The organism is Pontibacter sp. H249 (assembly GCF_037892465.1).
In the GTDB taxonomy this organism is placed as follows: domain Bacteria; phylum Bacteroidota; class Bacteroidia; order Cytophagales; family Hymenobacteraceae; genus Pontibacter.
In genome coordinates, this window is record NZ_JBBKTR010000007.1 from 1 (window position 1) to 57671 (window position 57671).

The 57671-nt window shown below is 43.4% G+C and carries 42 protein-coding genes and 1 tRNA gene (1 of these 43 running past the window's edge); 13 read left to right on the plus strand and 30 right to left on the minus strand.

From position 1 onward, the window contains the following. The 4 genes from WG943_RS10440 to prmC all read right to left on the minus strand — a co-directional run. Window positions 1-243: GDP-mannose 4,6-dehydratase (locus WG943_RS10440; protein WP_340408776.1), on the minus strand; the 243-nt coding region annotated here is incomplete at its 3' end. 2 nt (window positions 244-245) lie between these two features. Next, window positions 246-1283, minus strand: coding sequence for a UDP-glucose 4-epimerase GalE (galE, locus tag WG943_RS10445; protein WP_340408777.1), 1038 nt, complete (start codon window positions 1281-1283; stop codon window positions 246-248). 19 nt (window positions 1284-1302) lie between these two features. Further along, complete coding sequence (locus tag WG943_RS10450) at window positions 1303-1890, minus strand: acyltransferase (RefSeq protein WP_340408778.1); 588 nt, start codon at window positions 1888-1890, stop codon at window positions 1303-1305. 125 nt (window positions 1891-2015) lie between these two features. Continuing rightward, the gene (gene prmC / locus WG943_RS10455; RefSeq protein ID WP_340408779.1) at window positions 2016-2870 is read right to left on the minus strand and encodes a peptide chain release factor N(5)-glutamine methyltransferase; all 855 of its coding nucleotides are present in this window, start codon (window positions 2868-2870) and stop codon (window positions 2016-2018) included. 181 nt (window positions 2871-3051) lie between these two features. Here prmC and ribD point away from each other — a divergent pair, with 181 nt between their 5' ends. Beyond that, a complete protein-coding gene (ribD, locus tag WG943_RS10460) occupies window positions 3052-4080 on the plus strand; it encodes a bifunctional diaminohydroxyphosphoribosylaminopyrimidine deaminase/5-amino-6-(5-phosphoribosylamino)uracil reductase RibD (protein ID WP_340408780.1) in 1029 nt (342 codons plus the stop codon). 69 nt (window positions 4081-4149) lie between these two features. Next, complete coding sequence (locus WG943_RS10465; protein WP_340408781.1) at window positions 4150-4632, plus strand: GAF domain-containing protein; 483 nt, start codon at window positions 4150-4152, stop codon at window positions 4630-4632. 265 nt (window positions 4633-4897) lie between these two features. On the opposite strand, the gene WG943_RS10470 is transcribed toward WG943_RS10465, so the two are convergent. The 4 genes from WG943_RS10470 to WG943_RS10485 all read right to left on the minus strand — a co-directional run bounded on the left by WG943_RS10470 (window position 4898) and on the right by WG943_RS10485 (window position 8935). Continuing rightward, a complete protein-coding gene (locus WG943_RS10470; protein WP_340408782.1) occupies window positions 4898-5581 on the minus strand; it encodes a phosphatidylserine decarboxylase family protein in 684 nt (227 codons plus the stop codon). Window positions 5582-5704: 123 nt separating this feature from the next. Continuing rightward, window positions 5705-6979, minus strand: a complete 1275-nt coding sequence (locus WG943_RS10475; protein WP_340409042.1) for a Glu/Leu/Phe/Val family dehydrogenase — start codon at window positions 6977-6979, stop codon at window positions 5705-5707. Window positions 6980-7072: 93 nt separating this feature from the next. Continuing rightward, the gene (locus WG943_RS10480) at window positions 7073-7900 is read right to left on the minus strand and encodes a phosphatidate cytidylyltransferase (RefSeq protein ID WP_340408784.1); all 828 of its coding nucleotides are present in this window, start codon (window positions 7898-7900) and stop codon (window positions 7073-7075) included. Window positions 7901-7957: 57 nt separating this feature from the next. After that, window positions 7958-8935 (minus strand): CPBP family intramembrane glutamic endopeptidase, encoded by a 978-nt coding sequence (locus tag WG943_RS10485; RefSeq protein ID WP_340408786.1) that lies wholly within the window; start codon window positions 8933-8935, stop codon window positions 7958-7960. A gap of 217 nt (window positions 8936-9152) precedes the next feature. On the opposite strand from WG943_RS10485, the gene dusB reads away from it, so the two are divergent. From dusB to WG943_RS10500, 3 genes are all read left to right on the plus strand, one after another. Continuing rightward, entirely contained in the window at window positions 9153-10145 is a 993-nt protein-coding gene (gene dusB / locus WG943_RS10490; RefSeq protein WP_340408788.1) for a tRNA dihydrouridine synthase DusB, read from the plus strand. 176 nt (window positions 10146-10321) lie between these two features. Continuing rightward, on the plus strand, window positions 10322-11311 hold the full coding sequence (locus WG943_RS10495; protein ID WP_340408789.1) for a DMT family transporter: 990 nt from the start codon (window positions 10322-10324) through the stop codon (window positions 11309-11311). A 375-nt stretch (window positions 11312-11686) separates the two neighbouring features. Continuing rightward, entirely contained in the window at window positions 11687-17233 is a 5547-nt protein-coding gene (locus WG943_RS10500; RefSeq protein ID WP_340408791.1) for a S8 family serine peptidase, read from the plus strand. Window positions 17234-17953: 720 nt separating this feature from the next. Here the strand turns inward: WG943_RS10500 and WG943_RS10505 are convergent. Further along, the gene (locus WG943_RS10505; RefSeq protein ID WP_340408793.1) at window positions 17954-24979 is read right to left on the minus strand and encodes a T9SS type A sorting domain-containing protein; all 7026 of its coding nucleotides are present in this window, start codon (window positions 24977-24979) and stop codon (window positions 17954-17956) included. 1182 nt (window positions 24980-26161) lie between these two features. Between WG943_RS10505 and WG943_RS10510 the strand changes: the two genes are divergently transcribed. Then, window positions 26162-28162, plus strand: coding sequence for a Na+/H+ antiporter NhaC family protein (locus WG943_RS10510; protein WP_340408794.1), 2001 nt, complete (start codon window positions 26162-26164; stop codon window positions 28160-28162). Between the two features lie 58 nt (window positions 28163-28220). Here the strand turns inward: WG943_RS10510 and WG943_RS10515 are convergent, their stop codons facing one another. After that, complete coding sequence (locus tag WG943_RS10515; protein ID WP_340408795.1) at window positions 28221-29156, minus strand: GNAT family N-acetyltransferase; 936 nt, start codon at window positions 29154-29156, stop codon at window positions 28221-28223. Between the two features lie 88 nt (window positions 29157-29244). After that, a complete protein-coding gene (locus WG943_RS10520) occupies window positions 29245-30420 on the minus strand; it encodes a sensor histidine kinase (protein WP_340408796.1) in 1176 nt (391 codons plus the stop codon). 113 nt (window positions 30421-30533) lie between these two features. On the opposite strand from WG943_RS10520, the gene hemA reads away from it, so the two are divergent. Next, on the plus strand, window positions 30534-31808 hold the full coding sequence (gene hemA / locus WG943_RS10525) for a glutamyl-tRNA reductase (RefSeq protein WP_340408798.1): 1275 nt from the start codon (window positions 30534-30536) through the stop codon (window positions 31806-31808). A gap of 141 nt (window positions 31809-31949) precedes the next feature. Here hemA and WG943_RS10530 read toward each other — a convergent pair whose 3' ends face one another. After that, window positions 31950-32258, minus strand: coding sequence for an ArsR/SmtB family transcription factor (locus tag WG943_RS10530; protein ID WP_187068257.1), 309 nt, complete (start codon window positions 32256-32258; stop codon window positions 31950-31952). Between the two features lie 553 nt (window positions 32259-32811). On the opposite strand from WG943_RS10530, the gene WG943_RS10535 reads away from it, so the two are divergent. Further along, window positions 32812-34038: a Glu/Leu/Phe/Val dehydrogenase dimerization domain-containing protein gene (locus tag WG943_RS10535; protein WP_340408802.1), complete on the plus strand. Its 1227-nt coding sequence runs from the start codon at window positions 32812-32814 to the stop codon at window positions 34036-34038. Window positions 34039-34056: 18 nt separating this feature from the next. Next, a complete protein-coding gene (locus tag WG943_RS10540) occupies window positions 34057-35229 on the plus strand; it encodes a mechanosensitive ion channel family protein (protein WP_340408804.1) in 1173 nt (390 codons plus the stop codon). A 330-nt stretch (window positions 35230-35559) separates the two neighbouring features. Here the strand turns inward: WG943_RS10540 and WG943_RS10545 are convergent, their stop codons facing one another. Further along, the gene (locus tag WG943_RS10545; protein ID WP_340408805.1) at window positions 35560-38052 is read right to left on the minus strand and encodes an AsmA-like C-terminal region-containing protein; all 2493 of its coding nucleotides are present in this window, start codon (window positions 38050-38052) and stop codon (window positions 35560-35562) included. 213 nt (window positions 38053-38265) lie between these two features. Between WG943_RS10545 and WG943_RS10550 the strand changes: the two genes are divergently transcribed. After that, window positions 38266-38340 (plus strand) — tRNA-Val (locus WG943_RS10550). A 178-nt stretch (window positions 38341-38518) separates the two neighbouring features. On the opposite strand, the gene coaE is transcribed toward WG943_RS10550, so the two are convergent. From coaE to WG943_RS10590, 8 genes are all read right to left on the minus strand, one after another. Continuing rightward, entirely contained in the window at window positions 38519-39121 is a 603-nt protein-coding gene (gene coaE, locus WG943_RS10555) for a dephospho-CoA kinase (protein ID WP_340408807.1), read from the minus strand. 8 nt (window positions 39122-39129) lie between these two features. Next, window positions 39130-40110, minus strand: a complete 981-nt coding sequence (locus tag WG943_RS10560; RefSeq protein WP_340408809.1) for a hypothetical protein — start codon at window positions 40108-40110, stop codon at window positions 39130-39132. A gap of 5 nt (window positions 40111-40115) precedes the next feature. Beyond that, on the minus strand, window positions 40116-40427 hold the full coding sequence (gene yajC, locus WG943_RS10565; protein ID WP_340408811.1) for a preprotein translocase subunit YajC: 312 nt from the start codon (window positions 40425-40427) through the stop codon (window positions 40116-40118). 33 nt (window positions 40428-40460) lie between these two features. Next, window positions 40461-41003, minus strand: coding sequence for a DUF1573 domain-containing protein (locus WG943_RS10570; RefSeq protein WP_340408813.1), 543 nt, complete (start codon window positions 41001-41003; stop codon window positions 40461-40463). An 18-nt stretch (window positions 41004-41021) separates the two neighbouring features. Beyond that, window positions 41022-42020, minus strand: coding sequence for an isocitrate/isopropylmalate dehydrogenase family protein (locus WG943_RS10575; RefSeq protein WP_340408815.1), 999 nt, complete (start codon window positions 42018-42020; stop codon window positions 41022-41024). Between the two features lie 2 nt (window positions 42021-42022). Then, window positions 42023-42328 (minus strand): YtxH domain-containing protein, encoded by a 306-nt coding sequence (locus tag WG943_RS10580; RefSeq protein WP_340408817.1) that lies wholly within the window; start codon window positions 42326-42328, stop codon window positions 42023-42025. An 84-nt stretch (window positions 42329-42412) separates the two neighbouring features. Next, window positions 42413-43585, minus strand: coding sequence for a transcription antitermination factor NusB (nusB, locus tag WG943_RS10585; protein WP_340408818.1), 1173 nt, complete (start codon window positions 43583-43585; stop codon window positions 42413-42415). 225 nt (window positions 43586-43810) lie between these two features. Further along, window positions 43811-44908, minus strand: coding sequence for a Glu/Leu/Phe/Val family dehydrogenase (locus tag WG943_RS10590; protein WP_340408820.1), 1098 nt, complete (start codon window positions 44906-44908; stop codon window positions 43811-43813). Window positions 44909-45058: 150 nt separating this feature from the next. Between WG943_RS10590 and WG943_RS10595 the strand changes: the two genes are divergently transcribed. Then, on the plus strand, window positions 45059-46843 hold the full coding sequence (locus WG943_RS10595) for an ABC transporter ATP-binding protein (RefSeq protein ID WP_340408822.1): 1785 nt from the start codon (window positions 45059-45061) through the stop codon (window positions 46841-46843). 137 nt (window positions 46844-46980) lie between these two features. After that, a complete protein-coding gene (locus tag WG943_RS10600; RefSeq protein ID WP_340408824.1) occupies window positions 46981-47391 on the plus strand; it encodes a hypothetical protein in 411 nt (136 codons plus the stop codon). A 232-nt stretch (window positions 47392-47623) separates the two neighbouring features. On the opposite strand, the gene WG943_RS10605 is transcribed toward WG943_RS10600, so the two are convergent. The 6 genes from WG943_RS10605 to WG943_RS10630 form a co-directional block, all read right to left on the minus strand. After that, on the minus strand, window positions 47624-48229 hold the full coding sequence (locus tag WG943_RS10605) for a TetR/AcrR family transcriptional regulator (protein WP_340408826.1): 606 nt from the start codon (window positions 48227-48229) through the stop codon (window positions 47624-47626). A 93-nt stretch (window positions 48230-48322) separates the two neighbouring features. Then, window positions 48323-48841, minus strand: a complete 519-nt coding sequence (locus WG943_RS10610) for a GyrI-like domain-containing protein (protein WP_340408828.1) — start codon at window positions 48839-48841, stop codon at window positions 48323-48325. Continuing rightward, the gene (locus tag WG943_RS10615; protein WP_340408829.1) at window positions 48838-50607 is read right to left on the minus strand and encodes an ABC transporter ATP-binding protein; all 1770 of its coding nucleotides are present in this window, start codon (window positions 50605-50607) and stop codon (window positions 48838-48840) included. The genes WG943_RS10610 and WG943_RS10615 overlap by 4 nt, the downstream gene beginning before the upstream one ends. A 269-nt stretch (window positions 50608-50876) precedes the next feature. Continuing rightward, window positions 50877-52160 (minus strand): cystathionine gamma-synthase family protein, encoded by a 1284-nt coding sequence (locus WG943_RS10620; protein ID WP_340408831.1) that lies wholly within the window; start codon window positions 52158-52160, stop codon window positions 50877-50879. 14 nt (window positions 52161-52174) lie between these two features. Next, the gene (truA, locus tag WG943_RS10625) at window positions 52175-52927 is read right to left on the minus strand and encodes a tRNA pseudouridine(38-40) synthase TruA (protein ID WP_340408833.1); all 753 of its coding nucleotides are present in this window, start codon (window positions 52925-52927) and stop codon (window positions 52175-52177) included. A gap of 145 nt (window positions 52928-53072) precedes the next feature. After that, the gene (locus WG943_RS10630; RefSeq protein WP_340408834.1) at window positions 53073-54272 is read right to left on the minus strand and encodes a thiolase family protein; all 1200 of its coding nucleotides are present in this window, start codon (window positions 54270-54272) and stop codon (window positions 53073-53075) included. 66 nt (window positions 54273-54338) lie between these two features. Between WG943_RS10630 and WG943_RS10635 the strand changes: the two genes are divergently transcribed. Beyond that, window positions 54339-54824 (plus strand): DUF4293 domain-containing protein, encoded by a 486-nt coding sequence (locus WG943_RS10635; RefSeq protein ID WP_340408835.1) that lies wholly within the window; start codon window positions 54339-54341, stop codon window positions 54822-54824. A gap of 235 nt (window positions 54825-55059) precedes the next feature. Here WG943_RS10635 and WG943_RS10640 read toward each other — a convergent pair whose 3' ends face one another. The 3 genes from WG943_RS10640 to WG943_RS10650 all read right to left on the minus strand — a co-directional run. Continuing rightward, window positions 55060-55800 (minus strand): DUF4476 domain-containing protein, encoded by a 741-nt coding sequence (locus WG943_RS10640; protein WP_340408837.1) that lies wholly within the window; start codon window positions 55798-55800, stop codon window positions 55060-55062. A gap of 178 nt (window positions 55801-55978) precedes the next feature. Next, a complete protein-coding gene (locus WG943_RS10645; protein WP_340408839.1) occupies window positions 55979-57151 on the minus strand; it encodes an AIR synthase related protein in 1173 nt (390 codons plus the stop codon). 273 nt (window positions 57152-57424) lie between these two features. Continuing rightward, window positions 57425-57671, minus strand: partial view of an OmpA family protein gene (locus WG943_RS10650; protein WP_340408840.1) — the 3' portion only. It continues 1709 nt past the right edge of the window; 247 of the gene's 1956 nt are visible here — the last part of the coding sequence; its start codon lies beyond the right edge, outside the window — the gene reads right to left on this strand; it ends in the stop codon at window positions 57425-57427.

Genomic DNA, 57671 nt, shown 5'->3' on the forward strand with positions numbered 1-57671 from the left:
TAGGTGAATCACTGCATCAAACTTATACGCTGAGAAGATATCCTCTACAAAGGCAGCGTCCACAATGTCGCCCTTCAGGAAGGTGTAGTTCTCTTTCTCCTCAATGTCTGCCAGGTTAGCCAGGTTGCCGGCGTAGGTCAGCTTGTCGAGGTTGTAGATCTGGTAGTTCGGGTACCTGGTGACGAACAGGCGCACCACGTGCGAGCCGATGAAGCCGGCCCCTCCGGTAATCAATATCTTCATGCTTATACTTTAGCTGATTCTTTTTGTAGGGACAATTGCCAGTCCCAGGCGCTTTTCATGGCTTGCTCAAGTGTACTGGTAGTTTTAAAGCCTAATACCTCTGTGGCTTTGGTTACATCGGCGTAGATCTTTGGCACATCGCCTACACGACGCGGACCTATTTTATAATTTAGCTTTTCGCCGCTTGCTTTCTCGAATGCTTTTACTGCCTCTAGTACTGTGTTGCCAGTACCGGTACCTACGTTGTAGAATTCTATACTTTCGGCCTTGTTCTGAAGTAATCTTTCCACAGCTGTTACGTGTGCTTTGGCCAAATCTACTACATGTATGTAGTCTCTGATGCACGTACCGTCCTGTGTATCGTAGTCGTCGCCGAAGATAGTGAGCTGCTCTCTGATACCAGCTGCTGTTTGTGTAATAAACGGCACCAGGTTGTTCGGAACACCAAGCGGTAACTCGCCAATTCTAGCTGAAGGGTGCGCCCCAATTGGGTTGAAGTAACGCAGGGCTATACTTTTAACGTTGCTGACACTTATTGCCAGGTCCGTTAAAATCTCCTCGCACATCTTTTTAGTATTGCCATACGGCGAGTTAGCTTTTTGCACAGGCGTTTGCTCTGTAACCGGCAGTTTATCCGGAATACCGTACACCGTGCACGATGAAGAGAACACCAGGTTGTATATTTGCTGCTCTTCCATTACCTGCAGCAGCGTAACCAGAGAGCCTACATTGTTCTGGTAATACTTAAGGGGCTCTGCCACCGACTCGCCAACGGCTTTGTAAGCAGCGAAATGGATAACACCTTTAATGTCTTGCTCCTGCTCAAATACACCACGCAGCGCGTTTGCATCGTTGCAGTCAATTCTGTGGCATTTTATGTCGCGGCCAAGTATAGCCTGTATGCCATCTAAAGCACTCTCCTCTGAGTTAGAGAAGTTATCTACAATAATTGGTTCGTAACCGGCCTCCACTAATTCCACAACAGTATGTGAGCCAATGTAGCCCGCTCCGCCTGTTACAAGTATCTTTTCCTTTGCCAAAATTTTAAAGTTTGTTCTGTTATAAATTTATCGTTTCTGATATTAAAATACACTCCCCTTCCTGCAGTTGGTATACTTCGCCGGTTTCAGGGCACATAGCTTCATTTTGTTTGTTAAACTCTAGTTTATGCCCATAGCGGCTCACCCAGCCATGCTGCACCCCCGGCACACCATAAACCAGTGCAAAGGCAGATACATTTTTCGTAACCACAGTTCCTGCACCCACTATAGCATATTGCCCTATCTCCGTGCCACATACCACCGTAGCGTTAGCTCCTATACTTGCACCTTTTCGTACCAGCGTCTGCCTGAACTCACTTTTTCGGCTCACGAAGCTGCGCGGGTTTAGTACATTGGTAAATACCATCGAAGGCCCCAGGAAAACATCGTCCTCGCAAATAACGCCGGTATATACAGACACATTATTCTGTACCTTCACGTTATTGCCCAGCACCACCTCCGGCGACACGACTACATTTTGGCCAATGTTGCAGTTATTCCCAATCCGGCTGCCCGTCATAATGTGACTAAAATGCCATATCTTGGAGTTGCTGCCAATATGAGCGCCCTCATCTATCACTGCAGTTTCATGCGCAAAGTAATCCATCTCTACTTTAATGTATTAATGTGTGAGTCTCAAAATGTAGAGCACCTGAGCTAACAACGACAAAGATAAGAGTTTATAGAATAATTAGCTTGTATATAATTTATCTTAGCTGGTATAGCCTTATACTACTTTAATGCTTTTACTATGCGGTCTTTGCCATACAGGTCCTGCACTACCTCAGCCCTGCTAAAGCCATTATCTAGTACCAGCTGCTTCACTTCCTGCCCATAGCGTTCGTTAATCTCGAAGTATAATCCCCTACCTTCTTTCAGTAAATTGTGGGCAAGTGCGGCAATACGCTTGTAGTATTTAAGCGGATCAGTATTCAGCACAAACAGCGCCAGGTGCGGCTCATACTCCAGTACATTCTCGCGCATCTGTTCTTTCTCCAGTTCAAGCACATAAGGTGGATTACTGGTAATGATATCTAAAGAGGCAGGCGCTACACTTTGCAGCGGCTCAAACACATCCTGATGTAGCCACCTAATAGACAAGTTATACTTTGCAGCGTTAATCTCTGCTACTTCAAGGGCTCCGTCTGATACCTCTAAACCGTATACTTTTTCCGTATTTAGATTAGTAGCCAACGCAATAGGAATACAACCGCTTCCGGTGCAAACGTCTAGTATCTGTAGTTCACGCTGCCCCTGATGCTCCTTCACAATTAGGTCAACCAGCTCTTCGGTTTCCGGCCTAGGTATCAGCACGCGCTTGTCTACATAAAGGTCCAGCCCGTAGAAATGCGCCTCTTGTAACACATACTGTATCGGCTCGTGCTCTTGCAGGCGTTTTATGGCTTCGTTTATACTTTCCTCTTGTGCTGGCTCCACCTCTTCCTGCTGCTTCAGGCTAAGCTCTAACCTCGACTTCTGTAGCACATGCTGCAGCAGCCGCTGCGCTATGGCACCGGCCTCCGGCTCTGGGTAAGCCTCCTGTATACTTTGCCTGATATGCTGCTGAGTTTGCTGTATGGTTGCCACGGTTATACTTGCTTTGTTTCAGATTTAGGTATCTTTGCAAAAGTAGGTTTTTGGGAATTATGAATGATGAATTCTAAACTAAGAATTACGTGTTGGTGTGTAACAGGGATTACCTTATACGTTAACTCTTTAATTCTCTAGCTCCCAAACTCTCTAAATCTTTAACTCCCAAACTTAAGCCATGTCCGATGAACTATACATGCAACGTGCCCTGGAACTAGCCAAGTTGGGTAGCGGCTACACCAGCCCTAATCCTATGGTGGGGTGCGTTATTGTGCACAAAGGACAGATTATTGGGGAGGGTTGGCACCAGAAGTATGGCGGACCGCATGCCGAAGTAAACGCCGTAGCTGCCGTGGACGATAAAAGTATACTGCCCCAAAGTACAGTGTACGTAACACTGGAGCCATGCTCACACTTTGGCAAAACTCCACCGTGCGCCGATCTGCTTATAAGCCATGGAGTAAAGAACGTAGTTATCTGCAACACCGACCCAAACCCGCTGGTGGCCGGGCGTGGCATTAAGAAGTTATTTGATGCTGGGGCGCAGGTTAAAGTTGGTGTGCTGGAGCAACAAGGGCTAGAGTTGAATAAACGTTTTTTTACTTTCCATAGCCAAAAGCAGCCATTTATACTTTTGAAATGGGCTGAGACTGCTGATGGTTTTATAGCCGGAGCAGACTACAAACAGGAGCAAATAAGCGGGAAGTTGGCACAGCGCCTCGTGCATAAGTGGCGTTCTGAAGAGCAGGCTATTATAGTGGGCAAGCATACCGCGCTGCACGATAACCCACGCCTTAACACCCGCCTCTGGAGCGGCCAAAACCCGCTACGCATTGTAATAGATAAGCAACTGCAGCTACCTCAGCACCTGCACCTCTTCGACAGGACCCAACCAACGGTGGTGTATAACCTTATAAAACAGGAGGAACAGGAGAACTTATACTTTGTGCAGCTACAGGAGCAAAAGCCTTTACTACACCAGATTATGCAAGACCTGCACCAGCGAAGTATACTTTCGGTAATGGTAGAGGGAGGCACCTTCCTGCTGGACAGCCTGCTACAGGCAAATTTGTGGGACGAAGCTATAGTATTTAAGAGCAGGCACAAAATTCTGGAAGAAGGCATAAAAGCCCCTCTCATAGATGCACACCTGTACACCACTCAAACCTTAGGTCCCGACCAGCTGTTGCACTACCGGAATTCATAGTCATTCGTTGTTTCAAAAAGCACCAACAAATTAAATTTATTCAGTCAATCACTCATTCAAAATTAACTCATGGCCGAATCACTTATAGTAGATAAAAGCCTCAGCAAAGAGGAGAAATACAAAACATTGCTTCCGCAGATAGAGGCACTAGTAACTGGCGAAACAGATCTTATTGCTAACATCTCTAACTTAGTTGCAGCCTTAAAGCAAGGCTTCGGCTTTTTTTGGGTAGGCGTATACTTTAACAAAGAAGGTCAGTTGGTACTGGGGCCGTTCCAGGGGCCGATTGCCTGTACACGCATACCTTATCATAAAGGTGTTTGCGGTGCCAGCTACACGCAGCAGCAAACTATACTTGTACCCGATGTAGAAGCCTTTCCGGGCCATATTGCCTGCAGCAGCGACTCTAAATCAGAGATTGTGGTGCCAGTGATTAAAGATGGTGAGGTAAAACTGGTGCTAGACGTGGACAGCGATAAACTAAACGACTTTGATGAAGTTGACCAGAAGTACCTGGAGCAACTGATGCAGTTGGTAGCAAGCTGGTATTAGTTTTTTGACAAAGGACGGCTTGACAAAGGATTTGATGCTGTAAGTTTAGCGGCAGTATAACTTGTAGCTAAGTATGGTAGCATTTAACGGATATTAGCAAACCTCGCGGCGTCTTTATGACCTGCGAGTGTCTTACCCTATGAAGCACAAGCATCCTTGCCAGACGCTCGCAGGAGCTGCGCGCACTGGGCCTATAAATAAAAATGCCGCTGCAAGTATAAATTGCAGCGGCATTTTTATGATTTTATGTCCTATGTCCAGAACCTTACCCGAACAACGTTGGCGGAGGTGTTTTAAGCTGAGCAATTACAGTTTGTCCGCCTTTTGTTTTCTGGCCTAGCTCGGCTTTAATCTCTGTATCCAATGGTACAAAAATATCTACACGAGAACCGAATTTAATAAAGCCGAACTCCTCGCCCTGGCTTACTTCGTCTCCTTCGTTTACATACCATACAATACGGCGTGCCATTGCTCCGGCAATCTGTCGGAACAATACCTCAGGACCAGCAGTAGACTCTACCACCACTGTTGTACGCTCGTTCTGCGTGCTTGATTTTGGGTGCCAGGCCACAAAGTAGTTGCCCGGGTGATATTTAAAATACTTTACAATGCCAGATACCGGGTTACGTGTAATGTGCACGTTAATCGGCGACATAAAGATAGAGATCTGCTTGCGCTTGTCTTTGAAATACTCCGGCTCCTCTACCTCTTCAATTACGACCACTTTACCATCGGCCGGGGCAATAATTAGGTCATCGTGCAAAAGCAACGTGCGATAAGGACTACGGAAGAACTGCAGGACGAGCAGAAAAAGTACTACGGAAACACCTGTGAAAATTCTGTTAAAAGTATTGTTGTTCGCGTTGAAATTGTAGAGCAAAAGGTTTAGCACTACCAGGATCAACAAAGTAAAAAATAGAATTCTTCGTCCTTCTTTGTGAATTTTCATTCGAGTTTCAGTTATCCGCAGGTACTTTATATAACTTATAATAGCCCATCCTGTTTAGTGGATGGGCTATTATCCTGCTTCAAAATTATATAAACTTTTGAATTTTCTACTAAAAAACTTCTCTTAGAAGCCTCCGCGATACTTATATGTCATGGCAACTTTATCGATAGCCACAATATAAGCTGCAATTCGCATTGGTACATTGTACTTCTGAGAGGCAGCATACACACGCTCGAAAGACTCGTTCATGATACGCTCTGCACGCTCATTTACGCGATCCAGTGTCCATTTAAAGCCCATGCGGTTTTGCACCCACTCAAAGTATGACACCGTTACACCACCTGAGTTTGCCAGAATATCTGGCACAACCATAATGCCTTTCTCGTTAATAATCTTATCAGCTTTGTAAGAAGTTGGTCCGTTAGCACCCTCCACAATTAGCCTAGCCTGAATCTTTTCAACGTTATGGATTGTGATTACATCCTCTACAGCAGCTGGTACTAATACATCAACTTTAGAAGTCAACAAATCATCCGGATCTATCTGCTCAGCGCCTTTGTATCCTTCTAAACGACCATTGTTGTTGTTCTTATACTCAATAGCCTCTTCGATATCGATACCGTTGTCGTTCCAGTAAGCACCGCTTACGTCACTTACACCTAGTATCTTCACACCGCGCTCAGCCATCAGTTTTGCAGCCCACGAACCTACGTTTCCGAAGCCCTGTACGGCAGCTGTAGACTTAGTAGGGTCCATGCCTAGTTTATCCATGGCAGCCATTGCCGACACCATTACACCACGGCCAGTTGCCTCTACACGGCCAAGCGAACCACCCAATACAAGCGGTTTACCGGTTACCACTCCGTGCTCTGTAGAGCCTTTAGTTTTAGAGTACTCGTCCATCAACCAAGCCATTTCACGTGGCCCAGTACCCATATCTGGGGCAGGAATATCACGGTCAGGACCAAAGATATCTACCAGAGAAGAAGTATAAGCTCTTGTTAAACGCTCTATCTCACCGGCAGACATAGAATACGGATCGCAGATGATACCACCTTTTGCACCACCGTAAGGAATATCCACTACAGCACACTTCCAGGTCATCCAGGCAGCCAGGGCCTTTACTTCATCCAGGAAAACGTCTGGAGCATAGCGAATACCACCTTTAGACGGACCCAAAATAGTAGAGTGCACTACACGGTATCCCTCAAACACACGCACTTTGCCGTCGTCCATTGTAACAGGTACGTTAACGATCACCTGGCGCGCCGGAGATTTCAGAACATTGTACGTTTCCTCGTCAAGCCCCAATACTTCAGCCGCAATATTAAATCGCGACATCATCGATTCGAAAGGATTTTCTCTGTCCTTTATCGGTGCAGGCTCTTTATATAACATCATCTACTATAAATTTTAGCGTTGATTAATGATTTTATGGCAGTAAAGTTGAGAATTATACTTACAACCTCAAGCAGATAAACGAAAAATATTTTAGAAGATTTTAAGGAAGGCCACCACGAACGGGATAGCCATCAGCAAGCTATCGAAGCGGTCTAATATTCCGCCGTGGCCAGGAAGAAGTGTTCCGGAGTCTTTTACGCCTAAACTTCGTTTTAACAACGACTCTGTGAGATCTCCTAAAACACCGAATACTGCCACTATTATGGCAACTCCTATCCATTGGTAGGTTTGTAAGTCTGTAAAGAAGAGTGCCAGCACGTAGCCTACTACGATAGCAAGCAAAGTACCTCCTATCCAACCCTCCCAGGTTTTGCCCGGCGAAATGCGCTCAAAGAGTTTATTTTTACCAAAGTTCTTTCCGGCGATATAAGCTCCTGTATCAGATGCCCAGATCAGCAGCATGAGGCCAAGTATAGGTTGCCAACTGTAGTCCCCCTCTATAAAGGCAAGTGTGTGTAGCAACCCGAATGGGCCGGCAATATAAGCGGCCCCCATTAAATTAAAGGCAATATTGGTAAAAGGGTGAGGGTGCTTTCGGTACATCTCTAGTATAAAAACCGAAAACACCAGCGGCACAGACAGGAACAGCAGTTCAGGCTCCATCAGCTCCTTCTCCACAAGAAACATCGAAGTATAAAACACTGCCCCCAACACCAAGCCTGCTCCCCGGTGGGGCATAATACTCTGCACCTGCACCAGCCTGTAAAACTCAGCGATACCCAACAATGTTAACCCCAGGAACAACAGAAAATATGTCCATTCGCCAATAAGTATACTTCCTATAAATACGGCTGCACCCAGCACACCCACAATAATTCTTTGGCTTAGGTTACTAAGTGTAGATAATTTGTTGCTCATGTAAGGAGGTTAGGTTGGCCTGTGGCCTTTATTGCAATTTAAAATTAGCCGCAGCCGTTAAAGTTCTTCTTCCTTTGGCCGTATGCCCGACTCTGCCTCGGCTATACTTGCCTGGCGCACTGGCAGCGGCGAAAACTGCTGGTACAGATAGTATAAAACCCCTGCTGTTAACAGCAACGAAATGATTACCCATATCCAAGGCATTGCCTCTGTGCTTTCTACATCAAAGTTTATTTTTCCTGTTTGCTGCAAGTATAGCAAAAATACAGTAAAGCCGTTATTTACAAAGTGCGCAATTATAGGAACACTAATACGGCCCGACCAAAAATACAGGTACCCAAACATAGCACCTAATACCATGCGCGGCACAAAACCAAAGAACTGCATGTGTATGGTTGAGAAAACAATGGCTGCTAGCCAGATAGCAACATGCATGTTGTCGAACCAACGGTGCAGCTGGCGTTGCAGTATACCTCTAAATACTAATTCCTCGCCTATGGCAGGTATAATGGCTACCACAACAATACCAACCAGCAGCTTAGGCACGGAGCTAAAGTCGGCAATCAACTTTGTGAGCTCTGCCATTTCGTTTTCTTTGGCCCTTGCCCACTCAGCAAAGTTTTGCATAAATTCCGGCAGTTCCAGCTTGGCGTTCCAGTCTATTACTAAAGAGTTAGCCGGCATCAGCACCACTATCAGTATTCCGCTAAGCAGCAGCAGCAAAGCAGATGGCCTTACTTTCCAGTTAAGGTAAGTATCGAGGTTATAACCAAAAGATCGTATTAAAAACAAAGGTGCCACTACAAAGGAGAAAAACTGTAACACACCTTGCATTAGCAGCATCATGTTAGCACCTTGTGGGTTGCTGGCCGGATTTTCGGCAACGGTAGTGAATTCAAGTATAGATATCCCAAAGACCCAGGTTACAAGTAAACTGAACACGAAATAAGCGATAAACATACCAGCCGTCATAAAGCCCAAGAGCAGTAAAAGCACCCAAATCGGGTGTGTATCTTTGGAGATGAAACCTTTCATACTAAAGTTTAGGTTTGTTAAAGAGTACAATTATATTTTGTTTTTAGGCTACGAAAAAATGTGCCAGTAAGCTGCCTTAGGTTGTTTTTTAGCTCATAATGCTAGCTTTAAACTGCAAAAACAGACCTTAGCAAAAACTGATGCCATACTTTCCGCATCCAAAAACAGGATTTAAAAATACTCTGACGTAAATTTACGTGAAAAATTAGATTTTACTTTGGTAAAGATAGCGAACATAGAACTGGGTGAGTTTCCGCTGTTGCTGGCACCAATGGAGGACGTGAGCGATCCGCCGTTCCGGAAGGTGTGCAAGGCTAATGGCGCAGATTTAATGTATACGGAGTTTATTTCTTCGGAAGGCTTAATACGTGATGCCGCCAAAAGTGTGCAGAAGCTTGATATCTTCGATTACGAACGACCTATTGGCATACAAATATTCGGTTCCGACATCGACTCAATGCGCGAAGCGGCCATTGTTTCGTCTCAGGCCGGGCCAGACCTAATTGATATTAATTATGGCTGCCCCGTAAAGAATGTAGCCTGTAAAGGTGCCGGCGCCGCTTTGCTGCGCGATGTGCCTAAGATGGTAAAGATGACGGAGGAGATTGTGAAGGCTACTAACCTTCCGGTTACTGTTAAAACCCGTTTGGGCTGGGACGAGAACACCAAGTATATCGTAGAAACTGCCGAGAGGCTCCAGGATATTGGCATACAGGCGCTAAGTATACACGGCCGCACACGCGTGCAAATGTATAAAGGCGAAGCCGACTGGACATTAATCGGTGAGGTTAAGAACAACCCACGCATGAAGATCCCGATCTTCGGAAACGGTGACATTGATTCTCCACAGAAAGCCCTGGAGTACCGCAACAGGTATGGCATAGACGGCATTATGATCGGCCGTGCTAGTATCGGATATCCTTGGATTTTTAACGAGATAAAGCATTACATGAAAACCGGTGAGGTTTTGCCTGGCCCAACGTTAGAGGAACGCGTAGAAGTATGCCGCCAGCACTTTACCCACTCGCTGGAGTGGAAAGGCGAAAAGCTTGGTATTTTTGAGATGCGACGTCATTATACTAACTACTTTAGAGGCTTGCCGCACTTTAAGCCGCTGCGCATGAAGCTGGTACAATCCGAAGATATCCAGGAAATCTATGACACACTGAATGAAATTGTCGCTACCATGGCTTATGAGGAAGTGCAGTAAAGCCTAGACGAATTTAATAACTTATTCCATAACATCCCCTGCTCTACCGGCAGGGGATGTTCCTTTTTGTAGAAGGAGTATTCGCAAGAAACGGGTTGAGATTATGGAGTAGTCTTATGTACTTGCCCTTGAAAAGTATAAGTGTACAGAACCTTAGCCAAATCCAACTATGTTAATTGCCATGGTTCAGCAAATCATATATTAAACAAAGATTAACCCTTACTTTTGCAGATAAACTTTTACTCCTTATTTCTCTAGCTATCAAAACAGCAACAACTACCGCAGTTCAAGAAACCTCTACTCCGCCAGTAGCCTGGGTATTAGTGGTTATACTTGCCCTTATTTGGGGCACCTCGTTTATACTTATCAAAAAGGGATTAGTGGTTTTCTCATCTGATGAGCTAGGTGCCCTGCGCATGGTAATTGCCTGCGCTGCGCTGCTGCCGTTTGCTATAAAAAACCTGCGCAAAGTGGAACCAAGCCGATGGAAGTTCCTATTAGGCAGCGGCCTTCTCGGCAATTTTTTTCCTGCTTTTCTTTTTGCCATTGCCGAAACGCGCCTGGCCAGCGGCCTGGCTGGTGTACTCAATTCTCTTACGGCGCTTTTCACCTTGCTTGTAGGTGCTATGTTTTTTAGCCAATCTATTACCTGGATGCGTATGCTTGGCATCATTATCGGTATTGCAGGCACAGCCATCCTTATCTTTACCGGAAACGGCAACGCTGAATTAGACAACATGTACTATGGTTTATACATTGTGCTGGCGACTATCTTCTACGGCACAAGCGCCAACATTATCAAGCACCGCCTGCAAGGCATGAAAGCTCTTGCTATCTCCAGCTTAGCTTTGCTCACCGTTGGTCCTGTAGCATCGGTTTACCTTTTTACTACTGATTTTTTATATAAGCTGCAGCATGTGCCGGGAGCATGGGAGGCACTCATGTATATTGCCATACTTGCTGTATTCAGCACTGCCATTGCACTGGTTCTTTTCAACAAGCTTATCCATATTTCCACAACCCTGTTTGCCAGCTCTACTACCTATCTAATACCGGTAGTGGCACTTATGTGGGGTGTTTTTGATGGAGAAACCATTCACCTGTGGCACTACCTGGGCATGGTGGTTATACTTGTGGGGGTATTTATTGTAAATAGAGCCAAGTAAGTTAGCATCTATTAGATTGCAATAACATCTGACGTAATTAGATTATTGTAAATTTATTAACCACATCAGTTTTAAAGAGCCGACCACGAATATTAATAAATAGGTAGTTTATTATATATTATTCTTTAAATTGTAAACTGAATCGTGCTTTTATACTTGTATATCATCTCACAGCTGATTAAAAGTATAATTACAGGCACAGAACAATATCATTCTCTTTAATAGAACTATACTTTTACATTACTATCAATTACTAGAATACTTTTTATAGCTGCTCTTACTGCTGTGCACTGTAAGACAGACTACTTTTGAGCAAATACCAATTTACTTTAATATACAATTTTTATCTATTAACTAACCAACAGTAACCTTTTTATGAAGAAACCTTTACTACTCTGCCTCTTCCTTTCGTTGTGGTGGCAAGGTATGGCGCAAAAGCCGCAGCTGCAGGATGCAAACAGCAGCAAGCCTGTCAGCAAAACACGGGCAATATCTCCAGATAAATTGCTCACCTCTGAAAAAACCAGTAAAGCGATTAATGTAAATACTGCAAAAAAAGCAGTAACTACAACGGCCTTTGGCTCATCTGATTTTCCGGTATACTGGCCTGATCGCCTTTATGTGAAACTAAAGAATGGGCAAACCCAATTCCAGACTTTTGAGAATAAGGCATCAAAACAAGATAAGGCTGCATCAGACTTGGTTAACTTGGCAGTGCAACGTTATGAAGCTACTCGTGTAGCAGAATTGCCAAGATCACCTAAACTTCCCGCTTTCAAAAACACCTACGAAGTAGTAGTTGAGAACGAAAGCAAACTGACCCAGTTATTGCTGGAGTTAAACATGATGCCCGAAGTAGAATATGCTGAGCGCGTACCTTACTATGTTACCTCGGTTTCTCCAAACGACCCTGATCGTTCTCCAAATGACCCTAGCTTTAAAGATGGTCACCAATATGCCATGAACAAAATCCAGGCGGTAGAGGCATTTGGCATTCATACTGGCACTACCAAAACTTTACTTGCCATCGTAGACGATGCAGTTCTTTCATCCCATCCGGACCTGACTGCTAACATTGACCTGGCAAAAAGTTATGATGTAGCTGACAAGGATAATAATACACACCCACCATCATCCGGTGTAAATAAGGCTAACCAGAACGTTTTCTCGCATGGTACTCACTGCGCAGGTATCGCAGGTGCTGTAACCAACAACAGTGTAGGTATAGCCGCCGTCAGCAATAACTTAGTATCAGTTATAGGTGTAAAATGTACATCTGACAATACACCTAACACTCGCTCTATTGAGCGCGGCACGGAAGGTGTTATTCATGCAATCAACCAAGGTGCTAGGGTTATAAGCATGTCTTATGGTGGTGCTGGGGCTAGCCAGACGGTGCAGAACATAATAAATGAAGGCACTGCCAACGGCATTGTGTTTATTGCAGCAGCCGGAAACGACAACATAGAAACCAAGCATTACCCTGCCGCTTACGATAATGTAATTGCTGTAGCGAGCACAGACGCTAACGATTTAAAGAGCAGCTTCTCTAACTACGGTACATGGGTTGACATTTCTGCACCAGGCTCAGGTATATTAAGTACTGTAACCGGAGCTGATGGCTCAAGTGGAGCTTATATTTCCTATAACGGCACATCCATGTCAACGCCTATGGTGGCAGGTATGGTTGCTTTAATGCTCTCTGAAAACCCTAACCTTACTCCACAGGCTGTAACACAGATCTTAAAATCCACTGCTGATCCGCTAGAAAGTGTACAAGGTCAATCTGCTGCACTTGCTGGCAAATTAGGCGCGGGCAGAATTAATGCTTATAAAGCTATACAGGCAATAAAGGGTATAACTAATACAGAAGCTCCTACAGCTATAACTGACCTTACAGTTAGCCAAACGACACAAACTTTTGTAAACTTAACATGGAAAGCTCCTGCTATTAATGCAAGTGAGGCTGCAACACTTTATGATGTGCGCTACTCCACTTCTCCTATCACGGCAGATAATTTTGGGGCGGCAACAAAGTCGAAGAACAACATTTTCCCAGGCTCGCCAAATGCTGATCAGCAACTCACTATTCTGGGCTTAACCCCAAACACAACCTACTACTTTGCCATTGTCTCTAAATCATTTTACGGAGAGTCTTCTCTTATCTCAAATGTAGCTACTACTACTACACAAGTTGCACCAATTATAGGCGCTACACCTGCCTCTGTTGTTTTTAACATTAATAGAGACAATGGCAGCGCAGCAACTCAAGATGTAAGTCTTAGCAACACCGGCTCTGCTCAATTGCAGTATAATGCCGCCATTATACCATCATCTGGAGCAAACCTTAGATACTTTGACAAGGAAAAAGCTACTGCAGACAATAGCTTTGGCTTTGGTAACAGCAGCTTTATCGCCGCTACTAAGTTTAATGCTGGCACACGCGGATTTAACCTGACACACGTTCAGAACTACATCAATAATGCTAGTACTGCTAGCACACAGGTAATAGTACGGATCCGAAAAGGCGGGACCAATCCTGGTACTGCTTCATTGTTAGCCGAACAAACAACAAATGTTACAATACCAGCTGGGGGTGGTTTCCAGACAATACAGCTAAACCAACCTCTATCTATGCAGGCGAACGAGACTTTCTGGGTTGAGTTTGTTATTCCTGCCGGGCTTTCTACGCCACAAGGTATTGATGATACAGGAGCCAGACCAGGCGTATTTTTCCTGAGCAGCGATGGTGGCGCTAATTACGGCGACATGCAGCCAATGGCAGCTTTCCTTAACACCGCTGCATTGAAAATGCGTGCTATCAACTCTGACTGGATCTCTATCAGCCCATCAACTGGAACTTTGAATACAGGTTCATCGCAAAATCTAGAGATAGGCGTTGATGCTACTAACCTGGTAAACGGCACCTATCAGGCCAACTTGCTTTTAACAAGCAACGATCCTGTAACACCTACTATAAACAGACCAATAACTGTTACTGTAGCTGGCGGGCAGCCAACTCTTGCCTTAGGGTCTACAGCTATTGATTTTGGTGCTTTGTTTGTTGGCTCAAACAGTACAAAAAAGGTTTTAGTAAACAATACAGGTGTTGCCGCATTAGTTATTAACTCAGCAACTATAGCTGGCGGCGAGTTTACTGCCACAGACTTTGCTGTTTCGCCTGCGACACCTATTACAATACAACCTGGTACACAGCAAGAGCTAAGTGTTAAATTTACACCTTCTAAGAAAGCTGATTTAAATGGCACACTTACACTTGCCTCTAACGATCCGGCTACACCAACTGTAGAAGTGAATCTTACATCTACATTATTAAGCCCACCGGTTGCATCTCTATCTGCCGAGAACTTAAATTTAGAAATCGATACAAGAGAATCCACTACGGCTTCTTCTAATGTAACTATTCAAAATAATGGCGAAGCAGACCTAAGCTATACTTTACAAGCTATTACTGATCCTACCTCTACTATAAAGTATGATTTAGATGCTAACCCTACCAGTTTAATAGGCACAGGTGGTACGTTACATACTGCTATGAAATTTGATGTCATTACTGACAACTTCATGCTTACCCATGTACAGAACTACTACAGAACGGAAGGCGCTGTAAGGCCAATTACTATAAAAGTATACAAGGGTGGCAGCACGCCTACCACAGGCACACTTTTAGAGGAGCAGACATTTACTTCTACAGCTGCGGCTGGCAACAATGGTGCTTATATAACCATTCCAACGAAACAGCAGCATAAGTTTGTAAAAGGGGATGTTTTCTATGTTGTCTTTACTTTCTCTGGAATTACTTACCCACAGGCTTATAATGCAAATAACCCGAACCCTCTACGCAGTTTCCTGAGTACAAATGGATCTTCCTGGGTTCCTGTAGAAAATGCCTCCTCGAGTTTTGCTAATAGCACTTTCAAGATTAGAGCGCTAGAAATGCCACAATGGTTAAGTGTTACACCAACTTCTGGTACGCTTTCCCAAGGTGCTACGGCTAATGCCATAATACAGGCAAATAGCACAAGCTTAGTTAGCGGCACTTATACAGGTCGCATTTTAATGTCTTCTAACGATCCTGCTACGCCGCAGCGTACAGTTAATGTGTCTCTGATAGTACAAAGAATGCCGCAGCCACAGTTTAGTGTTGACTATACACAGCTGATCACTGGGCAATCTATTACTTTTAATAATACATCTGTTGACGCAAACGCATATGAGTGGGCTTTCGAGGGTGCAGAGCCATCTACCTCTACAGAGGCTACACCAACTGTAAAGTATAGCACACCTGGCACATATAAAGTAAGCCTTGTAGCTAAAAACACAGAAGGTAATAAAGTATCTGAGCCGCTTGTTAAAGAAGGATACATAACGGTTGCCAACAATTACTGTAATGAACTTAATGCTCCTTTCCAAGGCACTTTGTCACTTTATACAGTAACAGGAGGAGGGCATGTAACAGGAAATAATAAATATGGCGATTTAGCTAAGGTTAACTATTTCGCGTTTAACCGACCAAGTTCTTACATTAATAGTTTAAAGCTATACTTTGGCCATGCAGAAGCGGCTACAGCAGATGCAACTGTAACTATAGCTGTATGGAACAGCAATGGTACAGGCAACTCACCTGGTGATATTATAGCGTCAAAAGAAGTAAAAATCAGCTCTATTGTTGCCGACGTTGAGAACGACAGGCTTACCGAAATAGTTTTTGATGCTCCAGTAGCGCTAAGCGGCAGCTTCTTTGCCGGTGTAATCCTAAATCAAGAGGCTGGCAACTCGGTGGCACTTTACAGCAACAGAAACGGAGAAACTACTCCGGGCATTGCTTGGGAACAGTGGAATGATGCTACTTGGGCTCCTTTTTCAGCTGGCTGGCCAACACTTGCGAACATAGCACTTTACATCCAGCCGTCTATCACACGTACTATTACTCCTCTTACTGCGGCCTTTAACTTTATAGAACCAAATAAAGCTGAAGCCTGCGTAGGCAAAAATGTATTCATCAGTGCATCTCCTTCAACTGGTGTAGCACGTTATGAGTGGTTCCATGAGGGCGCAGAAGCCACTTATGTAGAAGGTAAACATGCTTATTTAGTTTACAACACTCCGGGTACTTACACTATAACATTAAAAGTGTATGATACCTGCAACGGAGTTGCTACCATCAGCAAGACTATAACTGTTATTGACTCTCCTACTGCAACAGTAGCAGCATCAGGAACTACTAGCTTCTGTAAAGGCGGTTCTGTTACGTTAACTGCTCCAACCGGTGAAGGCTATACTTACCTATGGTCTAATGGAGAAACAACTAAAGCTATAGAAGTTGCAGAAAGTGGCAATTATACCGTAACTGTTACCAATGAAAACGGTTGCTCTACAACTTCTGCCGCAACAACCGTAACTGTAAACGAGCTTCCATCTAAGCCAGTTATCACACAAAACGGAGCGGAGCTTACTTCTAGCGCTGCAGCTGGTAACCAGTGGTACTTAAATGGTAGTGCTATACAGGATGCTACTGAGCAAGTATATACAGCTACTGCATCTGGTAACTATACTGTAAGAGTAACCAATGCTAATTCTTGTCAGTCAGAAATCTCTGAAGAAGTTGCTGTCACAATTACTTCAACTGCGAAAGAGCACCTGACAGCAAATGGCTTACAAGTTTATCCAAACCCTAGCACAGGCAAGTTTACAGTAACCTTTACAGTAAATAAGCTTGAGAAAGTAAGGTTAGTTCTTGTAAACAATGTTGGACAGATAGTACTTGAAGAAATACAATCCAGAGCTGCAGGTACTCACGATCAGCTGTTAACAGCAGCTAACTTGCCAACCGGAGTTTACTTCCTTCAGGTTCATGCAAATGGTAATGTACAAACAAGAAAAGTAGTAGTTAAACGCTAACACTACAAATTCTTGACATATAAGCCCCCTGCAGTTTATGCAGGGGGCTTTTTTTATACTTTAATTAATCTTAACAGTCTAACATTTCCGATGTGATTCATACGTCTCATTTCAGCCTACTAGTATAGCTTTTTTACTTCAGCATCATTATTATATATCTGAGAGATACAAAACGAAGCTCAACAGTAACTAGCAATGCTTATTGTGAAACAATGATGCATCTCCAACTATCAAAAACAGGAAAGCCGCTAAACCATCTTCCTGCTTCGATTAAAATCAGTAAGAGCAGATTACTACGATATCTCATAGATTGTCAACTAATTCTGTCCCTATACATCTTTAAGACTTGCCCATAAACATCTAACAGGCTAGATAAGCTTTTATTACACTTTAAATGTGAGGTACAGGTACTTAACTACACAAAACATATTAAACTCTGTTACAAATAATGTAAGGACTCAGGCTATACTTTAAACTAGAGTTAACCATGTTAATAATGTTATCCTATATTTAGTACTGCCTTAGCTGTTGAATTAAATCTCCTTAGCTATACTTTGGTTAGAGCTCTGCACCCAAGCAGCTGCATAATAAGCTTGAGATACCTTATGTTTAAGTAAAGTGTTTGATGTAACGTAGAAACTTACGATCTAAACGGGCATTAAACGAAAAGGGCACCTGATGTACAGGTGCCCTTTTCGTTTTACTAGATTTTAGTAGCTTTTACTCTTTTATAAGTTTTATACTTTTCTTCTCACCATCTACCTCCACTATTAACAAGTAAAGGCCGCGGCTTAAATGCTCCAAGTTTGCCTGAAGCTGCTGCTCGTTTACTCCAGCTGTTACAGCAAGTGTTTCTTCGTGCTGCACCTTGCCTGATGCTGAATAAAGTATAACTCTTGCAGTTCCGGCGTTCTCCGCAGCAAAACTTACTTGCAACGTGCTCTTGAAAGGGTTAGGATAAGCCATGGTTACTACTGCCTGGCTGCCGCTAAAGGTAACAGCGCGCGGACCATAATAAGTATGCTCTCCGTTTTCATCAAGCTGCTTTAGGCGGTAGTAGCGCACGCCTGCCTTGCCTTTTTCTGTATCTGTAAAAGTATAGCTTTGCTTTGAGTACGTATTTATAACCTTACTTTTAACGAATCCTATTTTACGGTAAGTATAGCCATCTGTAGACACCTCTACTTCAAATCCTTCGTTATTCTGTTCCATTGCCGTTTCCCAGTTAAGAACAGCGTTAGAGCCGTTCTTAGAAGCCTTAAACGAAATAAGTTCTATAGGTAATGGCGTTACAGTACGACCTAATGTAAAGTATCCTGCTGGCCCTAAGTTAGTACCGTTAACCTGCTTACCTGTTGGTGTAGCGCTAGGCACTATTGATTTCCAGTAAGAAGTTGTTGGGCTGCTTTTAGACCAGTAAAATACTAACTCTTCGTCTTTGTTTACCATCTCTGGTTCCAACTCGTGGTCAAAGTATGACATAGCCACATCTACCCGATTGTTGGTATTTGGAGTAGTCGGTTCTAGCAGAAAATAACGCTTTACGTTGTCTCCGTTTCCAAGAGCGGCACCAGCGCCTGTCACTCTTGTTACTTTTACTTCGCCTGGCGTACCCACTGTTGGTGTTACAGTCATACCCATGCCTCCGAAGCTCTCCTGCGCCGTTACATCTCGGGTAGTTTCTACTGCACCTGTTAAGTAGCTTGCGGCGCTTTCATTTATAAAAGATCCTGTGTTGGCTAATGTAATTTTATTTTCTTTTGTATCTATGTTGCCACTCACAAAATCCAGTCGGTTTGCTATTAGCGCATCATCCGTAAGCTCCTTGCTACCCCCTCCTGCAATTGATACATTATAATAGTTAGCTCCAGCAATTTTTTGAGCTGTGCTGCCATTAAAATTAATTGTTGGAGTAGCTGTTACTAAGTCTGCAATTGCACCTGATATGGCAAAATCTTTAGCAACACCAGTAGTACCTGAAAAAGATTTCGTACCACCGTTGCTTAGGTTAAGGGTATGATAGCTAATCGGTAGTATATCTTGCGAGCCTGCTCCATTATAATTAACCGTTGTTGCATTTGTTGTAGCATCGGCTGTTGCAGCATCGGCTCTTGTAAATGCTCCTGCAATACCTGTAGTGCCTGCTGCTAAAACTTTAGAGCCGCTTGTGCTTATTGCTAAGTTATTATAATTGATGGCTGCTACAGCTTGTATGGCTGTGCCATTGTACTCTATTATACTTGGTGTAATTACAGCCGTGCCATCAGACACATCAAAATCACCTGCAATTTTAGCATGTCCTGCTGCAAATTCTTTTGTGCCAGGGTTGCTTAAGATTAAATTACCATATTGCTCGCTAAGCACCACCTGTTTTTCAGTAACTGAACTGCCTCCATAGTATTCTACTGTACTGTTCGCTGCAAAAGAATACTTGTCCATCTGTAGCTGTGAAGCAGTACCAATACCACCAACTTTTAGAACGGCATTGTCGTCAACTGTAAGTTCGGGCTCTGTACCACCATCTACTGCTGATTCACTTCCAGTTAATTTGAAAGATATAAGATCCAGTTCACCACTTTCTACCTTTACATCCAGCAGTTCGTTTACATCAACTCCCATAGACAGTTTACCAGTCCCTGTCTTAGTTACCTTCAAGTGTGCTAAGCCAACGGGCCCGTTAGTTGCATTTATGGTAGCCTCCGATGCACCTGTAAAGTTTAACTCAATGTTCGCAGCTTTTAGCTCTGCTCCCAAATGGTTAAAATTACCTGTTAAGGTGATATTGCTCTCTAAACTAGCTTTAGCTCCTGCAACAACTGTTAAGTTCCGTAACGTGTATAAACCAGTACCATTTACAGTAGATGGGATAATAGCACCGCCACTTTCTTCAGACTCCTTTCTAAGTGAAAGTAATCCAAAATCAGCACCTGATGCATTTATAACGCCATTATTTGTAAAGTTTCCTCCGATTAAGTATTTCGTGTCTGAACCTGCTGTAAATGATGCACCCGGCTCTACTCTAAAATCCCCTTCAATTTTCCATTTTGTTCCGTTTATTGCTGGAATCTGAGCAGATAAAGGTGTAGGACTTGCTCCATACAAAAATGTTCTTACACCAAAAGAATGAGTATTTGCGATCGTTAAATTATTTAGTTTAGCAGGAACAGCACCTGCCAATGTTATTGGTAAACCACCTCCGAAGATAATCGTTCCCGTGCTCTTGAGAGATGTAGAGTCAACTCCCATGTTAAATGGAAAAATTTGAAGAGGATTACCATCTTTATCCTTTTGCCCTAAGCTCTGCGGTTCAAAATTAAGAATACCAGAACTAGTTACCTCTCCATGATTTGTAAAGGCTGTAGCGAAAGTATGGGTGCGACCAATTCCATGAAATTTAGCTCCAGGCTTTACTACAAACGACCCCAATATAGTCCAGTCTCGGCTTGTTGTTACTCCTCCGATATTAGAGATTGTTACGCTTGCAAAAGTAGGGTCCGCACTTGAATTCAAAGTTGGAGGCACTTCACCTGCAAATTCTACAGTAGGAGAACCTGTATCTCCCGGCAATATGGGGGCTAATAGTTGTATGTTTTGGTGTCGGGTGCCTAAAAATTTAGCTTCTCCGCTGCTCCTCAGTATACCTTGATTTTTAAAATCTCCTGCAACACTTACTTTAGCCACACCCGCATTTAAGTAGCCGTTATTAACAAGATCCATCCCTGCTGTAGCTACATTTCCCTCACCAACAATATCAACTTCACCTTGAATAGTGATGTCAGTTTCAAACTTGTAATGTGCCAGTTTTTGCACAAGTAGGTTATTAATGAATAAATGGTTTCCTGAAATGGTGCGCTGTGCACCACCTGTAGAAGCAAGCACTAAACGGCCATTAGGTGCCTCGCTACCATCTGTATTATAGTATCCAGGGTTAAATATGCCACCATTTGCAAAATTACCACTCAGAGTTAACTCTTGCTCATTTGCATTTAGTGTTGTACCAGAATTGATTGTAAGATCTCCATTTACTTGTGTTGATGCAGTTAATGTTTTAGCACCCGTATTTTGTAGCACCAAGTTACCATACGTAACTGCTGCTATATTTTGTGTAGCTGTACCACGGTACCTAACCGTTGATCCATCTGCTAAGATGTTGTTATTAAAATTTGCTGGATAGTTAGAGCCATTAAGTTCTAGTATAGAGCTACCTCTCAAATTAAATGTTCCACCTTGGGCAGTTCGGCGAAGTGTTCTTGAATTTAATCTTAATCGGCCGCTTTGTACATCTAGTTCCGAGTTAACCAATACATTTCCTGCAAGTGTAATGGCTGTAGTAGTGTCTGGCCTGTTAATAGTAAGAATGTTAAAAGTAGCAGATGGTATAGCTTGTGCTCCTGCTCCAGCGAATATGATATTACTTGTACCGGCATCAAATATTGCACTTACACTTTTTACCCATGTACTATTTGCTGTAATAGTAGAACTTCCAACACTAAATGTGCCACCACTATGATTTATTGATCCGTTCATGATATAGTTCCCACCAGGTACAGAAAGGGTGCCCCCACTTATAGTCAGGTTGCCATAAATACCACCTGTTTGAGCTGCTGTAAGGGTTGCAACACCGCCAGATTTATTTACTGTAAGATGATGGTAGAGAACTTCGCCAATTATCTGAGAATTACTTCCCTCATAAATAAACTCACTGGACGTGCCTCTATTAAAGCGGGTGTAATTTGCATTGAGAAAATCTCCGCCTAATTTAAACTTACCGGTTCCTAAGGTTATCGTACTTGTAACACCATGGTCCAGAGAACCTGCAACAGCAACTACTCCAGAACTACTTGATATATTAAGGTTATTGCCTCCTGCCCCACTATGTAAGATCAAATCACCGCCAACTGTTAAATTATTTGCACCTGCATCTATAGTATGAATTAATCCACCAGTGCCTGCAGCCGCTAAGTTACCAGTTACAGATAAGCTACCTCCTGTGCCTAAAGTAAGGGTTGTTACTTTGGCACCCCAAAAACGCATACCTTTAACTGTTTCAGCAGCACGTATAGTCGGATTATGGTTGAAATTATATCCGCCTAACTCGACAATATCACTACTTCCAGGATAAGTTGTAGCAGGTACTCCTGATCCGGTGGTAATGTTCTCCCAGTTACCTACAATTTCCCATCTATCACTTATAGCGCCTACCCATTGGTAAACGCTGGTGGTTGCAGACAAAGTCCAGGTACCAGTTACATTTGGAACCGTTGCTGGGTCTTGAACATTATCTTTCCTTACCCAGTTATCTGTTGCGCTAAAGTCATTGGCTCCTACAGCAGTCCAGGTGCCGGCCATATTTTTGTAAAGCTGCAAAGAGCTGTTCTCTGGATTACCATTCAACTCACTATCCTCATATTGCAGCTTCAGGCTTGCCCCTGTGTAGCTACCATCAGGGATTATTACCTCATAGCTTCGGTTTATAGCAGCACCTGCCGGGAAGTTACTAATAGTAGCGGCAGTAGTTCTTACAGATATTTCATCAACGTTAGTTACAGTTTCAAAAGAAATCTGTGCATGGGGTGCATTAAAGGCGTACGCAGTATTAGCAGCAAAAGCATGAGATCTTCTAATTGTTCCTAAAACCCACCCATTACCAGTACGGTTAGATAAAACGTTAATCTTGAAGCTACCAGTACGAAGCATACCACTGGTCATGTTCAACAGTGTAGTAGTGGCATCATTTGCCAGGTTTACAAAAACACCATTAGACGCCTTATCAACGGTTAGTTCATTAAATACGGCAGCCCCTGTTATAGTTGAGTTGCTACCTCCAACCATAGCAATATTACCGTTATCATGGTTAAAAGTACCGCTGTTGGTAAAGTTGCCGTGTAAATTATGTCGATATGTTGAAGCATTAAATGTAGCAGAGCCATTAATTGATAGATTCCCGTTAACCGTTATAGCTCCGGCAGCAGTTTTTGAACCTGCCTGATCAAAGATGATATGATTATATACTGCTGGTAATACTGACTGAGCAACTGAACCATTGTAGGTAACTGTGTTTGGTGTATTGCTGACCGCATCGAAAATGCCAGAATCAATGGCAAAGTTACCGGCAGCACCTAAATTGGCACTACCAGCCATTTTAAGATTTGTGCCATCTATAGTAATATTATAAAAGTCGTGAGTTCCATTGAAAGTTGAGGAACCAGCAAATGTTACTGTACCCGCCTTACCAGTAAATTTACCTGCACCTGTCACATCAGACTTTATTGAAAATGAAGATCTAGAACCGATTCTGCCTGTGAATCTCACCTCGTTAATTGATAAGGTGCCACTGTTGATAATGTCATCATCCAATATAGTATCAATAACATCGGAAAATGTTATTCTTCCTGCTGTTGCACTGAATGATCTACTAGAATTAACTATAAGATCCTTATGAACGATAAACGATGAGGCAGTGGTCACGGAGCCATCTATTTCCAAATTCTGAAACTGAATAGCATCTACTGTACCAACAGTTATACTTTTAGAAGTACCAGTCATGGTAACTTTACCATTGTTATTTTGCGATAAAGTATTACCACCTAAGGTAGATAGGTTGCCCCTTATATATAAATTATTTGCTAAGATGTTCGTGTTACCTTCGATTGACAAATTATTAAACTCGTTCACGGCAGAAGAACCCGCAATTACTTTACCTGAACCTGTCATTCTAACAGTGCTATTGACACTGTTAAAAGTAGCATTGTTAGTCCAATTACCACCTACCTTATGTGTAAATGTGCCACCTGATGTAGTACCAGAGAACACCGCATCACTTTCTAGCAACACATCTTTGGCTATATCTATGGCTCCTCTTGCAGTAAATACAGCACTACCATTGCCTTCGAAATTACCTGCTACAGTAAGTGTGGTAGCAGGCATTCTTTTCGTACCCGATCCGGTTAATATTAGATTACCGTAAGTTTGCGTAGAAATAGTTTGGTCTCCGCTTCCATTATATTCTACAGTGCTATTTGCATCTAATGTAATTCTTTGGTAACCAGGTGAGCCTGCAGGAAAGTTATCTGCATTATCTGAATTTCCGATGTGCAGTCTTCCTCCACCTTCAACTCGTAGCTCTCCGCCCGCGGTAGAACCATTGGAGCGAAGCAAAGTATAAGTCCCTAAATTTAGCGTTACACCAGATTTTACAGTTACGTTACCTCCTACGTAATCTGCATAATTTGTAGTGTGGCCGGTTAATGATTTAACACCGCTGCCACTTAATAATAAATTATCATGAGTGTTTGTAACAATGTTCTGAGGTCCGTTAGCTGCATACTCTATAGTTGCTCCTTTGTTTTGAGTGGGAAAGCGAGAGTAGTTACTGGAAAAGTTTAAAGCCATTACTTGCAGTACGCCATTAGCACCTACAGTAAAAGCATCATCGTATACTAACGTCATTTTCTTTGCTCCGGCATTCAGCGTTCCATCAACCTGAACATTAGTGGCTCTATTGGAAACTACTCTATCAATAGTTACATTAGCTTCCTGTGTTACAGTACTGCCTGATAAAATTCTTAAATCGCTAAACTCGCTGGCATTATCACCTCCTATTGTTTGTTGCGCGCCTATAAATCCTACAATTGGATAGTAGTACCTGTTATTAATTAAGCGTCTTGCTTCTGAATAGCCCCCATTATTTATCCAATCTCCTCTAACTGCTAAAATCAACCCTACATTTTGTAATGTACCTCCCAATCTTATGTCAACATCGTTATATACAGTAAGTTGGTTGTTACTACTAGTAATAGATGAAGTACCATTCTGAATCGTTAGGCTATAACAGGCAGCTCCACTATTTATAACTGGTTTTCTTGCTGTCGCACCGTTAATTATAACTGCTGTATTTGCATCTGGTATCTGATTGCCTGACCAGTTAAACCTGTTATGCCAGTTAGTATCACTAGATCCGTCCCAAGTAACAGTGCTTGTTTGCGCAAAAACTTGGCTAGTACACAACCAAATAATTGTTAATGCCGTAAGAGCAATAGAACATTTAGAGATTAATAAGTTTTTGAGTAGGGTAGAAACGCTCATAAGCAACTTATATTATTTGATGATAATTTAGTCTAAGGTGATATATAAAACATGCTACACTAAGCATGTTTACAGCTATAGCTACAAAACGCAATTTTTGCACTTTGTCTGCTACCTACATTTGTATTCCTATCTGGTTAAAATACGCTGCAAGCATAACAAATTTTATCTTTTAAATAAGTTAAAGTATATAACGCAAGCTTTTAATCGCTGCAGTTATAGTTTTATCTAACTTATAGTTAATATATTTAAACTTTTTTAAATATCCACGCCTTAGCATTAGCTCAAATAGCTAAATATCTATAGCTACTAACATTATCCTATTTCTGCCATTGTAACACGAGCTAAACAGCATAATTATAATAAAATAATCCAATAAAAAATATTGTTATAATCAAATGTATTTATAATTGTACTTATTTTTCTATGTTATTACATACAATTACTAATTATTATCACTTTATTTAGCACGCATAGTTCTTCTCATAATTTGTTGATCTGGTGATCATGCAGCAGAAATACGTAGACATATATGTATAGATTTATACTATTTATAGTTTATGTTGCCTCATATTACTTATAAACCTTCAAAAAGGAATAAACTACCTTATAACCACCCCTAGACTTCTATAAATAAGACTACATATATATTATTCACTTTTATATAGCTTGTTTCACTTTATATTTTCATGAATACAGCTTGGTACCTACAGGAGAAAATGATGAGCATTAGCAGGCTAGTAGCTAAATGATGCAGGATACTTCTCAATAGCAAAGTAGAATTTCAAAAAGTCAAAAAAAATTAGTTATTTAAGGAGTTGTAAAATCAGAATTCACCTGTAGATGAAGCTTACTAAATCGCTTTTTGCCCTTATATTCTTACTTCTGTTCTCATTCCACCTAAAAGCCCAAGGATCAGTTATTGGTAAAGAAGCTATTGAAGAACTTAAAATACAAGCAGTTAACGACACTGCCTTTACGCTAAGCACAACTAACCAGACCGGTAACTCAGTAAAGTATAGCGGTCCGCTGTCTCTCAGAATTAACGGCGAAATGCAGGAAGTAAGCTTTACGGAAGGCGAAGCTCGTTTTTCGTTGCCCAAAAAGGCAAACTTGATACAGATATCCGCTAATTTAGAGACGCATACAATTGCACGCTTATATCGCCCCTCTGACGATGCCGCACAAAGTATGACCGAAATTCCTATGTGGCTAACTATACTCCCGCCACTAATCGCGATTTTATTGGCACTTATTTTCAGAGAGGTATTACTTGCACTCTTCGCTGGTATTTGGGTGGGAGGTTTTGTTGTGTACGGTTTGTCGATTAAATCTATTTTTACTGGTTTGTTAGCTGTCGGAGACACTTACCTGCTAAAAGCCCTCACCGACAGCGACCATGTGTCTGTTGTTATTTTCTCGATGCTGATAGGCGGCATGGTGGCCATAATCTCAAAGAACGGAGGCATGGCAGGCGTTGTGAATGTGCTATCGCGGTATGCAAAATCAGCTAAAAGCTCGCAATTGGTTACATGGTTTTTAGGCATTGCCATCTTCTTTGATGACTATGCCAACACACTTATTGTAGGCAACACCATGCGTCCTGTTACAGATAAACACCGCATTTCACGCGAAAAGCTCTCTTACTTAGTAGATAGTACCGCAGCTCCTGTAGCCGCTATTGCTTTTGTTACCACTTGGATCGGAGCTGAGTTAGGTTATATCAAAGATGCCGCCGCTACACTTGGCATACAGGAAGGCGCCTACTCCCTTTTCTTTAACTCACTGCAATACTCTTACTACCCTATTCTTACAATTGTGTTTATGCTGATGCTGATTCTGATGAATCGTGATTACGGCCCGATGCACCATGCAGAAATAAGAGCAAGAGAAACAGGAGCAGTAACAGCCAATAGCCTAGACCGCAAAGGCCAGGAAAAACAGCAACAGGAAATGGCCGAGTTTGAGCCTGTAGACGTAAGCCGGGCACGCTCTGTTAATGCGCTGTTACCAGTAATAGTAGTAATATTTGGCACTTTGGCCGGCTTGCTTTACACGGGCTATAACCCGGAAGTATGGGCCGACGACACCATTGGATTTTTGCGTAAGCTGTCAATCACCATCGGCGACTCAAACTCTTATACAGCACTTATCTGGGCATCGCTTAGCGGTGTGCTTACAGCAGTTATACTCACTGTAAGCCAGCAAATCATGTCCTTAACAGAAACCATGGAATCGTTGCTAATAGGCTTTAAAACAATGTTACCGGCTATTCTGATACTTGTACTGGCTTGGTCGTTGGCGGCAGTGACTGCAGAGCTATACACGGCAGAATACCTTACTTCACTTTTCTCAGGCAATATCTCTCCATACTTCTTGCCCGAAATTACGTTCTTCCTGGCTGCTGTAATTGCATTCTCTACGGGCTCTAGTTGGGGCACTATGGCTATACTTTATCCGCTAATGATGCCTGCCGCCTGGTACGTAAGCCAAGCCAACGGACTAACAGTAGAAGAAACAATGCCTATTATGTATAACGTGATTTCGGTGGTGCTGGCAGGCGCAGTTTTTGGCGACCACTGCTCTCCTATTTCAGATACTACAATACTTAGCTCGCTGGCTTCTGGCTGCAACCACATCGACCACGTAAAAACCCAGTTACCTTACGCTATTACCGTAGCACTGGTAGCAAATATAATATGCACAAATCTATCTAGCTGGGGAGTTCACTGGATACTGGTGTACCTAATCGGAATTGCAGTGCTTTGGGGCCTGATCCGGCTTATTGGTAAAAAGAACCTTACCGGAACTGAAACAGAAGCAGTACAGCACCAAGCTGCTTAGTTATAGTAAAACACAGTCTTCAACGGCTGGCTTCCTTAACAGGGTAGGCCTGCCGTTTTTATAGTGATATAGTATAAAAGTCGTGCACTACAGCACGCGCGCTATAGCTTTCTTTGTTGGCAAGAAGGGTGCTGTTAATGCCTGATTCCTGCTGCTCATCCATGGATGCGCCCAGATCAAAGTACTTTTTAAAGCTATAAGCCTTAGTAAGCAGATAATGAAGCAAGGCGTCTAAAGCACCATTTTCACGTCCTGTTTCAGATGTAGCAATGTACTGGCAATGCGCTACGGTAGCTGTTTCATAAATGATAATGCCTGCGCCGGTTTCTCCGTCTTTAGTAGCAGTGTAAAGCTTTATATTTTCTGGGAACAGCTTTGCCAGCCGCATTATTTCTGCAACAGTATGAACAGGGCTTGCCTTATACTTTTCCTGAAGTAGTTGCGCCTCCAGCTGCATGAAACCAGCAAAGTCCTGAGAAGTGTTTACCTCCCAATTAAATTCCAATGCTCTCTTCACCTCCCACCTGCGGGTGCGGCTATACTTTAATGGGTTGATTTGTTCTATAACCGAAAGCACATCCCGCCTGTATAGCGTTGCATTAAATTTAAATAAGGCATACAGATCTTCCTCAGCAGGAGATTGATGGTAAATATGCGGTATAGTTTTATAGTTTATACTCTTAAAACCCAGCTGCTTAAAGTATAAAACTATTGCCTTAAATACTTGCAGCATGATTTCTGTTTTTATACTTGCACCTGTAAGTATACCACCATAGGTAAGGCCGCCATGTGAGGTAATCGCTGTGTTTTGCTCACTGGCCGGAAGTAAAGCTATCAGTTTATTTTTGCGGTAAATAAGCAACGAGTGGTCTTTGAACCTATCAGCATGGTACTCCATGTAATCGCGGTAAAAAAGGAAAGTAGCATTCTTTGAGCCCGCTACAAAAGCATCCCATACTTTTTTATGATCTGAAGTATACTTTATAACTTCCACTGAATAACTTCCACTGACCGGTGATTAATTTATTTGATTATCAGGATCTAAAAAACTGCAACACTTTAATTAATAGCAAAGAAGCCGATTAGCGATTAAGCACAATCCGGAAAGTAGTGCCCTTGCCTACCTCCGACCATTTAACATAGAGCTTACCTTGGTGGTAATTGTCGATAATACGTTTAGCAAGAGCCAAACCTAATCCCCAGCCACGCTTTTTGGTAGTATAACCTGGCAGAAAAACAGAATCAATCTTACTTTTAGGAATGCCTTTACCTGTATCGGTGATATCTACGGCTACGCTGCTTTTACCTAATAGCACCATATTTATGTTTATACTTCCGCGCCCTTCCATGGCATCAACAGCATTCTTACTGATATTCTCTATCACCCAATCGTAAAGCGAAACATTCACTTTAGCTGTTATATCAGGAGAAAAAGCAGACTGCACTGTTATTTCTACTTTGCGCGAGATGCGGTTTTGCAGGTAGTTGATAGCATTCTGCGTTACCTGAAGTATGTTCTCGTCTCGGAGCGATGGCACTGATCCAACGTTGGAGAATCGTTCTGTGATAATCTCTAGCCGGCGCACGTCTTTGCCCAACTCCTCTACAATCGGTTCATTCTCAAATTTAGGGCTGGCTTTGATGTACTCATACCACGCCATCAGCGAAGAAAGCGGGGTACCCAGCTGGTGTGCCGTTTCCTTGGCCAAGCCAACCCATACCCTGTTTTGCTCGGCCCGCCGTGAATAGCTAAAGGCAAAATATGCCATCAGGGCAAAACAAGCAATTACAATTAGCTGCACATAGGGGTAGTAGCGCAGCTGCGAAAGCAAGGCAGAGTCTTTGTAAAACACATAATTTTCTGAGCCCTCGGCCCATGGCACCACAATAGGCGCATGCTGCGCGCGCATTTTCTCTATTTCTCGCTGAAGTAACTCAGTTTTGCGTACTTCTGAAATGTTTTTGGGTAAATCTATGTTCTTAGAATCGAGAATATTCTCATGTTCATCTGTTAAGATAACAGGCACAGTAGTATTGGCTGATAAGATCTCTTCCTCAATGAAAACGATGTTATCGTCGCTGGGGGCATTGATCATGTACCGGAGGCCTTTGGCATAAAGCTGTACCAGTTCCTGCTCTCTTTCAGACAGTTTACTTACTAGTATGTTTGTATACGTAATGGTAGCAGCGCCAATTATAAGGGCAATGATAACAACAACAAGCTTAATCCTGTTCTTCTGTGAGTAAATGGGTATCATGCAGTGTACACGAAATTTATTTGAAATTAGTATAAATTAAACATTAAGGGCAAGTAAGTTTCATTTTAAAAATTTGAAACGTAAATTTGCACTTTAGTAGAACACACGTTATTATGCTTCAGAATTTTAAAGCGATCAGCCTGTCTTATAAGAAAGCACCGCTGGAAATCAGGGAACTGATCGCCTTAGATGAGACCTCCTGCAGGCAGTTTCTCCAGACGCTAAAAAGCTTTATTCAAGCTTCTGACGTGCTGGTGCTTTCTACCTGTAACCGCACCGAAGTATACTACAACGCCGATACCGATTACAGCTCCGAAATTGTGAAGTTGCTCGGTATTACCAAAGGCATCGATAATATATCCAAATATCTTGATTACTTTACTGTACTAAACGAGCACAACGATGCGGTTCAGCATTTGTTCGATGTGTCGATGGGGCTTGAGTCGCAGGTAGTAGGTGATATGCAGATATCTAATCAGGTTAAGGTAGCTTATCAATGGTCTGCTGATAACGATACAGCCGGTCCGTTTTTGCACCGCCTGATGCACACGATCTTCTTTACCAACAAGCGCGTTGTTCAGGAAACTTCTTTCCGCGATGGAGCCGCCTCCACCTCTTATGCAGCCATTGAGTTAATAGAGGAACTTACCGCCGACATTATAGATCCAAGTATACTGGTTGTAGGACTCGGAGAAATTGGCGCCGATGTATGCCGCAACCTAAGGGATGCTGGGCACAAAAATGTAAAGATCACAAACCGCACACAAGCCAAGGCCCAAGCATTGGCAGAAGAATGTGGTTTAGAGGTATTGCCATTCGAGAATATTGTACAGGGATTAAAAGAAGCTGATGTAATTATATCATCTGTGGCCCGCGAAACCCCTTTCTTCACAAAAGAAATGGTAAAGCGCCTGGATGTACTCACTTATAAGTTCTTTATTGACCTTGCCGTACCGCGTAGTGTAGAAGCTGATTTGGAAAGTATACCAGGTGTGCTGGTTTACAACATCGACACTATCCAAAACAAAGCATCAGAAGCTCTTCAGCGTCGCATTAGCTCTGTTCCAAAAGTCAAAGAAATTGTAGCTGAATCAATTGAGCAGTTCAACGACTGGTCGAAGGAAATGATTGTGTCGCCTACAATTAATCGTTTAAAAAATGCATTAGAAACGATTAGGCAGGAGGAGATGGCACGGTACCTGAAAAAGGTAAATCCAGAGGAAATGAAGCGTCTGGACAATATCACTAAGTCCATGATGCAGAAGATTATTAAACTTCCGGTGCTGCAGTTAAAGGCTGCCTGTAAAAGAGGTGAAGCAGAGACACTGATAGATGTGCTAAATGACTTGTTTGATCTGGAAAAACAATCAGAGGAAGCAAGCCACTAAAAATAAGTAAACAGTATATATTTCTTAGTGAATAAAAGAGCCTAAGGCCTCTGTAAGCTTCAAATGCGAAGAAATTACAGAGGCCTTAGGCTCTTTTAAATTTATAAATTGCGCTGCCTGCTACCATAGGTAGCGTCACATTTAAATGTCTATACAACATTCCTCCAAACAATCAATCACATCAATTAGCTTAGGAATAGCAAGTGAGTAATAGATCTTGGTGCCCACTTTAAACGAGGACAAAACGCCTTTGTCCTTAAGCGTAATAAGGTGCTGAGAAGCAATAGCCTGCGGTAAGTCTAAATGCTTATATATCTCTGTTACAGTCATTTTGTCTTCTTTACCCAACAAATCAACTATAGCCAGCCTTTTAGGGTGCGCCAACACCTTTAACATGGCAGCTGCCTTATCTATTTTCTTTGATTCAACTCTTGATAACAAACTTTTCATAATTAAATATAATACCTAACAGTTTCTACATACATTTATCAATCTTATTCATAATAAGATATATACGGTGCTTTGAGTATTTTGCTGAGTAGCTTCAGCGCAATTTTTAACAGTTCCGCACAATTCCTTCTTATCATGTCTGGTGCAAAATTCACCCTATCGAAAGAAGTATTAACATTGCACATTTTATATTTACGTAAATAATAAAAAATTGGATATAGGATATACTAAATACTAATACATTAACATATTCATATATTATAGTTGGCTATCTCCTATATTGCACTACTAATGATCACTTTCACTTATTGCACTTAGCCATGTTTTTACCTAATATTACCAGATATCATAGCCAGTAGCTAACAACACGCAAATAATCAGAATTTGTTACCAGCTATGTTATATGGTCAACAGCCTCATTTATATTATGTTATAATTTTAAGACCATCATCAACATCTTCGCCTCACCTTAAATTTACTTGTCAGGCCTCACCATGCATCCTCTAGTGTAATTTTGTACCTTTGCTTAACTGTAAAAATTCACACTTATTGTATGAAAGACCTTTTAGAAAAATTTGAAAATAAAAGACCGGAAATAGTTTTTGAGTGGAAAGATGCTGAAACAGAGGCAGAGGGCTGGGTGGTAATAAACTCCCTAAGAGGCGGAGCAGCTGGCGGAGGCACGCGCATGCGCAAAGGCCTTGACAAACGAGAGGTGGAGTCGCTTGCCAAAACAATGGAAGTAAAATTTACAGTTTCGGGGCCGGCAATAGGAGGAGCAAAATCAGGCATCAACTTCGACCCTGCAGACCCACGAAAGCGCGGCGTTTTAGAGCGCTGGTATAAAGCAGTTATTCCTTTGTTAAAAAATTACTATGGCACTGGCGGCGACCTTAATGTAGATGAGATACACGAGGTAATTCCGATAACTGAAGACTATGGCTTATGGCACCCGCAGGAGGGTATCGTAAACGGACACTTTAACGCTACAGAGCCACAAAAGATAAATAAGATCGGGCAGTTACGCCAAGGTGTGGTTAAGGTAATTGAGGACCAGCACTACTCCCCGTCTACAGCGCGCAAGTATACAGTAGCTGATATGATCACTGGCTTTGGAGTAGCAGAGGCTGTACGGCATTATTATGATATTTGGGGAGGTCAGTTTGAAGGCAAGCGTGCTATCATTCAAGGTTGGGGGAATGTGGGCGCTGCAGCTGCATACTACCTTTCTTCTAAAGGCGCCAGAATTGTAGGCATAATAGACAGGGCTGGCGGATTGATTAATGAAGATGGTTTTACTTTTAAAGAAATAACAGATCTATTCCTGAACCGCCAGGGCAACGCACTTAACCCTGAGGGGCTGCTAACTTTTGAGGAAGTAAATAATCGCATCTGGACTATACCTGCAGAGGTCTTTATACCTGCTGCTGCCTCAAGGCTTACAACACGAAAGCAGGTCGAGCAGATGATCTCAAACGGCATGGAAGTAATCTCCTGCGGTGCAAATGTGCCATTCCAGGACCCAGAAATCTTCTTTGGCCCTACAGGTGAATTTGCAGACAAAAGCCTCTCTGTTATCCCGGACTTTATTGCAAATTGTGGTATGGCTCGTGTGTTTGCCTATTTAATGGAAAGCGAGGTAGAAATAACTGATGAGGCTATCTTTACAGATATTTCTAATACCATCCGCACGGCATTGGAGAATTCTTACGCGAAGCACGGCCAGAAAACAGAGATTGCCAAAACAAGTTTTGAGCTTGCGCTTAGCCAGTTACTTTAAAGTATACATCACCCGACAATGAATAACTGGAGAGAAATTTTAGAATACGAGTTTTTAGGTAATAGTATATCAGAATATCTGATAGCTATTGGCATTATGCTTTTTGGTTTTATTTTTAAAACCGTTCTGTCCAGGCTGCTATCCGGAATTATCTATAGGCTTGTAAGGCGTGTTTCTCAAGAGGATTATCAGCCGGAGTTCAGGCGACTACTGCTTCAGCCTCTGGAAGTACTCCTGTTCCTGGTGTTCCTGTACCTTGCATTTCAGGTACTGGATTACCCATTAGAAGCGGACCAGCTTCGCAAGACTGATCCTTTCCTAAAAACTTTCATGTTCCGCACTTATCAAGTGTTCGTGATTGTGGCTTTGGCCTGGGTAATAATGCGCTTTATTGATTTTATCGGCTTAATTTTTAAATACCGAGCCGAAAAAACAGCCTCTAAGCTAGATGACCAACTGGTACCTTTCTTCAAGGATTTCGCGAAAGTAATGGTGGTTATTTTTGCCTTTTTGGTAATACTGGGTACTGTTTTTGGCGTTAATGTGGCAGGCTTAGTTGCTGGTTTAGGTGTAGGTGGCCTGGCCTTAGCTTTTGCAGCCAAGGAAAGCCTTGAAAACCTTCTAGCTTCGTTTACAATTTTCCTGGACCACCCGTTTGTAGTAGGCGACCTTGTTGAGGTAGGCGGAATAACCGGATCAATAGAAAAAATTGGTTTTAGAAGCACCCGAATCCGCACACTGGACAAAACCTTTGTAACGGTGCCAAACAAGTTCATGATTGATAAGCCTCTGAATAACCTTACGCTGCGCACCTTTAGAAGAGTAAACTTTGACATTACTCTAACCTACGACACCACCTCTGCACAGCTTCGCGCCATATGTATAGAGTTGCAGGAGTTTATTGATAAGCACCCCAACACAAATCAGGATGGTGTAGTGCGATTTCAGGCTCTTGCCGACAGCTCTAAAAATATAATGGTATTATACTTTGTAGAGTCTATGGATTGGACAGAGTATGTAAATATTAAAGAAGAGGTAGCTTACAAGATAGTAGAGATTGTGGAGAAACACGGAGCTGATTTTGCCTATCCAACACAAACTTTATACTTTCAGCGGCAGACAGTAAACAAGCAATCTCCAATACATCGGCCTGAGGCTAGCTTCTTAAACTCCGATACAGATATAAAATAGATATAAACAAAAAAGCAGGAGAAGCTCCTGCTTTTTTTTTCACCCTTATTTCTTTAGTTACAAGTAGTTACTTTCTTTTCCACTAAAGCACTAATTGTAATCTTTTATATTATTATAAACCTTAAATCCTAAAAACCACTTCGCATTATTTTGTAGTTTTGGTTTGTTTAACGGCCAACCTACCCTATAGTTGCATCATGTTTATAACTTTTCCGATCTATTAGCCACTTTTGCTGGTGAACGCACCTTAAAAACAAGCCAATGAAAATATAACTTTTAATATATTATACTTTAGTACAGGGTTATACTTAAATCTTTAAGCTTGTATTATTAATTAAAATCAAAGTACTCTCCTTCCTGTAACTCTACCTTTTTTTCCTGTTGCTTTGGTTTCTTACCTCGTAATAAATCTTTTAACTCCTGCCCTTCCTGTTTCAAGTCAGTTTTAATTTTTTGCCGCACTCGCTCATCGTCATAGGCAATTTTAAAGTCGTTTTCCTTTCCTTTTAAAGTCAGGAACAGGCTGCTGTTCCCCGCATTAGGATCAGCGGCTACCACTCCGAAAGCTGCATCCTTATCAGGGCGTTGGCTGGTAAACAAAGGCAGCTTTATTTTATAGTCCATGTGCTGGTCAAACGTATGCTGTCCTGAAATTGAAACTGTTGGCACTGCTGAAAGATTAGACCTGATATCCATTTCTGGAATATAGATAGTACGCTGCTGTATCCAGAAGCTATTGTGGAGTTCTGCAAAGCGCATATTAGCTAACTCAGAGCGTTTCACGAATGCAGACATCTTTTGCATTGGCGCAAAATTGATGAGCTGCCCATTACGCACTGTGGCAACAATTTCAGCCTGCAACAGGTCAGTTTTAGCGTTCAGCTGGCTGTCGAAGTATAAATCGGAAACTATATCGGCAGTTAATTCACCACGCAGGTGGCGGTCCATAACAAAACTTTGCTGAAAATTCTCGAACACATAGAACAAGCTATCTACGCTCATGTTTTTGAGCTTTGTAGCTGTACTAACTTTTATATGATCGCGTGTACGTGCATCCAGCTTACCACGTACAGCAAAATTGCCTCCTATAGCATTAAAAGAAATGTTTGGCGACGACACAACCTGATTGCGCAGCACTACCTCCCCTTTAATATTGTTAGCTCTGAACTTGCGGAACTTTACCCTATTAACAGAAGCTCCAAGATCAAATGCAATGCTAGGCGAAAGTATAAATTTATAGTCGCCGGCGTTGCCTACACGTGCCTCCTGTGGTGTGTTCAGCTTCTCGCTCAGTAGCTGGTCTAAGTCGATGTAATTACTGCTAAAGTCTGCTTCTACTAACAGCCGCTGTCTATCCAGTAGTAGCCATGCCATTACATTCTTAAACATGCCGTTTATCACAAAGTCAGAATCGCCCAGCTTACCCTTAAAATCAGATACAGCCACATCGTTGCGCTTAAAGATAAAATTCCCGTTCAGGTTCTGCAGCGGCAAGGGCAGCTCTTGCAGAGCCAGCGATACATTATGCAAGGTGATGTCTCCGGATGTGCTGAGGGTGCTGTTTCCAGGACGGGCTTTAAACTCAGTCAGGTTACCGGCAAAAGCTATGCGAACATCAGCTAAGCCACTGCCACTGCGCACATGCTCCAGCTTCGCCAGGCCCAGCACATAGCCTACATCCAATTTACCCTTCACATCAAATGCCACCGATGGATTATTGAAGTTACTGTACTTAAAGTTGCCGCTGAACCGATGCCCATTTAACACTCCCGACAAGTTTTTAAGCTCCAGAACTGAGGTGCTTGCGTCTTGCTTGCTCCCGTTTGTAAAGCTGCCTGTCAGGTTTATATTATCTATTTGCTGCTTTACCTCCGGGTGATAAAATGATGCATCCTTAGCGCCGAAATTAAATGTGATAGTCGGATTCTGTTTTACAGACACTTCGCCTTTAACAGTACCATTAAAATATACTTCGCCATTGCTTCGGTATTGGCTCAGCTCCTGACTTATATTTTGCGGCAACAGCGATAAAAGCGATTGTACATCTGTATTTTTACCATCAAGCTTTAGATCAAGAGTAGTTGGTCCGGCATACCCAATTGCGCCTCCTACCTGATAGGCTGCATTCTCAATTTCTATTACAGATGGCTGCAGCTGTATTGTTTGTTTTGTGCGGTTTATAACCAATGCCGAAGCCAGGTTTACGGTTTTACCCTTAAAGTACTCTCCTGTGCCTACTTTTATAGTGTGGATTGTTGCTTTACCGTCGGTTTCTACAGCTACTGTTTCGTTTGATATACTTAGGGCTGCTGCCAGCTGGTGCGCGGTTACCTCAAAGGTTTGTTTTAGTTGCTGGTCTATGTAGTTTACATTTACCTCCTGCAAGTTTATCTGCTCCAGGTTAAAGGCAAAGTCTTCATTTCCTGTACTTGTGGTATCCTGTTTAATTACATGATAGTTTACACTTCCGTCCGGTAGCACCTTTATATAGATGGCCCCCTGCTCCATGTATAGGTTGCTTATACTATACTTGCTGCGCAGCACATCCCAGATGCTAAATGTGAAGTATAGCTTTTCAGCTCTTGCCAGCGACTCTTCACTACCTTCTACGCCCTCATGTACATTCACCTTATCTAGCGACACAGCCACCTGCGGAAACTTATCAAATAAGGATAGGGAGATCTGCCCTACTTCAACTTTTGTATTGATATGCTTGTTTGCTTCTGCCACAAACAATCCGATAATTTTATCCTGATAAACATAAACCAACCCAAATGCTATACTTGCTGCCGCTAAAAAACCGACAACAGTATAAAATAGCATTTTTTTAACAACTCGTTTCTTCACCAGATTAAAAGCTCAGATTTTTAGCGCCTTACAAAACTTAAAGGTACACCCTTAATAACACGCTTACAATAGGAGCCGGAGCTCCAAAAAAAAATTTAAGATTTTTTTCTCAAATGTTTTGCAGTATCAAAAATAACCCCCATATTTGCATCATCAAACGGGGACAAAAGGTCTCTAAAAAGAAAAAAAGGGGTGTTAGCTCAGCTGGTTCAGAGCACCTGCCTTACAAGCAGGGGGTCACTGGTTCGAATCCAGTACGCCCCACAAAAGGACAACTTAAAAGTTGTCCTTTTTTTATGTCTATACTTTTCTTCTTCCTCTATTTCTTCCTCATTTTCAGCTGCGTACTTAAAGTTTATACTTTACAAACGCTTGTGTAAAGGCAAAAGTATAACTGGCTTCCTTTATGGCAGCAATACAGTTAAGCTTAAAATGAATGGGTTTAGTTAGCTGATGCCAGCTCTAGAAACTGCTTATGCAGCGAAAGCACCTGCGGAATGATCATTCGCTGGTCGTCGTTGGTAACAATGTAATCTGCCCTGGCCATTTTCTCTTCTTCACTTAGCTGCTTGCTTATAATGGTTCTAATATCGGCTTCTGTACGATGCTTGTCGCGCAGCAGCAGGCGCTTTATCCTTACATCCATGGGAGCATAAACAGCAATCATTTTATCTATCTGCTTCCATGCCTCGGACTCATACATCAAGGCCGCTTCTTTAATAACGTATGGCTTTCCTGTATGCTGCTTTACCCATTTCTCGAAGTCGTTACGCACGTGTGGGTGCACCAGGCTATTGTGGCGCTGCAGCTTTTCTGGGTTGTTGAAAACGATGGAAGCAATATAGGCACGATCAAGTTCACCCTGCTCGTTAAAAGCCTGCGAACCATAAGCTGCTATCAAATCAGCTTTTAGAGAATCGTCATGATGCATTACCCACTTTGCGCGGGAGTCGGAGTCATATACAGGTATACCCAGTAATTTGAACATGCGGGCAACAACAGTCTTACCTACGCCTATACCACCTGTTATACCTATCTTCAGCATTGGGGCATTTATTCTTCTACTATTGCTTTAACGCGCTCAGGCCACAGCGTTACATTGCGCACGCCAGTTGGCTTTTGCACCAATTCCGGAGTTAATGTAGAGTCACGTCGGGAGTAACGCCTGTAGTCTAATATAGCTTTAAAATTATCTCGGTTAAGAGAGACAGCTGAGTCTTCTAGGAGCTGGTAGCGCACTAGTATGTAAGGTGGCCTTAGGCTTATTTCTCTGCCAGCTGGTGCATTTACTACTTCCGGTATAATTTGGCGCTCTTCCTGCAGCAGTCCTTTTACGTTTATAGTTACCTCCGCAGTGCTGGCACTCGATTTTACCAACGATTTGTTATCGTAGTTGATAGGAACCTTTACCTTGGTAGCCTCAGTGAGTTGTTGCCCATCTGGCAAGCGCACTAACAAAGGGTTTGGCAGGCTCTCTATCATAGAAGAAGGGCCGGTAAAACGTACTGAATCCGGTTTAATAACAATTGGACCTACGACAGCATGCCTGTCGCCGGTTATCTTTTGAGAAGGATCTAATATAAGCCCTACTGTACGTGATACTTTAGCATTAAAGTTGAAGTATAAAGTATCTGTAACAACAAAATTAAGCTCCATGCCATCTAAGGCATTTACGAGGGCAGGGCGTAAAGCCGATCCAAGTAAGTAATTGTTGCGGGGCAAGTTTCTGATATAAATCTCAGCAGGTTGCACCTCCACACGCAGAGACTTACGCAGCAGCTTCCATCCTTTACCTGTAACATTTATGGTTACCTCTTCAGGTAACTCCTTTACGGGTACGAGCTGGCGCTCATCGTAAACAAACCTTACAGGATAAGTGGTTTGGGTTGAATAACTTTTATTAAGGGCATTAAGAAGCCAAAAGGTGGAAGCCGCCACAAAGCAAAGCAATACTACTCTCCAGTATTGCTTTGTTTGTGGCCTAAATGGCTTCGCAAACCATAGAACTATATTTTTGGCTCTTTCAAGTGGCAATGCTTCTAAACTTTTTGAGCTTTGGCAGTCGCCTCCATAGATATTGCAGTCTTGTCGAATGTCAGCCTGATGCCTTTATCAACTTCAATGACTACGAATTCGTCTTCTAAACTAACTAATTTGCCATGCAGCCCACCAATGGTAACAACTGTCATGCCTTTAGTCAGCTCTTCACGAAACTTCTTTTGGTCGCGCATTTTCTTCTGCTGCGGCCTGATCATGAAGAAATAGAAAACAAGTATAATAGCGCCGAACATCAGCAACTGAGGCAGCATACCTCCGTCTGGTGCTCCGGCCTGTAGGAATATAGTTTGCATGTTTGTGTATTCTCTGATTAGCTCTTTTTAAGCTTAGTTTCTCTTTACTGGTCCGTCAGCACCAGCTGTTGGTATATTGTTGGCCTCTACCGTGCCTTTTAAAGTTACCTGTGTAATGTTAGGCACTGTGTTGGCACGCACTGTTATAACAGGAGCCTGCATACCAGCTTTGCCCGTGCTGTTAAAGTTAACCTTTATCTCGCCAGTCTCTCCTGGAGCAATTGGCATATCCGGAGACTTTGGCACAGTACAGCCACAAGTTGCAGTAGCGCTTTCGATAATAAGCGGCGACTTACCTGTGTTTGTAAACTTAAAAGTATGCTCTACCACTTCGCCCTGCTTCACAGTACCGAAGTCGTAAGATGTTTCAGCAAAAGAGATAACCGGCGCGTTTTCTGACGCCACTACTCCCTCAGAGCCAGCCACGTTTGGGTTCTCTACAACCGGTGCAGTTGTAGTAGCCTCTGTTGCAGTAGCTTCAGACTCGGTAACGTTATCGCTTCCTGTGTTATTGTCGCAGCCTGCAGCAAATATTGCCACAGCAAAACTAGCTGCTAAAATCAGGTTCTTTTTCATATCAAAAAGGATTAATAATTATAGCTTTGAAATGATGTTTTGTGCAAACTCCATTGTGCTGGCCTTACCTCCAAGGTCTCCTGTACACTCTGCAGGGTTTGCAAGTGTTGCCTCCAGCGCAGCTTCAATACGATTGCCTTCGTCTTTCATATCAATGTGGTGCAGCATCATGATAGCTGAACGAAGCAAAGCTGTTGGGTTAGCAATACCTTTGCCTGCAATATCAGGAGCTGATCCGTGTACGGCTTCAAAAATAGCCATCTCATCACCGATGTTTGCACCTGCCACTACACCAAGGCCACCTACAAGGCCAGCACAAAGGTCAGACAGGATATCGCCGAACAGGTTAGTTGTTACAATCACATCAAACTGCTCTGGCTTAGCCACCAGCTGCATACACATATTGTCGATGATTTTATCGTCGGCCTGAATGTGCGGATAGTCTTTAGCGATGGTGTTAAACTCGTCTAAGAATAAAGCACCAGCACTTTTCAGGATATTAGCTTTATGTACAGCAGTTACTTTTTTGCATTGATGCTTGTTGGCATACTCAAATGCAGCACGTACGATTTTGCGGCAACCTACACGCGTTAAACGAGCCACAGAATCAGAAATCTGCAGGCGCTCGTCAAACATCTCCAGGCCAGAGTATAAACCTTCGGTGTTCTCACGGAACAGCACAGAGTTTACATTATCAAAACGCGTCTGGATGCCTTTTGTAGTCTTTGCCGGTCTAACGTTTGAATAAAGGTCAAACATTTGGCGCAGCTGCACATTTATACTTTTAAAGCCTTTGCCTACCGGAGTAGTGATAGGGCCTTTTAGAGCAACGCGGTTCTTTTTAAGAGAGTCGATCAGCGTAGATGGAATCAGTTCGCCAATAGAATCAAAGGTAGTCTGCCCAGCGTTCTCTTCTTCCCAGGAAACGGGTACGTTGGCAGCTTCAAAAATAGCTTTTACAGCTTCAGTAATTTCAGGTCCTATCCCGTCGCCAGGTATAAGGGTAACTTGTCTCATACTTATAGTTCTTTGCGGCTATTTATTTCGTTTATTAATGAGTCTACATCGCCAAGCAGTTTCTCGGCTTTGCTTTTTGCGTCTTGAATTACCCGCTGTCCTTCAGACTTGGCACTTGACGGCATGTTGCCATCTTTTGCTACCAACTGCTCTAACAAATCCGATAAAGTATCGCGATATCTTTCTAAACGATAGCTTAGCCAGCTGCGCGTTTCTCTGCCTTTCTCGGGTGCAAACAAGATGCCGGCTGCAGCACCAACGGCAGCGCCAGACACAAAAAACAGTAAGTTGCTCGTCTTCTTACTCATAGTTTCTATATTCTTATATATACGGGTACAAATTATTGTCCTTTTACGGCGATTTTAATTTGCCAGCCACCCCAATTTTAAAGCTTATTTGTTATCTATTAAGCCGCGGCCCGATTTGCGGATATCGCCTTTGGTGGTAAGCTCCTGTGCCATTTTATCCAATACACCGTTTACAAACTGCTTACTTTTTGGCGTACTATACAGCTTGGAAATCTCGATATACTCGTTGATGGTAACTTTTACAGGAATGCTTCGGAAGATGTGCATTTCGCAAAGCGCCATCTTAAGTATAATTTTATCGAGCAGGGCAACGCGCTCTACATCCCAGTTTTTTACGCTGGCCGCTATCATCGCCTCATACTTCTCATCCTCTTGTATCGTCTGGAAGTATAGTTCTTCAAAAAAGGCTCTGTCGTCTTCCCAGTTGGCAGACAGGTCTAGCAAGCCTAATCCCTCTTCGGTTTCCTCGCTAAAAATTTTAACAGTTTTGTTTACCAAGCTTTTTACAATGGCTTTGTTTTCCACCCAGTTCAAATCCTGCTCTTCAAACAAAGATTGTAAGTTTTTTTCTTTAAAGATAATGTTTTTGAAAATATGTTTCACTATCTCGCTGTCTTCTTCCAGGGTTGGAGCAGGCAATTCAAGGTATGCTAAAAAGGCCTCGTCTTGTTTCAGTACGTTCTTGTACACCGAACGGATCTCGCTGATATCAGAGCCCCAGCTTATGTTGCGACGGATGATGGCTTGTCTGTAAGACTCGTTCTGGAGCAGGCGTTGTACCACACGGTTAGTCAGGAAACGCTTAGTATCTGGACCTGTGGCAGCGGTAAAGCGATTTGCCTTCTTCTCCTCTTCTTCCTCAATCAGGCTGTTGGTGATCTCCAGTATCTGAAGTGTACCGATGTAATGATCGTAAATACGCTCTACTGCACTTAGCATTTGGTTGCCGTAGTACTTGTAGTCTTTCTTAGTGAGGTTGTTGTAGTAAGCAATTGCTCTGTTTACCGCATCTGTAATCTCTCTGTCTGATTCCTCGGTCTCGAACTGGCGTGTTTCGTACCACTCCTTAAACAGGAGCTGCGCGATCTGCTTTTTACCTTCCAGTAATTTCTTGTCCTGCACCTCCATAGAGTTCAGGTCTGGGGCAAATTCATCGCTTATCTGGTCCAGCGCCAGCAGATAATCTGAACCTTCGGCCTGCTGATAGGCATAAATGGCTTGCATCGCCTTGATTCGTAGTGTTCTGCGGTTGAGCATATTCTTATTTTAAAGAGCGTATTTTGATGATGTAATTCTGCTTGTGCGGCACCAACTGGCGCCATATACTTTGTGGCTATACTATTGCCGTAATCTCTACTATAAGCCTAAATGCAAAGCCCTCTGCTTATAGTTCCTTTTTTAATAGAGCCGTGTAAAACAAAAGTGCCACAGGTTAATGCAGCACTCTTGTCCTTAACGGTAATTTATATTTAGTGAGGTTGCTTAGTAAGTTGAGTGAACTTTACCAATGCTCTGAATACGCTTCTCAGCCATTTTCATTGCAGCAACTTGGTTGTGTATGCCTTCTTTCTCAGCAAGTTCAAAGATATCCAATGTATAACCGTAGATACGCTCTGTCTGAGCATAAGCGCTTTCGCGGTTGTAACCTGTCAGCTCTGAGTAAACGTTGATCAGACCACCAGCATTAATCAGGAAGTCTGGTGCATAAATAATACCTTTCTCCATTAAAGCTGGGCCGTGTACATTCTCGTTACGCAGCTGGTTGTTAGCGCACCCTGCAATTACCTGGCACTTCAGTCTGTCTAATGTATTGTCGTTGATCGTTCCGCCTAGCGCGCACGGAGAGTAGATATCCACGTCAATATCATAGATATCGTCCATGCTTACTACTTTAGCACCATACTTATTAGATACTTCCTGCAGACGGTCTTCGTAGATGTCGGTAATAAAGATCTGTGCATTCTCTTTTGCTAATAGCTCTACTAGGTAACCACCTACGTGGCCAACACCCTGAACAGAGATCTTCTTGCCTTCTAAAGAGTCTGAACCAAACGCTTTTTTAGCAGCGGCTTTCATACCCATGTATGTACCGTAAGCAGTTACTGGAGAAGGGTCTCCGCTACCGCCCATAGACTCAGGCAAACCAGACACGTGCTCCGTTTCCATACGGATATACTCCATGTCTTTTGTAGTCATACCTACGTCTTCAGCTGTGATGTAAGCACCGTTCAGGTTCTTTACAAAACGGCCGAATCTGCGAAGCAAGGCCTCTGATTTATCTTTCTTGGCATCGCCAATGATTACAGCTTTACCACCACCCAGGTTTAGTCCAGAGATAGCAGCCTTGTAGGTCATACCTCTAGAAAGACGCAATACATCATCAAGCGCCTCTGCCTCTGAAGCATAAGACCACATACGCGTACCACCCAAAGCAGGGCCAAGTACTGTGTTGTGGATGCCGATGATAGCTTTTAAGCCTGTTTCGTGGTCATGGCAGAAAACAATTTTCTCATGATTGTATTCTGAGATCTGACCGAAAACTGACTTGTCTTTCAGTTCTACTTCTTTTAATTCGACCATTTATGTTATTGATTAAGGGGTTATTCTATCTTTGTGTGAATGAGGCAGGTTACCCTTCCCGTTTCGTGCTGCAAAATTAATTCTTTTTTTGATTTATTCAATTTGTACTTTATAAGTCTACGTAAAAGCCCTTAGGCTTAAACTTTTACTGTGAAATCGTTACGCTACTTAAACAAATATCTTCTTAAGTATAAATACAGGCTTCTGTGGGGCATTGTATTTACTATCATTTCCAACTTTTTTCAGATACTGCCTGCCCAGGTAGTGCGCCATGCTTTTAATCTGATAAAGGAAGGAATTAACCTACACGGCCTGTACGAGGGGCTGTCTCAGCAAAGCTCAGTATATGATATTTTCGCCAAGAGTATACTCGTGTATGGGGTAGTTATACTTTTGATGGCGCTACTGCGCGGCGTGTTCCTGTTTTTTGTACGACAGACTATCATTGTGATGAGCCGCCTGGTAGAGAACGATTTGAAGAACGAAATTTACGAGCATTACCAAAGCCTGCCGCTTAGCTTTTACCGCAGAAACAACACCGGCGACCTGATGGCCCGCATCTCAGAGGATGTTAGCCGTGTGCGCATGTACCTAGGGCCAGCTATTATGTATGGCATTAACTTGGTTATACTTTTCCTGATGGTAATCCCTTACATGCTATCGGTAAACGTGAAGCTGACGATGTATACCTTGATTCCGCTACCTATACTTGCCATCAGCATTTACTATGTAAATAATATTATCGAGCGTAAATCCGATGAGATTCAAAGAAGCCTTTCAGGTATTACTACTTTTGTGCAGGAGGCTTTCTCTGGCATTAGGGTACTAAAATCTTTTGTGCGGGAGGATGACTCGCACAACAACTTTACCAATGCCAGCAACACTTACAAAGATAAGTCGCTGGAGCTGAATTTTGTAAACTCCCTGTTCTTCCCGCTGGTGCTATTCCTGGTGGGCCTTAGCACAATCATTACGATATATATCGGCGGCCAAGAGGTCATTAACGGAAGTATAACTACTGGTAATATTGCCGAATTCATCATTTACGTGAACATGCTTACCTGGCCAGTTACTTCTTTAGGTTGGACGGCTAGCCTAGTGCAGCGCGCAGCGGCATCGCAGGCCCGCATCAACGAGTTTCTCCATACCAAAAACGATATTGTTTCCCGTGAAAACATCAGCAAAGAGATTATGGGTGATATCCGTTTTGAGAATGTGGATTTCACCTATCCAGATACAGGTATACAAGCACTGAAGAATGTATCGTTTGGCATTAACCACGGCGAGACGTTGGCTATAATTGGCAATACCGGCTCGGGTAAAAGCACCATCGCTAACCTGCTACCGCGCATGTACGATGTAACCAATGGCCGCATTTTAATTGATGGCGTTGATGTACGAGACTATAACCTAAAGAGCCTGCGCAGCCAGATAGGTTACGTACCGCAGGATGTATTTTTGTTTTCTGACAGCATAAGCAACAACATTGGGTTTGGCTTGCCAAGTATAACCGAAGAGCAAATGGTGCAGTCGGCGAAGGATGCGGATGTGTACGAGAATATTATGCGCTTCCCGGAGAAGTTTGAGACTAAGTTAGGCGAACGTGGCATTACACTATCGGGTGGGCAGAAGCAGCGCGTTTCTATTGCGCGGGCGCTGGTGCGCGAACCAAGTATACTTATCCTCGACGACTCGCTATCTGCAGTAGATACAAAAACCGAGAACGCTATACTTAACAGCCTGCGCCGTATTATGGCTAACCGTACTTCTATTATTATTTCGCACAGGGTATCGTCGGTGAAGCTGGCAGACAGGATTCTGGTATTGGAAGACGGTGAGATAATTCAGCATGGCTCTCACGAGGAGCTTATTAACCAAGACGGGTTGTACAAGGTGCTGTACGAGCGCCAGTTGCAGACAGAAGACTTAGAGTAAGTTACAGCCAGAACCAACTACACTCACTAGTTCGGGAGGCTCTTTTACACCGATTTCGAGTTTGCGGGATTTTTTTTGTACGGATTCTGTTATACCAACGTATAGCTAACCTATATTAACCTTAAAAATCTGCGCTTATGGCCATCGACTTACAACAAATCGGAAAAAGATTCAGGTTTTATACAAACCTTAAAGAGCTGGAAATGGAACAACTAAAAACCATGACCGGCAGCGATGAAACTACCCTTGCTAATATCATCTCTGGCCAAAATTATCTATTAGATGATCTCGTGGCGATAGTGAAAAACTTTACAGACCTAAATCCGCAATGGTTGATTTATGGAGAAGGCAGCATGTTTAAACCCATGAGCGCAGACGGCAAGTGCCACGACAACCACAAATCTTGCCTGAAAAAAGACAAAACCGCCTACCTGAAGCAGATGAAGGACATGCTGATAGAATTGGATGCAGCTGAAGTAGCGAAAGGCCATCACCCAGACGTTGAAGCGTTAAAAGCTAAGCTAGACCAGTATAAAGCAACGCATTAATTGCTGTTGCTAACTGTTGTTTTATGTAACACTAAAGCAGCACAATTATTTATAAAGCACAGTGCCCCGGCCATACGTATGTATAGCCGGGGCACTGTGCTTTATAAGACGAAATAGAGTAAATGTTATAAGAAGAATGACATGGTCTTTATTGCAGGTAGGCACTACTTTCCTTACGAATAAGGTATCTAGATTTAGGGTACTAACCTATGCTTAAAAAATTAATGAACAGTTAAGCTGCAATCCCATTTAATATCAGGTTCACAGTAAAAAGCACATCCCGCTCAATCTTCTCAAAATCTATGTAGTCCAGTTTGTGAAACTCTGCCCGCTGGAACTCCTCAAACTGAATCAGGTCTTTTACCACCATAATAGAATAGCCTACACGCTCTGCCTCGCAAGAAATAAAGGTATCATTGGCTATGCCTTCTTTGATAACAGTGGCATAGTAATTAGCTTCCTTTGCACGAGACTCCCGGAAAAGCTCCTGGAAAAGCGTACGTGTTTCAATAAGCACCTTAATGGAGATGGTGTGCTGCGTCACAATTTTTTGGTAGTAGCGCAACGATGATCGGATGTACAGTAAAAGTCGCTCATGTGGATTTCGCTCCTCTTCCGCAATGCGCTTAAGGTTAGACAGACTTTCTTTCCACTCCTGCGAAAAGGCCTCGATGAATAAGACCTCTTTGCTTTTGTAATAATAATATAATGTAGGCTTTTTAAGGCCGATGGCATGCGCGATATCATCTAGTGTGGCTTTGCTGTAGCCCAGCCTGCCAAACACTGATTTTGCTGCATCTAAAATCAGCTCCTTTTTTGCGTCTGCTTTTTTACTCAATGTAGTCTGCTATAGTATCAGGGCAGATGAGTAAAGGAGCCCTGATACCAAAGTTAGAATTTAAATCTATACATACAAGTATAGATGATCGGGTTACTGCTTTACTGGCACCTCTACCACTCCCTTATCCTGCGCCGGGAACCACTCGACATAGAAATCCTCCAGTTTTAGATTTTCTTCCTCAGCATAGTCGTAAACGGCGCCATAGAGTCTTTTAGGAGCTAGCATAATATTCGCGTTAACTTCTGCTCTCACTACTTTTTTGCCGCCCTCTACGGTGCGCAATGTATAACCTTCCGGCAACTTCACGTCAGCATTTGGCACTATTACGCCCACAAAGGCTTTCAGGCTATCACCGCTTTTATCAGGGTCATTATAGTAAATATTGCCTAGTACACCTTCAAGCTCTTTGCTCTCAACAAGCTTTGCTGCCTTCTGGAATGCATCTCCTAAAGCTTCGTCTTTTACAGAACCCGTGTATGGCTGGCCAGCCACATAAATTGTATCAGAGGAAGTAAGTTTTACATCTACTTCGGTAAAGCCTCCCATGTAAGTATAAAGCACCAATAAAACGACAGCCAGACCGGCTAGCACGTAGAAGAGTTTTTTCATAAATCAATCATGTTCTTGTATTGCATCTGGTGCAGTTGCGCATAGTAACCATTCTTCTGCAGCAGTTCTTCGTGGTTGCCCATTTCCTTTAGCTCACCTCTGTCCAGCACTATAATTTTATCGGCTTTTTGGATAGTTGAGAGGCGGTGCGCAATTACGATAGAAGTGCGGCCTTGCATTAATTGGTCTATCGCATACTGTATCAGTTCTTCAGTTTCGGAGTCTACGCTGGAGGTGGCCTCGTCTAGGATAATGATCTCGGGGTTGTATACCATGGCACGCACGAAAGAAATCAGCTGGCGCTGACCCACCGATAACGTAGCGCCACGCTCCATCACTTTGTAATGCAGGCCTCCCGGCAACCGCTCGATAAACTTACGGGCACCCACCAAGTCAGCGGCATGCCACATCTGCTCTTCGGTAATGTTTTTGTTACCCAGGCTAATGTTATCGGCAATAGTACCAGAGAACAGGAACACATCCTGCAACACCACTCCAATATGATGGCGCAGCACACTTAGGTCATACTCCTGCAAGTCGTGGCCATCAATAATAATATGTCCTTTGTTTATTTCGTAGAAGCGGTTCAGCAGGTTGATAACTGATGTTTTACCGGCACCAGTTGCTCCCACAAAGGCCACAGTTTGGCCAGCTTTTACATTGAACGAGATATCGCGCAGCACCCACTCCTCTCCGTTGTAGGCAAACCACACGTTCTCGAATTTTACATTCCCTTTTATTTTCTCTGGAGCGTAGTTGCCGTTGTCAGCGATCATTTCTTTGCTATCCAGCAGCTTCATCAGACGCTCTGTGCTTACCACACCCAGCTGCAGCGTGTTAAAGCGGTCAGCGATCATGCGTATCGGCCTGAAGAACATTTGGATGTAAAGTATGAAGGCCATTAGTGTGCCCAGCGAGGTGTCATCGTCTATCACGCCATGCGCACCATACCATACCAGCAATCCTAAACCGGCCGCACCGATAATTTCGGCTACTGGAAAGTATACAGAGTAGTATAAAACAGAGCGAATGTTGGCACGGGTATGTTCTTTGTTGATCTCTTTGAACTTATCCATCTCACGCTCTTCGTTGTTGAAGATTTGCACAATGCTCATACCTGTTATATGCTCCTGTACAAATGAGTTTAACCGTGCCACTGCCGTACGCACCTCCTGGAAAGTATTTTTTATTTTCTCCTTGAATATGTAAGTGCTGATAAGCATGAGCGGGAACGTAGACAAACTAACCAACGTCAGTTCCCAATCAATGTAAAACATGAAGCCTACGATAAACACTAACTGCAGTATATCACCGATCATGGCTGCTAGACCCTCGCTAAACACATCCGAAAGCGTTTCCACATCCGACACGTTGCGGGTTACTAAGGTGCCAATTGGTGTACGGTCGAAAAACTTCAAGCGCAGGTCCAGGATATGGCGGTAAAGTTTGATGCGGATGTCGCGCACCACGTGCTGCCCCAGCCAGCCGGCAAAGTAGGTATGTAGGTACTGTACAATAGCATGCACTACCAGCAGCACACCCAATATCACGAACATCTTGTTCAGGCCTTCCCAGTCATTCTGCAGAATTTCGTTGTCTACAGTATACTGAATCAAGAAGGGGCGCACCGCGGCAAGTATGGCCGAAGCAAAGGTTAAAAAAACGATAAAGTAGAAGATGCCAATGTAAGGCTTCACGAACGTGAATAGCCGCTCCAGCACATCTGAATCGAATACTTTACCGGTATTTTTTGGTTTGTCTTCCAAAGTGGGAGTTAAATTTATCGTTAATCTGTAAACGCGCAGTTTCTGTTGTACGTGCCTTTGCTATTAACCGACTGCAAAGTTAATGGTTTCAGGATTACTGACCGGAGATTAAGATTATATTAATTTATAGGCTTAGTTTGAACTATTGAGTCTAAGCACTGCTGCGAAGTATAATCAACCTGATTCTTCCTGTCCCACCAATATAGAAAAGGCTGAAGCTACTATAGCTCCAGCCTTTTCTATACTTTATATTTCAGAGTTACTCCTGTTTATACTTTAGCCAAAGCCTGCTCAATATCGGATATGATATCTTCCGGGTGCTCTACGCCAACAGAAATACGCACCATACCCTCACCTATACCCATTTTCGCACGATCGGCAGGGCTAATGTCAGAGTGGGTCATAGAGGCGGGATGCTCGGCAAGCGACTCGGTGCCGCCCAAACTCACAGCCAGCTTAATCAACCGCAGGCTGTTCAGGAATTTGAAGGCTTCTTTTTCGCCACCTTTGATGTCAAACGAAATCATTGAGCCGGCAGCGGTGCATTGCTTTTCGAAAATAGCCTGCTGCTGTGGGTTGTCTTGCAAGTCGCCGAGGTAGTATATTTTCTCTACTTTAGGATGCTGCTTTAGGTAAGCGGCTACTGTTTCGGCGCCTTTGTTTTGCGCCTCCATGCGTATTTTCAGCGTTTCCAAGCTTCGCATCAGCATCCAACCGGTCCAGGGGCTAGCCATAGAACCCGTGAACGTACGCATACCTTTCACAGCTTTCAGTAAATCTGCGGAGCCAGCACAGGCACCCGCAATTAAGTCGGAGTGGCCTCCTATATACTTTGTGGCAGAGTATAAAACCAGATCGGCGCCGTGCTTTAGCGGGTGTGAGAAAACAGGCCCCAAGAAGGTGTTATCAACAGCCACCACTACTTTTTTATCAGCAGTAGAATGCTTTTGGGCTAGTTGTGCGCAAGCTTCTATATCTACAAGATGATTAGTTGGGTTAGCAGGCGTTTCGATGTAAATCATAGCGAGTTTATCGGCAACACCAGATTCATCGAGCAACCTAGAAACTTCTTCGGCGGTAGCGCTGGCCTGGAAACCTATACTTTGGATGCCGAACTTAGGAAGTATGTTTTTAACGTAGTAATCAGAACCACCATAGATAGGCTCGCTGTGCAGGATAACGTCGCCTGGTTTAAGCAGGGCTAATAAAGTGGTGCTGATGGCGGCCATGCCACTGGCAAAAACTGCTGCATCTTCGGCACCGTCCCAGAAGCGGAGGCGGTTCTCCAGTATCTCCAGGTCAGGGTTGTTTAGGCGGCTGTAGATCAAACCTAACTGCTCTTCGGCACCCTTCTCGCGTAGGCCATAGGCTAGTTCAAAAAAGGCCTTTCCTTCTTCAGCATTCTTAAAAACGAAGGTGGAGGTTTGGTAGATAGGGGCTTTTACGGCCATTTCTGACCATTCGGGATTGTACCCGTAACTCATCATTAAACTTTCTGGCCGCAGGTGTTTACCATTTAAATGCGGCCCCAGATGGTCTTCTTCAAGTTGCATAACTTATATTTATTTTAAGGTAATGTTCTGAAAATATACTCCGGGTACTCTACTTTGGCTAAGTATAAACCTTCTGCCGGAGCGGCTCCACTGGCTTTACTGCGGTCTTGGCTGGCAATGATTTGCTCAAAGGCTGCTATAGATAACTTACCTCTCCCAACATCCGCTAGAGCTCCTACAACCAAACGCACCATGCCGCGCAAAAAACGGTTAGCTTTAATTGTAAATAGTAGCTCCTCTCCTTGCTGCCGCCACACAGCTTCGTACATACTGCAGCGATAGTGCTTTGTATCGCCTTTCACTTTACTAAAGGTAGTAAAATCCTCGTACCTTAAAAGTATAGCCGCTGCCTCATTCATCTTTTCCACATCCAGATGTTGGCTATGGTACCAGGCGTAGTAGCGTTTAAAAGGATTTCTGGTGAGGGTGATGTGGTAATGATAGGTACGGGCGAAGGCATCGTAGCGGGCATGCGCCTCGTCGGTTACCAAGTATAAATTTTTAGCAGCAATATCATCCGGAAGAATACGGTTAAGGCGGTACACAATGTGCTGCGGGTCCAGTTGTTGGTCTGTATCGAAATGCACAAACTGCTGGCTAGCATGTACGCCGGTATCGGTGCGGCCGCTGCCGGTAGTGCTTATCTCTTCGCGTAAAATCTTACTAAGGCTATCATCTAATACCTCCTGCACACTTAGAGCATTTGGCTGCACTTGCCACCCATGAAAACGCCCGCCATCGTAGGCTATCTCTAAAAAATACCGCATAGAACAAAGGTATGATTTTGAGACAAAAGACACAGGATGCCCTGCTTATAATCTTAAAATAGAAATTGCCTGCTAAAACTAAAGCAGGCAATTCCTTTATAATAATAAGATGTTTAAGAAGTCTAGAAGCTTTGAGGGCTATAGTTTATACTTTTTCGTAAATGATAGCTGCTCCTTGTCCTACGCCTACGCACATAGTGGCCAGGCCATACTTTACATTGCTGCGACGTTTCATTTCGTGAAGCAATGTGGCAGAAATTCGTGTACCGCTGGCACCTAGTGGATGGCCAATAGCAATAGAGCCACCGTTCACGTTTACAATATCTGGGTTGATGCCCAACTGCTGCACACAAGGTACCGCCTGTGCAGCAAATGCTTCGTTAATTTCGGCGAGGCCAATATCATTTATACTTAAGCCTGCACGCTTTAATGCTTTTTGAGTGGCCGGTACAGGCCCCATGCCCATGTGCGCCGGGTCTACGCCTGCCACGGCAGCTGATACTACACGTGCCATTGGCGTTAAGTTGTAACGTTTCAGAATATCCTCGCTTACAATGATAGATACAGCAGCGCCATCGTTTATGCCTGATGAGTTACCAGCCGTTACTGAGCCACCTTTTTTAAAGGCAGGTTTCAGCTCTGCCAGTTTTTCTAAAGGTGACATTCGTGGGTGCTCATCTGTATCAAAAACTATATCGTCGCCTTTGCGCTGCGGAATATGCACTGGCACAATCTCATCTTTAAATTTACCTGCCTCAGCAGCGGCTTTATACTTTACCTGCGACTGGTACGCAAACTCATCCTGGGTTTCACGTGAAATGCCGTAGCGCTCTGCCACGTTCTCTGCTGTTTCGCCCATGGCAAACGGGTAGTGTAGCTTAGATAGCTTGTCGTTGGTGAAGCGCCAGCCAATAGTTGTGTCGTAGATTTCGGGAGTGCGGGAGTAAGCTGTTTCGGCTTTAGCCATTACAAACGGAGCACGCGTCATACTTTCTACACCACCTGCCAAGTATACTTCTCCATCGCCGCAGGTTACCGCTCTCGATGCATCCATTATGGCCTGCAAGCCTGAAGCGCAAAGCCTGTTAACAGTAACGCCACCAATCTCCATTGGCAAGCCTGCTAAAAGCAAAGCCATTCGCGCTACGTTACGATTGTCTTCGCCGGCTTGGTTGGCTGCTCCCATTACTACATCCTCTATTAAAGCCGGGTCTAAATTGGGGTTACGGGCAATAATTTCTTTCATCACCAAAGCGGCCATATCATCGGGGCGGACGCTGCTGAGCGTGCCTGTAAACTTGCCTACTGGCGTGCGAAGTATATCAACTATGTATGCTGTGTTCATCTATGTTTTGGTTTTACCGGTCTTTGTCTAATTTTGCAACTTATTGCAAGTTAAATTAACCGCTCTATGATACAAAGAATTCAATCCGTATTTCTGTTACTGCTGGTACTATCAATGGTTGCCATGCTATTTTTACCGCTTTGGTCTAAAACTGACGCCACTACCGGCGAAGAGGTTGTGCTCACGGCCTGGAACATTAACTCTTATGTGCCTGCCGATGCCGCTGAAGGAACGCCTGTAAAAAGCGCTATCGCTATCGGTATGTTGGCTATTGCTGCCGCTGCCATTGCTTTGTACGAGATATTCCAGTTTAAAAACCGCCTAAACCAGATGAAACTGGGCCTTTTAAACACACTGGTACTGGCTGCGCTGCTTGGAACATCATTTTATTATGCAGCCTATGTGGGTGCAGAAATGGTAAAAGCAGATAACAATGGTGCCTACGAAGCTGGGTTTTACTTCCCGATGCTGGGCTTGTTGCTTAACGCCCTGGCAAACCGCTTTATCAAGCGCGACGAAGATTTAGTAAGGTCGGTTGATAGACTGAGATAATTTCAAGTGAGTGCATGAGTGAATTTGCTCATTGTCCATAAACAAATAAGCCGCTTCAGGAGCTACTTTTGTCCTGAAGCGGCTTATTTGTTTCTAATAGGTTATTATTGAAGTCTTGCCTGCACTTTTGTTATTTGAGCACCGCAAGAAATCTGAAATATTGTGGGGCTATGAAATGTTACAGCTACCTCGTTGCGTTCAAAATGAGAATTTAGCTTTCGCATCCATTCAAAACCTACCTCCTGCCGGTATATCGCTCCAGCTCCTGCACGCTGCTATCGAATTTGAACAGGTCGTAGATGTAGTAGAAGTGTTCTTTATCGCAGAGGTAGTCGTAGGCGTATTTGGCAAACTCTACTCTTGTGCTTTCATAGTCAAACTGCTGCAGTACGCGCTTCAGGTCTTCGGCTAGTATACTTCCATTGCGCATGGCATCGCGGGCTATACTTAGTTTGGTACTCTCGAAGTCACGGCTGCGCATGGTCTGTATCAGCCGGTCAACCTCATGGCCAGTCATTAGGTTGCGGCAGTCGCTTCTGTAACGGTCGTCATAGCGCGGTGGCGCTGGCTCGTAACGGTCGCGGTCATATTCATCGTAGCGGTCTAGGTAGCGAGGTAATGGCCTTACTACTACAGGAGGAGCCAATGGCACCTCGCTGATCAGGCGCAGGTAGGCTTTGCCGTTTCTGCCTACGGTGCGAACGCCATAGTTTGCTTCTACACCGGCTGGTACTACAATGCGCTGCCCTAACTGGTATACTCCCTGCCGTGTTCGCACTTTCACCTCCACATAATGCTTGCCCGGCCTTAGCGGCGCAATACGCACAAAGTTTGAGGCGGTATGGTTAATGGTTCTGTCGTCTAACCTAATATGGAACACCTCGCCACGCTCGGCGGTAAAGGTAAGCACAGCAGTTTGCGCAAACACTGGCAAAGCCAGCAGCACAAACAAGAACGGAAGTAGAAGCTTTTTCATGGTAGTATAGGTTTTTCCTTATACTTCTGCCAAGCCAATTATTGTGCCAGATTTTTAATTTTATAAACCACTCCTGTTTTGTTAGCGCTTTAAGGCTGTCATACTTTAGTGTAGGCACAAAAAATAGCCACAGGCTATGCACCTGTGGCTACTCAAATGTATAGGCTTATACTTTGTGCTATCCTTCGTAATAAAACTCGCCTTTGTCGCTTTTTATGGTCAATTCGTTGTGCTCGCTTGCTTCTACGCGGCCAATGATTTGCGCATCCACACCAAACGATTTCGAGATATCGATCAGGCTTTGAGCGTACTGCTTAGGCAGGTAGATTTCCAGGCGGTGGCCCATGTTGAACACTTTGTACATCTCTTTCCAGTCGGTGTGGCTCTGCTCTTGTATAATGCGGAACAGCGGCGGCACCGGGAACAGGTTATCTTTAATGATGTGTACCTTTTCGGTAAAGTGAAGTACTTTGGTTTGCGCGCCTCCGCTGCAATGCACCATGCCATGTATGTGCTGGCGGTGCTGCTTTAGTATCTCTATCACAATAGGCGCATAGGTACGGGTCGGCGAAAGCACCAGCTTGCCTACTTCCATACCTGTTTCCTTGTCTATATCGGTTAGGCGGTAGTTGCCAGCGTATACTAGGTCTGCAGGTAATTCAGGGTCGTAGCTTTCGGGGTAAGAGGCTGCCAGGTATTTATGGAATACATCGTGGCGCGCAGAGGTAAGTCCGTTGCTGCCCATGCCGCCGTTATACTGCGTTTCATACTTTGCCCGTCCTGCAGAAGAGAAGCCTACAATTACGTCACCTGCCTGTATAGTATGATTTGAGATCACGTTATCGCGGCGCATACGTGCCGTTACGGTGCTATCTACAATTATGGTGCGTACCAGGTCGCCAACGTCGGCTGTTTCGCCGCCTGTGCTGTAAATGCCTACACCGTTATCGCGCAGCATCTGCAGCACTTCTTCAGTTCCGTTTATAATGGCGGCTATTACCTCGCCAGGAATCAGGTTTTTGTTGCGGCCAATGGTAGATGAAAGCAGGATGTTATCAGTAGCTCCCACGCAAAGCAGGTCATCGGTATTCATTACAACCGCATCCTGGGCAATACCTTTCCATACACTCATGTCGCCGGTCTCTTTCCAGTACATATAAGCCAGGGATGATTTGGTTCCGGCTCCGTCGGCGTGCATCAGCGCACAGTATTCAGGGTCTCCGGTAAGTATATCAGGGATGATCTTGCAGAATGCTTTTGGGAAAAGCCCTTTATCGATGTTCTTGATGGCGTTGTGCACGTCTTCCTTAGAGGCAGAAACGCCGCGGCGCAAATATCTGTTTTCTTCCATAGTGGTGGATGATTTGCTTACAAATTTAACAAAGCTGCTGTGATAAGTGGTATTAGCTGAAAAGAAAATGCTGGTTTATACTTTTGTACTTCATATTAGTACTACATCAAAGAAAGTATAAGTATCATATCCTCTGCCTTGGCAAGGATATCTTGTGACCTGTCTCTACGAAAGTATTATCCCGTCAATCCTAATCCAATCCTAAAAATCCTGATCAAAAAAAGCCGCACAAGTATAAAACTTATGCGGCTCTCTTATGTAGCGCTACACTGATTACTCTTGTATACGCACAACCTTGAACTCGGTACGGCGGTTACGCTGGTGTTCTTCTTCGGTTTTAGCATTACGCACTACAGGCCTGCTTTCGCCATAGCCTTTTGCCGTTATACGAGAACGATCTATACCTTTCGAGATAATGTACTCTACAGCAGATTCTGCACGACGCTGCGACAGGTCTTCGTTGTACACATCGCTACCGCGTGCATCGGTGTGTGAGCTAAGCTCGATTGTTATACTTGGG

Coding starts and splice junctions, on each gene's coding strand:
- WG943_RS10545 (WP_340408805.1), bottom strand. CDS start 38,052: ATGCTATTTTATACTGTTGTCGGTTTTTTAGCGGCAGCAAGTATAGCA.
- coaE (WP_340408807.1), bottom strand. CDS start 39,121: ATGCTGAAGATAGGTATAACAGGTGGTATAGGCGTAGGTAAGACTGTT.
- WG943_RS10590 (WP_340408820.1), bottom strand. CDS start 44,908: ATGGTCGAATTAAAAGAAGTAGAACTGAAAGACAAGTCAGTTTTCGGT.
- WG943_RS10575 (WP_340408815.1), bottom strand. CDS start 42,020: ATGAGACAAGTTACCCTTATACCTGGCGACGGGATAGGACCTGAAATT.
- WG943_RS10570 (WP_340408813.1), bottom strand. CDS start 41,003: ATGAAAAAGAACCTGATTTTAGCAGCTAGTTTTGCTGTGGCAATATTT.
- WG943_RS10475 (WP_340409042.1), bottom strand. CDS start 6,979: ATGTTATATAAAGAGCCTGCACCGATAAAGGACAGAGAAAATCCTTTC.
- WG943_RS10480 (WP_340408784.1), bottom strand. CDS start 7,900: ATGAGCAACAAATTATCTACACTTAGTAACCTAAGCCAAAGAATTATT.
- WG943_RS10530 (WP_187068257.1), bottom strand. CDS start 32,258: ATGAAAAGTTTGTTATCAAGAGTTGAATCAAAGAAAATAGATAAGGCA.
- WG943_RS10610 (WP_340408828.1), bottom strand. CDS start 48,841: ATGAAAAAACTCTTCTACGTGCTAGCCGGTCTGGCTGTCGTTTTATTG.
- WG943_RS10500 (WP_340408791.1), top strand. CDS start 11,687: ATGAAGAAACCTTTACTACTCTGCCTCTTCCTTTCGTTGTGGTGGCAA.
- WG943_RS10645 (WP_340408839.1), bottom strand. CDS start 57,151: ATGGAAGAAAACAGATATTTGCGCCGCGGCGTTTCTGCCTCTAAGGAA.
- WG943_RS10470 (WP_340408782.1), bottom strand. CDS start 5,581: ATGAAAATTCACAAAGAAGGACGAAGAATTCTATTTTTTACTTTGTTG.
- WG943_RS10485 (WP_340408786.1), bottom strand. CDS start 8,935: ATGAAAGGTTTCATCTCCAAAGATACACACCCGATTTGGGTGCTTTTA.
- WG943_RS10630 (WP_340408834.1), bottom strand. CDS start 54,272: ATGAACACAGCATACATAGTTGATATACTTCGCACGCCAGTAGGCAAG.
- WG943_RS10635 (WP_340408835.1), top strand. CDS start 54,339: ATGATACAAAGAATTCAATCCGTATTTCTGTTACTGCTGGTACTATCA.
- WG943_RS10640 (WP_340408837.1), bottom strand. CDS start 55,800: ATGAAAAAGCTTCTACTTCCGTTCTTGTTTGTGCTGCTGGCTTTGCCA.
- yajC (WP_340408811.1), bottom strand. CDS start 40,427: ATGCAAACTATATTCCTACAGGCCGGAGCACCAGACGGAGGTATGCTG.
- WG943_RS10620 (WP_340408831.1), bottom strand. CDS start 52,160: ATGCAACTTGAAGAAGACCATCTGGGGCCGCATTTAAATGGTAAACAC.
- truA (WP_340408833.1), bottom strand. CDS start 52,927: ATGCGGTATTTTTTAGAGATAGCCTACGATGGCGGGCGTTTTCATGGG.
- WG943_RS10520 (WP_340408796.1), bottom strand. CDS start 30,420: ATGATACCCATTTACTCACAGAAGAACAGGATTAAGCTTGTTGTTGTT.
- WG943_RS10600 (WP_340408824.1), top strand. CDS start 46,981: ATGGCCATCGACTTACAACAAATCGGAAAAAGATTCAGGTTTTATACA.
- nusB (WP_340408818.1), bottom strand. CDS start 43,585: ATGCTCAACCGCAGAACACTACGAATCAAGGCGATGCAAGCCATTTAT.
- WG943_RS10510 (WP_340408794.1), top strand. CDS start 26,162: ATGAAGCTTACTAAATCGCTTTTTGCCCTTATATTCTTACTTCTGTTC.
- WG943_RS10535 (WP_340408802.1), top strand. CDS start 32,812: ATGAAAGACCTTTTAGAAAAATTTGAAAATAAAAGACCGGAAATAGTT.
- WG943_RS10580 (WP_340408817.1), bottom strand. CDS start 42,328: ATGAGTAAGAAGACGAGCAACTTACTGTTTTTTGTGTCTGGCGCTGCC.
- WG943_RS10540 (WP_340408804.1), top strand. CDS start 34,057: ATGAATAACTGGAGAGAAATTTTAGAATACGAGTTTTTAGGTAATAGT.
- ribD (WP_340408780.1), top strand. CDS start 3,052: ATGTCCGATGAACTATACATGCAACGTGCCCTGGAACTAGCCAAGTTG.
- WG943_RS10465 (WP_340408781.1), top strand. CDS start 4,150: ATGGCCGAATCACTTATAGTAGATAAAAGCCTCAGCAAAGAGGAGAAA.
- WG943_RS10450 (WP_340408778.1), bottom strand. CDS start 1,890: ATGGATTACTTTGCGCATGAAACTGCAGTGATAGATGAGGGCGCTCAT.
- hemA (WP_340408798.1), top strand. CDS start 30,534: ATGCTTCAGAATTTTAAAGCGATCAGCCTGTCTTATAAGAAAGCACCG.